Here is a 52,872-nt window from a genome sequence, read left to right on the forward strand (position 1 = left end):
TGGGACGTACGACCGACGAGTCGAGCCCGGCCTGGCCAAGTCCCGTGCGGGCCACGAAAGGCACCCCGAACGTGGTGTTCGTGGTCATGGACGACACGGGTTTCGGGCAGCTCGGTTGCTTCGGAAGCCCGATAGCGACCCCGAACTTCGACCGGCTGGCCGCCAACGGGCTGCGGTTCACCAACATGCACACCACCGCGCTGTGCTCGCCCAGCCGATCCTGCATCGTCACGGGCAGGAACCACCACAGCAACGGCATGGCCTCGATCACCGAGCTGTCGACGGGCTATCCCGGCTACAACGGCGTCATGCCGTTCGAGAACGGGATGCTCTCGGAGATGCTGGTGGATCAGGGCTTCAGCACCTTCATGGTCGGCAAGTGGCATCTGACACCGAGCAACCAGGAGACCGCGACAGGCCCGTACACCCGCTGGCCGCTGGGACGCGGTTTCGAGCGGTACTACGGCTTCCTCGGGGGTGACACGAGTCAGTGGTATCCGGACCTGGTGTACGACAACCACCAGGTCGAGCCGCCGCGCACGCCGGAGGAGGGTTATCACCTGAGCGAGGATCTGGTCGACAAGTCCATCGAGTTCATTGCCGACAGCAAGCAGATCGACCCGGACAAGCCGTTCTACCTGCACCTGTGCTTCGGTGCGACGCACGCGCCCCACCACGCGCCGAAGGAATGGGCCGACAAGTACGCGGGTGCCTTCGACGAGGGATGGGACGCCTACCGGGAGAAAGTCTTCGCGCGGCAGAAGGAACTGGGCATCATGCCCGCCAACGCCACGTTGTCGCGCCACGACCCCGACGTACCGGACTGGCAGGCGCAATCGCCCGAGGCGCGCAGGCTGTTCAGCCGGATGATGGAAGTGTTCGCGGGCTTCCTCAGCCACACCGACCACCAGCTTGGCCGGCTGCTCGACTTCCTCCGTGATCAGGGCGAGCTGGACAACACGATCGTGATGATGATCTCCGACAACGGGGCGAGCGCCGAGGGCGGTCCGACCGGGACGACGAACGAGGCACAGTTCTTCAACAACGCCCCCGAGTCGCTCGAAGCCAGCCTCAGGGTCATCGACGAGATCGGCGGCCCCAAGCACTTCAACCACTACCCGTGGGGCTGGACCTGGGCAGGCAACACGCCGTTCCGGCGCTGGAAGCGGGAGACGTACCGGGGCGGATCCTGCGATCCGTTCATCGTGTCGTGGCCGGCCCGCGTGAAGGCGAAAGGCGAGGTCCGCAACCAGTACGCCCACATCATTGACATGGTGCCCACCGTCCTGGACCTGCTCGGCATCGAGCCGCCGGCCACGATCCGGGGCGTCACGCAGGCGCCTCTGCACGGCGTCAGCTTCGCCCACGCCCTCGACGACGCCGCGGCCGGCAGCAAGCACCACACGCAGTACTTCGAGATGTTCGGACACCGGGCCATCGACCACGACGGCTGGCGGGCAGTCTGCCCGTGGCCGGGCCCCTCGTTCGCCGAGGCCAGTGCTGCCTTCGGCGATCCGATCAGCTCGACGAGGCTGTCCCAACTCGACGCCACCGGCTGGGAGCTCTACCACGTGGCAGAGGATCCCGCGGAGACCAACAACGTTGCCGCGGACAACCGGGATCGGCTGATCGCGATGATCGGGATCTGGTACGCCGAGGCGGGGAAGCATGGCGTCCTGCCGATCGACGGGAGCGCACTGGCGCGCATAGTCGGCGAGAAACCGTTGATCGCGGCCCCGCGCGACCAGTACACGATGCGGCCGAACACCCAGGCGATCCCGTTCTCCGCCGGCCCACGCGTCCTCAACCGGCCGCACAGCATCACAGCCTTCGTCGAGATCCCCGACGGCGGTGCCGAGGGAGTTCTGCTGAGTCAAGGCAGCGCGGCCGGCGGCTATTCGCTGTTCATCAAGGACGGGCTCCTGAACTATGTGCACAACTACGTCGGCAGGGATCTGTTCCGGGTCTCGTCGTCCGAACCGGTGCCCGTCGGCGAGCATGAGCTCCGCTTCGAGTTCGAACCGACCGACAAGCCCGACATGCCGCACGGAAAGGGCTCGCCCGGGCACCTGCAGCTGTACGTCGACGGAGCGCTCGTCGCTGCCGCGGACGCGGCTGTGACGACGCCGTTCGCCTTCAACCCCGGCAATCTCACCTGCGGCTCCAACCCGGGCTCTCCGATCAGTCCGGACTACACGAGCCCGTTCAAGTTCACCGGCACCCTCCACAAGGTGACCGTGGACGTCAGTGGCGAGCTCATCGAGGACCCGGAGTCCGAGCTACGAGTCCACCTGGCACGGCAGTAGCAGGAGGTTGAGCTCCGTGAGGCGGCGGGTTGCGGCGGTTACAGCGTTGCTGGTGGGGGCTGCGACGGTTGTGCTCGGCGTCGTGGTGTCTGTGAGTCAGTTCCCGCGTGGGCTTGGTCTGTTGGGTTGTGTGCTGATCGCCGGCATTGCGGCTTGGTACGGCGTACTGCGGCGAGGGTTCGCGCGCACGGCGGGGCTGTACATCGCGGGTGTGGCGCTCGTCGGTGCGGTGGTCCTGATTGTCGTGGGTGGGAAGTTCGGCGTCGATCTTCTCGTCGTGGTCGGGCTCCTGGTCACCCTGGCAGCGGTACGTGCCAGTTTTGCCGTCCACGTGGAGCTGCCGCGGGCGACGGCGCCGGAGCATCCGGTGCTGTTCTACAATCCGCTCTCGGGTGGGGGAAAGGCAGAACGCTTCGCGCTCGCCAAGGAAGCGCGCGACCGCGGGATCGAGCCGATCGAGCTGAAGCGTGGGGACGACCTCGAAACCCTGGTCCGCGGCGCGGTCGCGCGGGGCGCTGACGGACTCGCGATGGCCGGCGGGGACGGCTCGCAGGCGATCGTCGCCGCGATCGCCGCCGAGTACTCGCTGCCCTACGCCTGCGTGCCCGCCGGCACACGCAACCACTTCGCGCTCGACCTCGGTGTCGACCGTGACGACGTCGTCGGTGCTCTGGACGCGTTCGTCGACGGCGGCGAGCGGTTGGTGGACCTCGCCGAGGTCAACGGCCGCGTGTTCGTCAACAACGTCTCGCTCGGTCTGTACGCCGAGGCTGTCCAAAAGACCGGTTACCGCGCGGCCAAGATCCGGACCCTGCTCGACACCGTGCCCGACGCGCTCGGTGACAGTGGCAGCGATCTCGACATGCGCTGGACCGGCCCCGGCGGGCAGGATCATCGCGGGGGCGCCGCCGTACTCGTCTCGAACAACCGCTACCGCCTCGGTCGTGCGGTGGGATCCGGCACCCGTCCGCGGATCGACGACGGCCTGCTCGGTATCACCGTCCTCGGGGCGCCCGCGGACGGCGGTCAAGGCCGCCTTCAGCGGCCCTGGCGCGAGTGGTCCGCTCCGTCGTTCGAGGTCGATGCCGACCGCCCCCTGCCGGCCGGCGTCGACGGGGAGGCGCTCGTACTGGACGCGCCGCTGCTGTTTCGGATCCGGCCCGGAGTTCTCCGGGTGCGCATCGCGCACCAGCACCCGGGCTCATCGCCGTCGGCGATGGCTCCCGAGGGCATCCGTGACGGACTGGCCGAGCTGGTGCGCATCGTCCTCGGCCGGGACCGGGAATCAGCAAGTTCAGCTGCTAGGAGGCCGTAATGGATCTGATCGAGGTCAAAGAGAAGGTTCTGCTGAGCCGAGAGGCCGCCGCGGCCCGCTTGCACGCTCTTGCCGACACGCTCGCCAAGGAGAACGACGTCGAGTTCGACGGAGGCGGCCTGCGGGTCAAGGTGCATGTTCCCGACGAGGTGCACTGGAAGCTCGAGTTCGAGATCGGGGACGACGAGAGCGAGCTCGAGATCGAGCTCACATGGTGACGGTTGCGTGACCGACTCGCCGGGGCGTCTCGCTGCCTACGACCGTGCGCTGTACCGGTCGGTGGCGCGCATGTCCACGCCGGTCCTGGATGAACCGCTGCGGCAGGTGTCCGACTTCGCCAACTTCTCAAAGCCGTGGTTCCTGGTGGCCGGTGCGCTGACGCTGTTCGGTGGCGCACAGGGCCGGCAGGCTGCGGTTGCCGGGCTGACGGCGATCGGGGCAGCGTCCCTGGTGGTGAACCAGCCTCTGAAGAAGGCAGTGGGTGAACGCCTCCGGCCCGACCGGCACGGCCTCGGCGTTCCCGTGCAGCGGTGGGTGCGGATGCCCTCCTCGGGATCCTTTCCGTCCGGACACTCCGCCTCGGCTGCGGCCTTCGCCGTCGCTGTCGGAGAGGTCCTGCCCGCGCTCCGGCCGACGCTGCGGGTGGCAGCGTCGGTCGTCGCGTTCTCTCGCGTGTACACGGGCGTGCATTACCCGAGCGACGTTCTGATCGGGGCGACTATAGGCGCGCTGTTCGGGCGATTGGCCGCACGGCTGGCGCTCCGCCGCTGGCCACCATCGCCAGCCGAATGACAAGGAGCACACATCATGACAGTTCAACCGACGCAAGGCGGTGCGAACGCCGTCGCCAGCGGCCGGCTGTGGGCCGGAGGTGCGGCCACGGCCGTGGTCGCCGGGCTGATCGCGCTCGTCGGCATCCTGCTCGCCCGCGGCGTCTTCGATGTACCCATCCTGGCACCCAAGGGCGAGGGCACCTGGGGAGACGCCGACACGGCGAAGTACGCGGTGTACTGCGCTCTCGCAGCACTGGTGGCCACCGGCCTTCTGCATCTGTTGCTGATCTCCACGCCCCGGCCGTTGCGGTTCTTCGGCTGGATCATGACGCTGGCCACGTTGGCGGGGGCACTCGCGCCGTTCGCCGCGAGCGGGTCGACGTCATCGAAGATTGCGACCGGGTTGATCAACGTCGCGGTCGGGATCGCCATCGGCATGCTGCTGAGCGGAGCAGCGCGGGCGGCGATGCGGGACCGCCGTATCGAGCGCTGAGCCGCGGGGCGGTCATAGCGGTCGGCGCCGGACCGCCCAGGCCTCCGCCTCCCGCAGGGCCTGCTCGGTCGATTCCCCGAGCAACTCGGTCGCCTCGAAGACGCCGATCGGTTCGGTAACGTCCAGCTGTTCGGTACGACGCAGCAGCTCGGCGACTGCGTGGTCGACTCCGCTGAGGTACAACCGGCCGCCGACAGCGTTCAGTGCGGCGGCGTAGTCGGCCACGACCTTGACGAACGTGGCGCCGACAGCCGTTCGGCCGCGTAGTCGCAGTACGACGGTTGGTGCCTCGGCGCCGGCCGGGTCCGGCAGCCTGACTCGCAGGGTGCGGGAGCCGGCGTAGAGCAGGCTCCCGTAGACGTCGAGGACGGTCGCCTGGTAGCTGGGCAACTTCTCGGGAGCCGGGTGTTCGGTCCACCGGCCGCCGACGACGGGTGTCAGCTGGACGACCTTGAGATCCATGGCCTCCTGATTGAGCTGCAGCAGGAGCGACAGCGACACACCGATGCCGACCGCGGCGGAGACCGGCAAGAAAAGGGTTGCGCAGAAGGTCGTGACGACCGCGATCTGAGAGGTGGGGCCGGTGCGCAGGATCGCCATGAACTCACCTGGCCGGAGCGACTTGGCGGCCGCGTAGATGAGAACGGCCGCCAGCGTGGGCATGGCGACGAGCCCGATCACGCTGGAGCAGGCGACCAGGATCACGATCATCCATAGACCTGAACAGATCGCCGCCCACCTGGTGCGGCCGCCGACCGTCTGGTTCAGTGCGGTCTGGCCGACCGAGCCGCCGACCGGCTGACCGCGGAAGAAGCCGGCCGCGACGCTACCGATGCCCTGGGCAACGAAGTCCCGGTTCGCGTTCGAGGGCGTGCCGTCCCGGTTCGGTGCCGCTTCGGCGACACCGCTGCCCTGGACGAGGATGATGGCCGCGACAGCCAGAGCCCCGGTGACCAAGGGAAACGACAGCTGGCCGAGGTCCGGCAGTTGCGGCAGCGGAACCCCGCGAGGAATCTGTCCGGTGTCCTCCACTCTGGTCACGTTGGCGGCGCCGGCGATGACCAGACCGGCTGTCGGGACGGCCAGTGCCACCAAGGCGCTCACCGCCGCCAGCCGGGTCCGGGACAGGCCGATGAGGATACCGAGCGCGGCCAGCCCCGCGAGCAGTGATGCGACGTCGATCCGGGTGGGATGGAAGACGAGGTCCACGGCCTTCTCGAGGGCGAGTTCGCCGGTGGCGTCCGCGCCGGTGAGGCCGGGCAACTGGCTGAGAACGATGTTGACCGAGATCCCGGTGAGGAAGCCGGTCATGACCGAATGCGACACGAAGCGGGTGTAACGCCCCAGCCGCGCGACGCCGGCCGCGATCATCACCAGGCCGGCGATGATCGTTAGCAGCAGCAGGGCCTGCGGCCGATCCGCGGCGTCCACTCCCTGCAGAGCCGATCCGGCGGCCAGGGCCGCGGCCGTGGTCGTCGTGACCACCATCAGCTGGCTGCTCGTCGCGAATCCGCCGGCGACCGGACCGGCGAAGCTCGCATAGAGGCCGTGGATCGGGTTCACGCCGATGAGTGCCGCGGAGGCCATCCCGTTGGGAACGCTGCTGATCGCTCCCGGCACACCGGCGATCACGTCGGCCCGTAGGTGCGGTCGCTCCGGCCGGATCGACCACAGCCACCGACGTACAGGACGAGCGGTCACGCGACGACCACCGGTCACGCCCGTCTCCCTCCGCGTTCGAGGTCTCCTCACCCGGGATTGGTTGCGAGCCTAGGTGCGCGGCGCCATCGGTATCTCACCCTGGAAGGACGATGTGCTGCGCTGGGACCGGCGGGCATCGTCATCGAGGTGGGGAATGAGCAGGAAGGGCGGAGCACGATGACGTACGGCGATATGGACGAGCGGCAGCATGTCTCGAGTGGGGCGATCGGTGGTCTCGCGTTCGCCGCGAGCATGCTGGTCATGATCGGTGCGTTCTCGATGGTTGCCGGGCTCGCCGCGATCCTCGATGACGACTACCTGGTCGTCAGTCGGCGCTACGCGTTCGATCTCGACACGGTGGCATGGGGCTGGATCCACCTGGCGCTGGGCATCGCGGTCGTACTGGTCGGGCTCGGCCTGTTCGCCAACCGGAGCTGGGCCGGAGTGGTCGCGATCATCATCGCTGGGCTGGTCGCAATCGACTACTTCTTCTTCATTCCCTACCAACCGGTGTGGTCGCTGGTGGTGATCGCGCTCAGTGTCTGGGTGATCTGGGCCGTCACGCAGGCACGAGCAAGCAGTACCTGACCCCGCGCGGCCCTGTGGTGAAGGCCCTGTGTTGAAGGCTCTGCGTCGACGTCATGGCCTGCGCACGTCTGCCGGGCGTCGCCGCGGCCAGCGCGTGCGGCGGGTCAGGGCGCGGACGAAGAACTCGCCCAGCTGATAGCGCGGGCCAGACAAGGTGGGGAGCGACTCCGGAGAGCCGAAGGTGACGTCCTCGATGGTGAGCCGGGAACCTCGGCTCAGAGCATCGTGATACCCGACGAGTCGCCCGTCCACGCGAAGGTAGGTCCTACCGCTCGTGTGCCAGTCGAATCTCAGTTCCGCGAAGCGCGTACTGGGATTCGGCAGCTGGCCGATGTCGTGCCAGGCCCCGTGCAGCCGGACCAGGACCAGGGCCTGGAACGTGGTCAACCGTTCGAGTCTCAGGTCGAACTCGTCCCCGAGGCCGATGATCCGCGACGAACTGTCGACCGGACCAGGGTGCTTGAACCGCAACAGGCAGCTGACCCCGATCACATCGAGAAGCGGAGTGTCGAGGACGTAGCGCAGACCGCGTCCTGGTGCGATCAGCACGGTGCCTTCGGCCGGGCTCAGCGGGGGCGAGTCTGGCGAGAAGCTGCCGGGTAGGCCTTGAAAGGACCGGACGTTGTGGTCCGGGAACTCGTGCAGCAACACCGAGCGCCACATGGCAATCCCCTAACTGACTTGTTCGGCGGCGACTTCGGCAGGGGGGAGGTCTGCCGAAGTCGCGGCCTGGGCGTCCTCCGGGAGTGGGTCACCGGAGATGAGGCCGCCCATCCAGCGGGTGGAGGGATCGGCATCCATGAGCAGGGCCTTCACCAGCAGCGAGAGCGGGATGGCCAGTACGGCGCCCAGTGGGCCGAGGATCCAGGCCCAGAAGGCGAGGGACAGGAAGGTGAGCGTCGTGGACAGCCCGACCGCCTCGCCGACGATCTTTGGCTGGATGATCGATTGGATGATGAAGTTGATGATGCTGTACGCCACGATCACCCACACCAAGGTCGCCCAGCCCTGGTCGAGGAGTCCCAGCAGCGCGGGCGGGATCACCCCGATGAAGAATCCGACGTTCGGGATGTAGTTGGTGATAAGGGCGAGCAGGCCCCACAGCCAGGGCAGCGGGATGTCCAGCAGGTAGAGGACCCCGACGTCGAACATGGCGACGATCAGCCCGAAGACGGTGGAGACGACCAGGTAGCGCGTCGTACCACGCGCGAAGCCGGTCAGGGCACCGGTGATGTCCGGCCTGGCCCGCGCCGCCTCGCGCAGGCGGTCCGTGAAGTGGGCGGCATCGATGCCCATGAAGAACAAGACGATGACGATGAAGGCCAGGTCCGAGAAGATCCCGAGGAGTCCGTTGAGCCAGCCCTGCAGCACGTCGAGGAACCTCGCGAGGTCGAGCTCCTGCAGGGCGGCCTGGATTTGCTCGTCGCCCACGCCACGGTCGGCCAGCCAGCCACGGGCATCGTCGACGATGTCGGCGAACTGGTCCTGATAGGTGGGCAGCAGGCTCGCCAGCTTGGCGACCGAGTAGGCCAGCGCCGCCGCCACTCCCAGCAGGAAGACGTTCACGACCACGAGTGCGATCAGTGCGGCAATCCACCCCTTGACTCCTCGCCTGACCAGCAGCCGGCGCAGTGGACTCACAGCGATCGTCAGTACGAGCGCGAGGAAGACGGGTCCGACGATGTCGGCGAAGCCCTTTATTCCAGCGGCCGTCAGGACCGCGGCTGCGGTCCCGAGGAGAACGACGACTCCGCGCGGGAGCGCCCAGGGGGCAGGCGATGAATCGGGGGCAGGCTGTGAGTCGGCGGCAGGTGGTGGGTCGGCGGCCGGCACGCGGCCGTCGGGGGACTCCGTGGAGCCTGCGGACATCGTCGCAACCTCCCTCTCCCGACTCACCCGGCTTCGAAGATCGCTCAGATCGTCGCGGGCAGCATCATCCTGGCCGGATGATCCTTACGCCGGTGACCGCGTCATCCGGTCGGGGTGAGGCGGCCGGGACTGTCACCGCGGGAAGCTGCCCTCGAGGCCGGTGACGAGGTGGAGCGGCCCTGCGAAGGAGACTGGATGAGCGAGGGACCGATGGTCGACCCGGTTAGAGCGAGCCAGGAGCGGCAACCGTCCGACTACGCGGGCGCGATCTACGGGTCGCTGCTGGCGGCGTCGGTCGTCGCCGGCACCGGCCCCGGGCAAGAACCTCCCCACCCGGGCGAGTTGATCGCACTTCTGCTCGCGACCGGCGTGGTGTTCTGGCTGTCCCATGTCTATGCTCATCTGGTCGGGGAGCGATCGTCAGGAATGCTCCCGTCCGCACGGAGGTTCCGCGCTGTGGCCCGACAGGACTGGCCGATCGTGCAGGCCGCCGTACCTCCCGCGATGGCGGTCGGCGTGGGCGTGCTCCTCGGGATGTCGGACGCCGGCGCTGCCTGGCTGGCGCTGCTGGTGGCGGTCGGGTCGCAGCTCGGATGGGCGCTGTACGTCGCCGCCCGGGCCGGCGCCACCAGAGGGCGCATGGTCGCCGCGGCCGTCGTGAACCTGATCCTCGGCCTGGTGATCGTCGCGCTGAAGGCTGCCTTGACGCACTGAGGCCGCTACGTCGTCCGCCAAGGGTGACGCGCCACCGATCGCCGCGGTCCTACTGTCGATGGGCACTCGACGTCCGTCGAGGGATAAGCAGGAGGGTGCGCACAGATGACCGACAAACGCACGATCGACTCGCAGGCTGAGTCGGGCTGGGTGATGACCGGAGTCGCGTTCGCCGCCACCATGATGCTGATGATCGGTGCCTTCCAGGCGATCGCCGGGTTCGCCGCGATCATCGACGACGAGTACTTCGTGCGCGTCCGGGGTTACGCCTTCGATCTGGACATCACCGCCTGGGGATGGATCCACCTGATCTTGGGCCTGGCGCTCATCGCGACCGGCATCGGACTGTTCAGCCGGGCAGTCTGGGCAGGGGTGATCGCTGTCTTCCTGGCGGTGCTGAGTGCGATCGACAACTTCTTCTTCATCCCCTACGCGCCGTTCTGGTCGTCGCTGCTGATCGCGCTCGATGTCTGGGTCATCTGGGCGCTGACGCGTCCGCGCGCGCTCCGCACCTGACGGTCCGGCTGCCGTGTCCACGCCGCTGGTCCGCACTGGCGATCTCGGCCGGATCGTCGCCACCTTTGTCACCTCGGTCCTGGCCCTGGCCTTCGCGGCGGCCGTGCTGCCCGGTCTCGGGTTCTCGTCGTTCCCGCAGTTGCTCGCGTCGGCCGCGGCGGCGTTGCTGGTCGGTGCGCTGGTGCGCCCGGTGCTGGTCGCCGCGAGTGCGGCGATCGGATGGCTGGCCGTGCTCCTGATGGCGATGCTCGGACAAGCCGTGATCCTTTCGCTGGCGCTCTCGCTGATCCCGGGGGTCGAGGCGGAGTCGTTCTGGGTCGTGCTCGCCGCTGCCTGGATCGCGGCGGCCGCGACGACGATCGTGGCGTGGATGTGTACGTCCGGCACGCCTGAGGCCTTCACCGCGGCCTTGGTACGGCGGACGCGAAAGCAGCGTCGGCCGGTCGACGATCCCGAGGCTCCGGGCGTCATCTTCGTCCAGCTGGACGGTGTGCCCTTCCCGGTGCTGCGCTGGCAGTTGCTGGCGGCAACGGTCCCCACCGCGGGGCGGTGGATCCGCGAACGTGGGTATCGCCTGGTGGAATGGACGCCGGTGCTGCCGCCGACCACACCGGCAAGCCAGTTGGGAATTCTGCACGGCCGCATCGACGGAGTACCCGCGTTCCGGTGGTACGACCGGGTGCTCGGACGCGTGCTGGTGGCCAACCGGGCCGCCGACGCCGCCGAGATCGAGCGCCGCGCCTCCGACGGCCGCGGCCTGCTGGCAGACGGCGGCGTGAGTATCTCGAATCTGTTCAGCGGTGACGCCGAGCGGTCACTGCTGACGATGAGCAAGCTGGAGCTCAAGCGTGGTTCTGCCGATACCCGTCGCCGCGTCGCCTGGTACCTGGCCAGGCCCGACGGGTTCGCCGGCAGCGTTTTCGGCGCGGTCGCCGAGATCGCCCGGGAGAGGTTCGAAGCGCGGCGGCAACGGCGCCGCGACGTTCGCCCGCGCTGTCACCGTGGCTGGCTCTTCGCCGGAATGCGTGCGGTCACCAACGTCGTGCTGCGGGACCTCAACACGGCGCTGGTGGCGGAGGAGATGATCCGTGGGACGCGGTCCGTGTACGTCGACTATGTCGACTACGACGAGGTGGCTCATCACGCCGGCGCGTTGCGACCGGAGTCCTTGGACGCACTGGATCGGCTCGATCATGTGCTCGCGTGCCTGGAGGCGGTCGCCGCGGCGGCACCGCGACCGTACCGGTTGGTCATCCTGTCCGACCACGGTCAGTCCCAGGGACCGATCTTCGCCGATCGCTACGGGGTCGACCTCTCCACGGTCTGTTCGCAGCTGACCGCGGCGCGGGTCGAAGCCGTCGAGCAGGCAGTCGAGGGCTGGGGTCGCTTGAACGGCCTCCTGGCCGACCTGTCCGGCGGTGGGACCAGCAGGGAGCGGGCTGCCCACGGCGCCGCGCTGCGCGTCGAGCGCCGCTCGGCACCGCCTGCGGTGACCGCCGGCTCGGAGCTGGTGGTTCTCGGGTCGGGCAACCTCGGCCTGGTGTACGCCGCCGAGGAACGCCGGCTGACGATGGAGGACATCAACGATCGCTGGCCGGCGCTCATCCCGGGGTTGGTCAATCACGACGGGGTCGGTTTCGTTGCGGTCCTCAGTGTCGAGCACGGGCCCCTGGCCGTCGGGCCGACCGGCGTGCACCGGCTTTCCGACGCGACGGTGACCGGCGACGACCCGCTGGAGTTGTTCGGACCACAGATTTCCGCGGACCTGATGCGAGCGGTGTCCATGCCGGAGGCTCCCGATCTCTACGTCAACAGCGCCGTCGACCAGGACACCGGTCAGGTTTCCGCGTTCGAGGGCCTCGTCGGGTCTCACGGTGGACTCGGCGGATGGCAGGGGCGGGCGCTGCTGCTGGCCCCGCCGGACCTGCTGATCCCGGACCAGCCGATCCGCGGAGCGGATGAACTCCACCGCGTGCTCGTCGGCTATCTCGAACAGCTCGGACAGCGAAGCGGGATCTCGCGCGACGCGGCGGACGTCTGAGATGGCGGCGCTAGCGGGAGACAGCCCAGGAAGACTCACCCACAGCGGATGAGCAACCTGAGCGGCCGGGAAGCAACACTCGACGGGGAGGACGTGACGATGATCGACCACAGCGCTGGTCAGTGGTTCCTTCGTCCGGACGAGCGCGGCAATCCCGGCACCGACATCGACCGGATGGGGGACGTGGACGGGTCCTGGGTCGAGGGCAACCTGGTCCGTCCGCTGATTCACGGGGCGACCTACTTCCGTCGTCTGTACGAGGAACTGTGTGCGCTGCGCGCCGGCGACCACGTCTACTTCACCGATTGGCGTGGCGACGCCGATCAGAAACTGTTGTCCGAGGGCCCGACGATCGGAGCCGTGCTGTGCGAGCTGGCGCGAGCGGGGATCGAGGTCCGGGCTTTGCTATGGCGATCGCACTCGGACCACTTGCAGTTCAACGCACGGGAAAACCACCGGCTCGGGACGGAGCTGAACGAGGCCGGCGCCGAGGTGCTGCTCGACCAGCGGGTACGACGGATGTCCTCGCATCACCAGAAACTGTTCGTCATCCGGCATCGCGGCGAACCGGAGCGCGATGTCGCGTACGTCGGCGGCATCGACCTGTCACACCAGCGCCGCGACGACCGCGAGCACCTCGGGGATCCACAGCAGGCGCCGATGGATCCCCGGTACGGTGACCGCACGCCGTGGCATGATGCCGCGCTGGAGTTGCGGGGACCGGTCGTCGGTGACCTGCTCCGCACCTTTGTCGAGCGATGGGACGACCACCATCCGCTGGACCGGCGGACGCCGTACCGGATGGTCGTGCAACGTCTCGCCCGGATGCCCCGTCATCCGAAACCGCTGACCGAGACGTTCCCCGATCCACCGCCGGCCGGGCCGCACGCCGTACAGGTGCTGCGCACGTATGCCTACAAGCATCCCGGGTATCCGTTCGCACCCGCGGGGGAGCGGAGCATCGCCCGGGCCTATCGCAAGGCGTTCGTCAACGCCCGGACGTTGATCTATCTCGAGGACCAGTACCTGTGGTCCGAGCTGATCGCGCAAGGGATCCGCGGAGCGCTGGAGCGATCGCCGGAGCTCCGCGTGATCATCGTCGTACCGCGGTACCCGGATGCCGACGGTCCGGTGAGTGGGCCACCGGCACGCTTCGGTCAGTTGCGGGCCGTGCGGATGCTGCGGCGGGCCGCGCCGGAGCGCGTCGGGATCTACAACCTGGAGAACTCTGAAGGATCACCCATCTACGTGCACGCGAAGATCTGCATCGTCGACGACGTGTGGTTCACCTGCGGCTCGGACAACTTCAACCGCCGGTCCTGGACCAGTGACAGCGAACTCACCTGCGCGGTCCTGGACTCGACTCCCGACGACCGGCAGCCTGGCGCCGAAGACGCCCGCCGGCTCGCTCGGGACCTGCGGCTCGACGTGTGGGCCGAGCACCTTGGCCGACCGAGCAGCGGTCTGGCGTCACTCGACCCACCGGCCGGCTTCGACCTGTGGCAGCGAACCGCCGCGGACCTGGAAGCCTGGTACGCCGGTGGCCGGAAGGGTGAGCGGCCACCCGGCCAGATCCGCCCGCACGAGCCGCAACAAGTGACTCGGCTGCAGGCGCTCTGGGCGGAGCCGCTGTACCGGGTGGTCTACGACCCGGATGGCAGGCCACACGGAATGCGTCGCCGGGGGGAGTTCTGACATGAGCGTCGACGTGGTGTTCTGGTGCGTGGTCCTGGCGCGATTCGCGCTGCCGTTGCTCATCCCGCTGTTCCCGTTGCCGGCGATCGTCGGCTGTCTGCTGCTCGACGGCGTCGACCAGACGATCTTCCAGACGTTCGGGTTCGACCCGCCGAACTACCAGAGCTATGACAAGGCGATGGACGTGTTCTACCTGGCGATCGCGTATCTGGCCAGCCTGCGCAACTGGACCAACCAGCCGGCGGTCCGGATCAGCCGCTTCCTGTTCTTCTACCGGCAGGTCGGCGTGGTGGCTTTCGAACTCACCGGCGCCCGGTGGCTACTGCTGTTGTTCCCGAACACCTTCGAGTACTACTTCATCGCCTACGAGGCGGTTCGCAGCCGGCGGAATCCGCTCCGCTACGCGCTCAAGTTCTGGGTGCTGGTGGCCGGCGCGATCTGGATCTTCGTCAAGCTGCCGCAGGAGTACTGGATCCACATCGCCCAGCTGGACCTGACCGACACGATCCGGGACGTCCCGTGGTTCCTCCCGGCCCTGGTGATCGCCGGTCTCGCGCTGCTGGCGGTCGTGTGGTTCGTCGTCCGTCCCCGGCTCCGGCCGGCCGACTGGCCGTTGCGGTTCCGTTCCGACCTGCTGCCGGTTGAGATCGACGAAGCGCACGAGCGGGCCGCGTACCGGGTTGCGCACCGCAAGGTCTTCGACCTGGCGACGGTGGAGAAGATCTTCCTGATCGGGCTGATCAGCGTGATCTACGGACAAGTGCTGCCGGGCGTCGAGGCGAACGACCTCCAACTCTTCCTCGGCATCGCCGTCTTCGTGATGCTCAACTCCGCGATCGGCCTCTGGTCGGCCAGGCGCGGCTACGGGTGGGACTCGGCCGCGGTCTCGTTCGCGGTCGTCTTCGCGAGCAACGTCGGACTGGTGTTCCTCGCCGATCTGCTGCTGTCGCGGCGGGGCAACGATCTGCAGCTGACCGACACGTTGTTCTTCGTCTTCCTGCTGAGCATTCTGACGATGCTCTACGACCGGTACCACCCGGTCAGTGAGTATCGCGCGGCCGCAGCGAAACGCGACGCCGCCGCGTCCGGTCAGACAGGAGCGGAACACTGACGCGTCAGATGTTCAACACGATCGCCCAGCGGCTGGAGCACACGTTCCCGGGCCGGTGTGCCAGCTCCTTCCTGGCCTTGCGCGGTGTGGACCGGGCGATGGTGATCGCCTCGCAGGCGCTGACGGCGCTCATACCCCTGCTTCTCATGGTCTCGACGCTCGCTCCGGCGAACCGCCGTGACGTCGTCGCGCAGGGACTCGTCCGGAGGTTCGAGCTGAGCGGCAACGCCGCCGAGGCGGTCAGGGAGGTGTTCGCGCAGCCGGTGGGCGGATCGAGCATCGGCGTACTGAGCGTGGTGATCCTGGTCTTCTCGGCGATGTCGCTCGCCCGCCGGGTGCAGCGGCTCTACCAGGACGCCTGGCAGCTCGGTGCTGTTGGGGGCGTTCGTGGCAGGCTCACGACGTTTGTCGGCCTGGGTGCCTTGCTGCTGCAGATCGCCCTGCTGTACCTGGCGCGCTCAGCGGTGCGGCCGATGCCGATGGACTGGCTGCTCAGTGTCACGGCCTCGATCCTGACCGGGGTGGTGGTGTGGATCTGCGTTCCGTGGCTGCTGCTCGACGGCCGGGTCCACTGGCGACGGCTGGTGCCCTCTGCAGTGATAGCGAGCCTCTGCGGCGCTGCGTACAGCAGCGCCTCCACTATTTACATGCCGCGGATGATGGGGACCAACAGCGAGCGGTACGGCCTCTTCGGCGTCACCCTGGCCCTGGTCACCTGGCTGCTGTGCATTTCGCTGATCCTGGTCATCGCGACCGTGATCGGCGCGGAATTCGACCGCAGCCAGGGCAGGCTCGCCCGCCAGGTGCGTTCGTGGCTCGGAACTGATGCCGGCCCCGGTCAGACGATTTCCCCCAGCAAGGATGAGGCGGCCTAGGGCAGCCGGACGGAGCATGGTCGCGTGGGTACTTCAGAGCAGTCCGAAAACCCGCCTGACGCGCCGCCGCCGAGCCGGGACGCGATCCTCGTGCTCGACGCGGCAGTCGGGGCCTCCGTGCTGGCAGCGGCCGCCGCGCAGTCGGTCGGGCGCCGGGTCGGGGGAGCTCTCAGCCCGGTCGGGCACCGGGTCGGGGGAGCCCTCAGCCCGGTCGCCGTCGTGATCCTGCGGCCCCCGATGCTGGCGGAGCGGTACCAAGCAGCCACCTGGCTGGCAGGTCTGGCCCGGCGTGGTGGCCGAGGACGTGCGGAGCTGGAGCATCAACTGTCGGTCGTGCTGGACCGGATGGTTCCTGCGGTGGCAGCAGAGGTGCTGAAGCGGATCGACATGGCCGGAATGGCCGAGGGGGTCATCGCGGAGGTCGATCTCTCCGAGATCATCCGGCAGTCCACCGGATCGGTTGCCTCCGACACCGTCCGCGGCGTACGCATGCAGGGCATCTCCGGCGATGAGGCCGTGGGCCGGGTGGTGGCTCGGCTTAGGCTGCGGCGGGGCCGGACAGATCCCGGGATGATGCCCGCGCAACCATGAGAACGGACGAGTACGTGTCGATCGTCCCGCGGGAGGCCCAGCCGTACCAGGGACGACGAGCGGGCCTGGTCACCCGATCGCTCGCCGGTGTCATCGACGGCGTCGTCGTGGTGGCAGCGGTGCTGGCCGGCTATGTGGCCGTCAACGGGCTGAGGTTCCTCGTCAATCCACGGGATTTCCAGTTCAGTGAGGCATCGCCGCTGCCGAGTGTGGCGACGTTGCTACTGGTGCTCGTCGGCTACCTCTGCGTCGCGTGGTCGACCACCGGACGGACTTACGGCTGTCACGTCATGGGACTGCGGGTGGTCGGCCGTCGCGGGGGACGGGTACGGCTGCTCGTCGCGTTGCTGCGGGCCGTCTTCTGTGTCTTGTTCCCGCTCGGACTGCTGTTGTGTGCCGGTGGTCGTCAGCACAGTTCTCTGCAAGACCTCGTCCTGCGTACGTCGGTCATCTACGACTGGCGACCCGGACAACCACGATGAGGAGTTGACCATGGCGGACACAGAGCGGCCGGACGCGACTCCGAGGCATCAGGCACCGCAGCCATCGACGGAGTCCGGCGTACGCCTGCCGGGGCTGGAGCGGCGAGGCTGGGTCGGCCCGATCATCTTCGCCGCCGTGGTGATGATCATTCTCGGTTTCTTCCACGCCTTCCAGGGGTTCATTGCCTTACTCAGCGAGGGGTACTACCTGGTCGACAAGAACAGGCTGGCGATCCAGGTCGACTACATGGTGTGGGGCTGGGTGCAGTTGGCCGTCGGCGCGGTGGTCTGCGCGGCCGGGTTCTGTCTGCTCCTCGGTCAGCTGTGGGCCCGGATCGTCGGTGTGATTCTCGCCGTCGTCAGTGTTCTGGTGAACGCCGGGTTCCTCGCGGCCTATCCGATCTGGTGCACCATCATGATCGCCTTCGCCATCCTGGTGATCTGGGCACTGACCTTCCACGGTCGTGACGTGCGGACCAGCGACAGCGCCGGAGCAATGCCGTACTGAGGCGGCTAGGGTTCCGGGCGAGAGGGCAACAGCCCCAACTCCCACGCCCGCCGGACAGCCTCGTTCCGGCGCGACGCGCTCAGCTTGCGCAGAATGCTCCGCACATGGCTGCGAACCGTGTTGACGGAGACGTACATGGTGCTGGCGATCTCTTCGGTGGTCAGCAGCTCGGCGAGGTACTCGAGCACCTCGTGCTCCTTGCTGGTCAACGAGGCGGTGACGACCAACTCAGGCCGAGGCGCAGCCCAGCGATCGGCCGCAGTGCGGTCGCGACCTCGAGGAAGATCCGGCGCGCGGAGCCATGGGTGCCGTCTCACCAGATCACTGGTCGGCTCGAGCAGCGTACGCACTGACGGCGGCGCCTCCGCGAACGGACGGCGGAGATGCTCGGGAGCAGCAAGTCTGAGTGCGCGTTCCAGACAGATCCCACTGCGTCCGGTGTCCCCGCTTCTGATCGACGCCGCGGCCTGGACCAGCCAGCCGTCCACCTGGGTTTCGAGGGGGACCATGCGACGTGTGGCCAGGGGTGGCTGGGCGGGCAAGCGTTCGCCGGACTCGGCAGCTGCTCGCTGCAGCACCAGGAGCGACCCGGCCTGGTCGCGACCCTGGGACTGCTCGATCACTGTGATGGCCTCCTGCGGCTGGTGTTGTGCGACGAGCAGCTTCGCCTCGTCGACGATCAGGGCCTGGCCGAGCCAGCCTTGCTTGCCGTAGCTGCTGCTCGCGGCCCGCAATTCGGCAGCAGCGAGAGCGATGTCGCCGCCCGCCCGTAGCAGCCTGGCCCGAACCAGAGCGAGTGCGGCAGTGAGAACTCGCGCGTCGTGGGTGGGAGCGGCCTTCGCGGCACGCTGCACCAGATGTTCGGCGCTGGGCAGATCGCCCTGTTCGGTATCTACCCAGGCCTCGGCCACGATCGCGGATTGAGACAGGTGCCCCCCCGACTCCGCGAGTGCGGCCGCCTGCGCGATGACCTCCCCGGCGCGTCGTAGATGTCCCCAGACCGCTTCCACCAGCGCGGCCATACCGAGGAAGTCGGCCAGAGCCTCGTGAGCATCGGCCTCTTCCGCGATGGCGATACCTTCGGTGAAGGCTGCCAAGGCCGACGCGAAGTCTCCGCGCTGGAGAAGCACGCGGCCCTTGCAGCCGGCGACCAGCAGCCTCAGTTCCGGATGCGCGGTGGCAATATCGGGCGATGCCGCTCTCAGCTGAGCATCCGCGGATAGGACGGCGCCCAGTCCGGCCTCGGTATCCTCCCTGAGGCTCGCGCAGACCGCGTGCAGCAGGCTGATGGCCAGCTCGATCGCCTGGCCTCGAGCGGTTACCTGGTGGTCGAGCCACGCCCTGGCCTTGCCCAGTTCCGACGTACAGCGGCCGACATCGAACGCGGCCAGCGCCTGGGCGGCTCTGACGATCGCGGCATCGGAACCGTTCAGATCGTCGGGAAGGCCGGCGAACAACCTAGTCAGCTGCCGACGCCGGCGCCCGACGAGGAGACCGGCGAAACCGAGATGCCGCACCAGGTACTGGGCCGCGTGCGACCAGTCGCCGGCCGTGATGGCGTGGTGGATCGCCTCCAACGGCTGGTCGTTCTGGGCAAACCAGGCCGCGGCAGCGCGGTGCAGTTCAGGGGCGGCGTCAGGCCTCTCGGACAACAGTTGGGCGCGAAGGAACTCGCGGAAAAGAGGCTGGTAGGTGTAGCAGTCCGCTGTCCCCGGAACAGGCAGGATGAACGCGTTCCCATGGGAGATGAACTGCAACGACCGAAGGTCGCAAGCGCGCCCGGTCAGTGCCTCGGCCAGCCCTGGCCGGACCTCGTCGACGACACAGGTCCGGAGCAGGAACTCGCGGAGCTCCGGGGGCTGCGCGTCAAGTACCTCGGTCATCAGGTACGCCGCTACGTTGCCGGCGTCTCCGCGGAACTCACGGATGACCCGCTCCGGATCGCTCTGGCCGGCCAGGTTCATGGCCGCGAACATCAGGCCGGCCGGCCAGCCGCCGGTCCGGGCCACGAGCTCGGCAACTTCCGATGCGGTCAGCTCGAGCTTGTGCTGGCGCATCAACGCTGCGGCCTCGTCCATCGTGAAGGCCAGCTCAGCGGCCCGAATCTCGACAACGGTGTCCGCCAGCCGATACAGGTGCAGGGGGAGCGGCGGGTCGGACCGCGTCGCCAGGACGACCCGGACGCGTCCGGCGTTGCCGCGGATGAGGCGATGGAGGCGCTGACCGAACTCCGGCGTCATCGTGAGGTCGCCGCAGTCCACCAGGAGCACCACCAGATCGTGATCGCGGCGGTGCGCGCCGTCGCGCAGGGACTCGAGCACGCCCGCGGGTTGTTCGTCGCTGGCATCCACTACGATTCGCCTGAGCACGGCCGGTCCCGGGTAGAGCGCTGCCCATGACTCCAGCAGCATCGTCTTGCCGAAGCCCGCAGGCGCACTGACCAGTGTGAGCGGCCGGTGAACGCCGAGGCTCATTCGGTCGGCAAGCCGCGGCCGCGGCACTGTGCCCGGTGGGATCCCCGAGGTCCTCGCCGTGGATCTGAGCCGGCCTTCGAATGGTGAAGCGTGTAGTCCGTTATTCGCCCCTGTGCGCTGATCGCTCGGCATGTCCCCTCCTAGCGATGTGCGGCATCACTGAACGCTGGTGGGGCGGTGCGTGGCGAGTCGCACTCTTCGAAGAAATCACGGAATTGCCTTTAAAACCAGCGTTTTCCGTCCGAATGCCGAACTCTCGACATGGCGCGACCTCCACTTGTGCACCGGCCCCCGGGAGTTCACCCCGCAGGGATGACGCCCGGGCTCCCGACCTTTGCGAGCGTCGAACGCACACGTTGGGGAACGGGAGTGGATTCGATGGTCGACGCGACGTACGAGATCCGCGTGGCGGGCGCCGTACCCGAACAAGACCTCCGAGACATGGGCGCGGTGACCCTGGCTGTCGACCAGGTGAACACCGTCGTCTACAGCATCCCGGACCAGTCGGCGCTCTACGGTCTGCTGGCCAGACTGCGTGCCCTCGGCATCGAGGTCGTCGAGGTTCGCCGGATCCTGGACCCTACCTCCGCATCGGCAGAGTCGATCGAGAATGATTCGGGCAGGGGAGACGATGAATCCACATGAGCGGGGCGACCCGTCGTACCAGGTCGTCGTTCAGGGCGAGCTGAGGCCACCCCTTCTCGCCTTCTGCGCCGGTCCGCTGGCTCATCACAAGACGTCCGGAGCCTTTCGGTTGCGGGTCGTTGGCGACCAGGGCATCGCAGACCTTGCCGCGATGCTCCAGGCCGCGGACCTGGTGATCCTGAGTATCCGGCAGGTCACGCCGTGGGAAGTCGCGGTCTCCGCCGGCCTGTCGGTCTGAGTCATCCCGCGCGGGTGATGACGCCGCCACCAGGCGACGGCAGTGTGGAGACGAACAGGGACGAAGGGTCGCCAAGATCCTTGTGGAGGATGAAGAGTCATGCCAGCTGCAGACGTTCATGGACCCATCGACTACGTACTCCTCGAGTTCACCGGCAACAGGCTGACCGGTCGAGCGGCCGAGGAACTCGTGAGGCTCGTCGATCGCGGCATCGTCCACGTGTACGACGTGATGGTGGTCGGCAAGGACGCCAACGGCTCCGTCTACCTGGTTGATCTGGCCGCGTCGTCAGGTCAGGCCGGCGGTTTCGCGGAACTCGATGGTGCCCGGACGGGAATCCTGGCCGAAGACGACCTCCGCGAGGTCGGCGGCGCGATGCAGCCGGGCACCATGGCGGCGCTGATCGTCTACGAGAACACCTGGGCGATTCCGTTCGTCGCAGCGGCCCTGGAGTCCGGCGGCCAGTGGATCGCCGGCGGGCGCATTCCGGCCCAGGACGTGATGGAAGTACTCAATGCCCTGGAATCTCTGGAAGCGACGAGTTGAGGAGCCTGATATGCCAGGACTGTTGCGGGGACTAGCGAGGACCGCTGCTGTTGCGGGCACCGCATCGGCGGTCCACGGCCGGATCCAACGGCGTCAAGACGCCAAGTTCGCTCAGCGCGACGCTGAAACGGCAGCGAAACGTGACGAGGCGTACGCGGAGCAGACCGCGCCACCGCCGGAACCTGCCGCACCGCCACGGCCGGACACTTCCGACCGCTTGGAGCAGCTCAAGAGCCTGGGCGAGCTGAAGCAGTCGGGTGTTCTCACCGAGGCGGAGTTCGAGGCGCAGAAGGCCAAGATTCTCGCCGGCTGAATCGCTGCCGCACGGGACACTCCGGGAAGTACGCCACCCATCTCCTGATCAGTGGCCGACAGACAGGAACGGCTGCCATGACCGAGGAAGCGAGTGGGGTTCCGGCCGGAACGAAGGCCAGCCCGCGGCTCGCCATCCTCCTGGCGATGGCGATGTTCGTGCTGGTCGTGGACACCTCGTTGATGAACGTCTCGATCGCTGCCGTGGTCGAGGATCTGGACACGACGGTGAGCGGCGTCCAGTCCGCGATCGCGCTCGAGGCGCTGGTCTCCGCGGCATTCATCCTGATCGGAAGCAAGGTCGGTGACCTCATCGGCCGCAAGCGTGCGTACCTGCTGGGATTGTGCGGTTACGCGGTCGGCGCCTTGGCGATGGCGCTGGCTCAGAGCCTGACGGCGATCATCGTCTTCTGGTCCCTGGTGGGTGGTATCGGGGCTTCGCTGCTCCTGCCCGCCATGCAGTCACTGATCCATGGCAACTTCGAAGGATCGGCTCAGGTGAAGGCCTACGCCATGGTCGGGGCTGCCGCTGCGCTCGCTGCCGCGGTCGGACCGCTGCTCGGAGGCTTCATCACCACCTACCTGTCCTGGAGGGTAGCGTTTCTGCTCGAGGCTGCCGTGATCGCGGTCGTGCTCATCGGCCGCGGCCTCATCCATGACGCGCCCTACACCGGATCCCGGCGGGTGGACATGATCGGTGCCGTCCTCTCGGTCGTGGGCATGGGCGGCATCGTGCTGGGCATCCTGGTGTGGCAGGAAGGCGGCGAATTCGTCGGCCTGCTCCTGGCCATCGGTGTCGTCGGGCTCGTGGCGTTCGGCTATTGGCTGGTGCGGCGCAAGCGCCAGGGCAAGCCGACGCTCATCGACCCGGCCCTTTTCAGCTCCGCCGTCTTCAAGTTGGGTATCTCTCAGCAGATGCTCCAGCAGATCGCGCTCGGTGGCACGATGATCGCGCTGCCGATCTATCTCCAGATGGTTCTCGAGTACAACGCGATGGAGGCCGGCCTCACCCTCGCGCCGCTCTCGCTCAGCATGTTCGGTATGGCGATCCTCGCGGAGAAGAAGGCGGGCGGGCGACGCCCGAGCGGCATCATCCGGTGGGGATTCGTGCTCTTGACCGTGGGTCTGGTGGTGCTGATCCCGATCGTGCCCCGGGCCGACTCCGGCTGGATCCTCGTCGGGCCGCTGGTGCTCGCTGGAGTGGGGCTGGGTCTGCTCGTGTCCCAGCTCAACAACTACACGCTGTCGCCGATCTCTCAGGAACGGGTCAGCGAGGCAGCCGGCGTCAACTCGGCGGCGGGCTCGTTCGGACTGTCCTTCGGGCTCGCGTTCGCCGGTGCCATCATGCTCGCGACGCTGTCCTTCACCTTCACCAACCAGGCGGAGTCGAGCACCGTCCTGCAACCTGCCCAGCAGGAGCAGGTCGCCGACGCGCTGGAACACGACGCGGAGGTGATGACCAACACCGAGCTCGAGAAGCTGCTCGCCAAGCAGTCGCCGGAGGTTCGGGAGGAGATCATCCGGATCAACACGGACTCGAGGCCGATCGCCCTGCAGGTGGCGCTGGGCATTCCGATTCTCGCCGGTCTCGCCGGGCTGGTGAATTCCTTCCGGATGGCGCGCCTGAAGGATCCTCCACCTTCGGTTGACGTCGACGTGCCGGACTAGATCCGCCATATCACTGCCGATGACTGAGATTGTGCTGGACCGCACCGAAGAGTGTGCGAGCGACCAGACCGACGATGATGAGGTCACCGACCATCTGCACCGTCGCGATCGCGCGGGCCGCTCCTGACACGGCCACGATGTCACCGAAGCCGACGGTCGCGAAGACGGTCACGGTGAAGTACGCCGCATCGAGCCGACTCAACGGCTCGGAGAAGGTCGCCGGCTGGGCACGGCTCATCAGGAAGTACGCCGTGGCGAAAACCGCGAGGAACAAGGGCACGGACGTCGCCAGCGCGCCGATCGCCCTGATCCGGGGGTAGGGGGAGCGGGAAATATCGAGGATCTGCCATCCCAGCACGAGCCCCACGACGACAAGCCCGCCGACCAGGGCTACTACGGCCAACGACCCGTCGAGGCGCATGGGCAGGAGGAAATAGCCGGCGACGATGACCACGGACACCACCAGGGAACGCACCAGTGACATCGTGGCGAGGCGGCGCCGCGTCCGCGGGGGGAGCTGCTGGTAGTCGATCTCGGCGCCTTTCACAGATCCAGTCAAGCCTGGACACCGCGCGGCCGGTTCATCCGGCGAGGGTGATGCTGGCCAGCCGACCCCCGGTGTTTGCTGGCACCCTCCACAGATCAGAGTCTCAAGGGCGCGACTCGACCATGACGGGAGGGGGACGGGCGGCATGAGCGCACCGAACACGATGCCTACGGCACGGACCACGGGAGCCACGAAGTCGTCTCGGGCCAACGGACAGTCGGCGCGCGCTGTCCCTCATCTCGCTCCGGCCGAACGCGCCCGCCTGGGACTCGCAGCGCGGGCAGCCCTCCCGCCGCGAGCGCAGGCGGAGCTGGTACTGCCCTCGGATCGTCCGGATCCTGTCGCGCTGCTCGAGGAGCAGGCGCGGGCCGGCGTTCCGGAACTCGTGCCAGTCCGGCACGGCAGAATGATGATGTCGCCCTTCACCTTCTTCCGGGGCAACGCCCTCGGGATGGCCACCGACCTCGGCGCGGCTCCCGTGTCCGGCCTCGGGGTGCAGCTGTGCGGGGACGCCCACCTGTCGAACTTCGGAGTCTTCGCATCTCCCGAACGGCGGCTGCTCTTCGACATCAACGACTTCGACGAGACCATCGCTGGCCCGTGGGAGTGGGACGTCAAACGACTCGCCGCGAGCCTGACGGTCGCCGGCCGGGGGAACGGGTTCTCGCGGAAAGAGCGGCGCACGTGTGTGCTGGAGACGGTACGGCGCTATCGCGATGCCAGTGCCGACTTCGGGGCCATGCGAACTCTCGACGTCTGGTACGCCCGCGCCGACGTCGATGAGGTCGAGCAAACGCTGCGAAACAAGCTGAGCTCGAGCCGACGCAAGACGATTGACCAGAACTTGCTGAAGGCGCGCGGCAGCGGAAGCCTCAAGGCCTTCACCAAGCTCGCCGAGATCACCGACGACGGGGTCCGGATCAAGGCCGATCCGCCGTTGATCGTGCCGATCGCTGATCTTCGGCCCGACACCGGCCGGGAAGAGCTCGAGACCGCGATCAGGGGGCTGCTGAACCTCTACCGCCGGACCCTGCCGACCGAGCGGCGGACGCTGCTCGACCAGTTCGAGTTTGTCGACATGGCCTGGAAGGTGGTCGGGGTGAGCAGTGTCGGCACACGGTGCTGGATCGTGCTTCTGCGCGGAAGAGACGACGGTGATCCGCTCTTCCTGCAGGTCAAGGAGGCCGGGCCTTCGGTGCTCAAGTCGAAGGTGCCCACCGTGCTCAGGCGGCGGTCCGCACACCGCAACGCGGGGGAGCGCGTAGTGGTGGGTCAACGTCTGATGCAGGCAGCCAGTGACATCTTCCTCGGCTGGCAGCGGGTCGAAGGCATCGACGGACAGACCCGCGACTTCTACGTCCGGCAGTTGCGGGACCTGAGGGGCGCTGCGGTGGAGAAGATGGACCCGCGCGGCATGACGATGCACGGCCGGCTGTGCGGCTGGACGCTGGCCAGGGCGCATGCCATATCCGGCGACCGGATCGCCCTGACGGCGTACCTCAACAGCGATGACGCGTTCCCCGAAGCGATGGTCGAGTACGCCGAGGCGTACGCCGACCAGAACGAACGCGATTACCAGGTGTTCCTGGATGCCATCAAGAGCGGCCGCCTGGAGGCTGAGAGCGGGCTGTAGCCAATTGCACGCGCGACGCCATCAGGCCACCGTCTGGACCATCAGACGACAGGATCGCCAACTCGTCCGGCGACGCCTGGTGCGCGGCGGATCCGAGGCCGCCGGTGGTCGACCGGCCGGCGGCCCGTTCACGCTCGAGTTGAGCCACCCGCTCGACCAGTCGCCGTACCTCGGCAGGCTCGCTCATCGCGGGGCCTCCTCCGCTGCGGTGACCGATCAGACCGCCAGCGCCTTCGCCTTGAGGGCGTCGAACTCCGACTGCGAGATGGTGCCCTTCTCGAGCATTGCGCTGGCCTGGGCGATCTGGTCGGTAGGACTGGCCGAGCTCGCGACCTGCTTGATGTAGGCCTCCTGCTGCTCCTGGGCAGCAACGTGGCTGGCCATCGTCCGGTCTGCCATACCCCGACCGCGCACGATGACGTAGATCAGCGCCGAGAGGAACGGCAGGAAGAGCAGGCCGACGAGCCAGATCGCCTTGGCGAAGCCGGAGAGGTCCCGGTCGCGGAAGAGATCCGTCAAGATCGAGAACAACATCATCAGGTACGCCACGAAGGCGAAACTGATGATGATGAACCACACGACGTCCCAAAAACTCATTGCAGCGTCCTTTCTCCGAGCGCGAAAACGCGTCTGATCAAGCCTGGCGTCTCACGCTTGGACCGTCTTCATCTCCGCGGGATGATCTTCGGAGCCCTGATCCGGAGAATCATGAGGCTGATCGCACAACCTTTGCTGTGCGGACTTTCCTGTGCGGACGCCCGGGTAGTCGTCGGCCCACACCACGTTGGCTACTGCTCGTGAGTGCCGCGTTGTCGATCCTGCTGGGCGTGTTCTTCGTCGCCAACTGCGGTGCAGTTGGCATCGCGGTCTGGCTCGGTCTCATCACGCTGTGCTGGGGTGTGGTCTTCGTCGTGACGGGCTTCCTGCTGCGCCGCGTACACGCCTGGCCGGCGCCGGCCGGTGAGGCCACGGCCTGACCACGGGCGGAGCCGGGATGCGCTGACCCAGACGAGCCTCCCGTAGTGGTCGATGAGCACCTGATGTCCCCGGCGGCTATAGCGAGTGGCGTGAGCGGTCACGCTCAGCCAATGGCCACCGATGAAGACCTGGACCTCCTTCGGCAAGGCCCTGGGGGTGACGTCCGGCCGTCCATCTGGATGCTCATCGTCGCGCACAGCAATCGCCGCCTTTCCGGCTGCACTGGCGGTTCCAGTCAGTCGGAAGACGAGAGAAGATCCGGCGCTGGATACTCGCCCGCGGTCTACTTCAGAGCCTTGATGTAGTCCGCATCTGCCGAGTTCCCTCCCCGCCAACGGGCAATCAAGATCCGTGTGGTCGGTGGTCGGTGGTACGGCGGATCGTCACCCCACCAGCCGTTCCGATCCCGATCCGACTCACCGCGCACCGGGCCGAACATGTTGCGTCCCATGATGAAGGCCTTGGCGTCGGCGATCCGGAGCGTGAGAATCTGTCCGAGCCGCCCGGTTGCGCCGGTCTCGAGGACCACATAACCGCCCACCTGCAGCGCGAGGTCGTCCAGGGCGGCCTGGAACTCGAAGCGAATCCCGTCGACCGAGCTCGCGAGCGGCAGAACGCCACGCTCGATCACACGGCGCGCGCCGCGGCTCGCTGCAGCGACCTGCGACAGGTCAGTCTGATCACTCCCCATTCGCCAGCTGTATCACGATCCGCACGACGCGCGTTCCCCCGCTACGGATGATGTCGCGTGCGGCGGAGGCGTAGTTCGTGGGCCGGCATTCCGGCCGCTGAATCAAAGGACGTCGGATGAGCGTCGAGCTCGTGTTCTCTTGCGTGGTGCTGGCGCGTTTCGCTCGGCCGCTGTTGATCCCGCTGTACCCGTTGCCGGCGATCGTCGGGGTGTTCCCGAACACGTTCGAGTACTTCTTCATAGCCTACGAAGGGATTTGGACCCGGTGGGACGAGGCGGTTCCACGCCGACCCGCTGCCCGCCAGGATCGACGATTTCACGGAAGGGTCATCCTGCTGAGCGTGACCGCGGGGCTGGTGGTCCTCATTGTCTACCTCGCCGTCGCGTGGTCGATCACTGGTCGGAGCTACGGCTGTCACGTCTTGGGGGCTTCGCGTCGTCGGCTCTCGCGGGCGACAGTCGGCGGTCATCTACGACTGGCGACCCAGGCTGCCCAAGACCGATGGCCGGCCGTGATATGTTCTCGGCGAGGAGTGCATCATGTCGGAACCGCACTCGCGTACGGCGAAGCATCTGTCACCCGGGTCGTCGACGCCGGGCGACGTACAGGCCACGCCATGGACCAGTCCGTGGGTGGGTTGGATCCTTTTCGCGGGCGTGATGATGATCGTCCTGGGCCTCTTCCACGCCCTCCAGGGCCTCCTCGCCCTGGTCGAGGAGGAGTACTACCTGGTCGGACGAACCGGCCTGACCGTTCACCTCGACTACACGGTGTGGGGCTGGATCCACTTGACCCTCAGCGCTGTCGTCCTCGCGGCTGGGATCGCCCTGCTCAACGGCGCGATGTGGGGCAGGGTCGTCGGTGTGATTCTCGCCGTTCTCAGTATCTTGGTGAATGCCGGGTTCCTCGCGGCGTACCCGATCTGGTCCACGATCATGATCGCTGTGGACATCCTGGTGATCTGGGCGCTGACGGTCCACGGTCATGAGATGCGGACCATGGTCGAGCGCGGGGAGTCCAACCGCTGAGATCGTTAGGATTCCGGGCGTGCGGGGGAGAGCCCCCCAGCTCCCAAGCACGGCGTACTGATTCGTTCCGTCGCGACGCGTTCGGCTTGCGGAGCACGCTCCGTACGTGGCTTCGGACGGTGTTCACCGAGACATACATGGTGCTCGCGATCTCCTCGGTGGTCAGTAGTTCAGCGAGGTACTCCAGCACCTCGTATTCCTTGCTGGTCAGTGCGTCGGTGCCAACTAATGCCAACGATTGATCGCGGGAGCCTTCGGTGGTGCCGTTCGGGCCAGGTGCAGGGCTCGGCGCCTGGAGCCACGGATGACATCTCATCAGCTCGCCGCAGGGCTGGAGCAGCTTCCGCACGGCCGACGGCGCCTCCGAGAAAGGACGGCGGAGGTGTTCCGGAGCAGCCGGTCTGAGGGCTCGCTCGAGGCAGAGCCCGCCGCGGCCCGGGTCGCCATGACTGATCGAGTCCGCGGCTTGCACCAGCCAGCCGTCGACCTGCACTTCGAGTAGGACAGTTCGCGGCGCAGGCACTCGCGGCGGATTCGTGGTCTTCTCGCCGACTTCGGCAGCGGCAAGACTTTCAGCAGGTTCTCCATCCGCGATCAGCCTGGGGTCGGGGGCGCAGTGTGGCCCGGTTCGGTGCGGGCTGGAGTGGCGAGGTCGCGGCGGATGAGCAGGCCCGCGACTACGAATACGATGCCCCAGGCGAGTGCGATGATCCCGAGCAGCACCGCGATGCCGACGGCGCCACGTCCCGGGTTGGCGACGAAGAACACACCCAGCAGGATCGACAACGCCGCGCTGAGCAGGATCAGCCAGCGTGGCGCCAGCATGCTGTTGCCGAAGGCCCCTACCACTTCGAACAGGCCGCGGATGATGAGCCAGATGCCGACGATCCAGGTCAGCGTCTCCGCCGTCACCTGCGGGCTGAAGATCGCGAAGAATGCGGCGACCAGTCCGACGACACCCAGCACGACCGACCCCAGCCGGTTTCCCGTAGTCTCCGGCCGGGTCGCCTGCACCAGGCAGCTGATGCCCTCTACGAGTGCCCAGATTCCCCACAACACCATCAGTGCGGTGACCGTGGAGACGGGCCAGACGACGGCCAGGATCCCGAAGACGACGCCGATGACCCCGCGAGCTACCAGGACTTTCCAGCCGCCATCCCTGTTCATGTCGTCACCTTCCCGGGCTCGCTACTCGGTGATCTCGCGGCCGTGGACGGTCAGTGCCCAGATGACCAGGATGTCGATCGCGATCATGGTGACCGACCAGATGGGGTGGGCGGCGAGGAAGCCGATGTTCACGATCGCGCTCACCATCGCCACGATGACGCCGATCGCGCGGGCCCAGATCTTCCCGGCGAACACCGCGAAACCGGCACCGGCGATGATGATGCCACCGACGATGTGGATCCAGCCCCAGGTGGTGTAGTCCACCTGGATGGTGAGCTCGGACTGCTCGACCAGGAAGTAGTCGTCCTTGAACAGCGCGACGAGTCCCTGCATCGCGTGGAACGTGCCCAGCAGGGCCATCATCACGCCGGCGAAGGCGATCCAGCCGACCCAGCCCGACATCTGCGTGGGTTGTACGCCCTGCGGCTGTGCCGGCGGGGCGACGCTGGCCGCCTCGTCCGGCTTCGCGGAGTGCGACATGTCCGGTCTCTCCCCTCGAGGATGGGTCACCGCCTCCAGACTTCGCCCAGCCGGCCTCACCTGCCTCATCCGGAGAGGATGAGGCCTTGCGGTGGGGACAGTACGACCATCTGGTACGTGAGCGATACGAAGCGGTCGTCCGGCGGCGATCGGCCTGATCCCGTCACCCCCCGGGGCAAGGGCCGGCTCGTCTGGTCCTGTTGTGTCTACGTGGCCACCGGGACTGGATTCCTCTGCCTGATCGCCACATGGGGCGTGCCAGGCGCAATCACCAGTTCCGTCCTCTTCGCACTGTCGGCCGCCGCAGCCGGCACGTCCACCTGGTCAGGGGACGACGGTCGGAGCGCTGCATCCAGGATCGCTCGTGCCGCCCTTGTCGCAGGGCTGGTCGGACCGGCCGCGATTGGTCTGATTGCTGCGTTAGGGTTCGCCGGCGTCTTGATCGTGCTGATCTTTGCGGGCACCAACCCCACACTCACATCGCGCATCCAGGCGCGATGGTTCGCACCGGGGGATCGTCCCACCCAGCAACAGCGGCCGGCCTCCGATCGCGTCCCCACACCGCGGAGCGGGCCTGACGTGAACCGGTCTGCGGCCGAGCCGATGCCGGAGCTCAGTCGCCTCGACGACGCGGCCTTGTGCTTGGTATGGCGCCGGAGCTTCCTCCGGCTCGAGGCCGCGCAGTCGGCCCCGGAACGGTTGGCAGTCGTCGAACAGCGGCAGCAGTACCTCGACGAGTTGCAGCGGCGATCTCCGGAGGGACTCGCTGCCTGGCTCGCCGCCGGCGCCCGCGCATCCGGCAACCCGCTTCCGTACGTCGGTGACGAGTGGCGCCGAGCCGGCTGAGTCAGGGACTCAGATGCACGCCGCGACGCCACCTTCAACGCCGGTGTTGAACGCCGAGGTCCGCTGCTCCGCGTTCCCGTGATCGCTCTCGTCGGTCCACGGATAGTCGTCGGCTACCGCGGCCAGGGTTCTGGCGATCTCCTCGCTGTCCCCAGGCTCGGCAGCGATCAGTCCATCGTCAGCCGCTCCCTGCAAGGCGGCCCCGGCCAAACAGTCCGCCTGGAGTTCGGCCGCGACCGAGACCCTGTCGCTGCGCAGCCTCGCCTGGATGGCATGGCCCAACTCGTGCGCGATGATCAGGTAGACCCACGCGTCGCCGATCTGGCTGTAGCCGGCCGCCATCAGGTTGTCGTCCCACGCCACGAAGTCGCCCGGCCGGCAGTACACGGCGTTGAACGGCACCGAGGCAGGTTCGCCGCCGCACGGTGGTCCGTTGGTGCCGATGTAAGCCCCGGCAACGCGAGGGCTCTGGTACGGCTGTCCGAACTGTTCGGTGAAGTGACGGCGCCAGAACGTGTCCACCGCGGTCACCGCGGTGTTCTCGTCCACCTTCATCGCCGCGTGGTCGGCCGCGCTGAGGGTCGCACCTGTCGGCGTCGGCTGCGCCGTTCGAGGCGCCTCGGTGATCGACCCACCTGGCGGGACGGAGGTCGTCGTGGTGCAGGCGCCGGCGAGGGAGGCCGCGGTGATCGCGATCGCCAGCCATCCGACAGCATTTCGCTTGACCATGATCTACCATCCGGAAGCTAGGCGAGCACGTGGCCTGGTCAGTCACGTCAGGGGAGGGGTACGGCGCTCGGCCGCTGACAGCTCGGCTCCCTCCATGCCGCTCCATGGCGCCTCGCCGACACCGCCGAGACGGTCCCGTACGTCGGACCACCGCGCGGTGAGTGCGTACAGCACGACGACGTCCAGCGCGATCATCAGCAACGACCAGACGGGATAGGCGCCGAGCCATGCGGTCTGCGTCACGGCGTGCAGGCAGACGACAACGATGGCGGCGATCCTGGCCCACCCCGCAGCCGCGAGCAAGCCGCCGCCGACTGCCATCAGGAGCAACCCGGAGACGATGAGGGTCCATCCCCAGGCGGTCACGTCCACAATGACGAGCTTGTCCGCCGTCAGCCCCAAGCGCTCGTCGTCCACCAGAGCGACAAATCCCTGGACGATATGAATCAGGCCGATCGTCATGAGCAGCGCGCCGGCGAACACGACGAGGCCGGCCAGTGCCATCCCGCGTTCTTTCTCAGCCATCATCGACATCTCCCCTCGTTGCGTCGGCCGCCGCCGGAATCGGCGGCGGGTCGCACCTGGATGCTGTCCCTCGTGGCCCGGCAAGCGCCTCACCCCGCGGGGATGAGGCCCGCCAGGCGACGCAGCGGAAGCCGAGATGCGACGTGGACGTATCGATCGCTTGTGCCATCCGGACCGTTCGCGTTGCCGGCGGCAAGGATCGTCGACTGGCTGAGCGGGCTCACCGTCTGCAGGGCCGAACCCGCGGCGAGGGCGGCCGCCGTCGTCGTGGTGATGACCATCAGGCGGGTGCGGCTGGTCAGCCCGCCGACGAGCGGTCCGGCGAACGCGGCGTACAGGCCGTGGGCGGGCTGACGCCGGCAAGCGCGGCTGCCGCCATGCCGTCCGGAACATTGCCGATCGCGCCCGGCAGCCCGGCGATGGCGTCGTTGCGCAGGTCCCGGCGCGTTGGCTGCCGCGAGCGCAGCCAACGCCTGACGGCACCGAGACCCGAGGCAAACGCGCAGCTCAACGTCGCCCGTCCTCAGCAGGCGGGGTACCGGCTGCCGGTTACTGGGCGAGCATCTCGCGAAGGTCCGCTTCCTGCTCGGCCGAGAGATTCGACTGGACGAGCTCGGCATGCAGTCCGCGATCGGTGAAGGCGGCCTTTACCTTCTCAGGGACGGCTTCGCTCGTCAGCAGGAACAACGCCGAGGTTCCGGGAGTGATCTTGTCGCGGGCGGACTTGATGAAGTCGTCGTCGATGCCGACGTCGCTCATCGAGCCGGCCAGCGCGCCGGTCGCCGCGCCGACGGCCGCGCCCAGCAGCGGAACCAAGAAGATCAGCCCGAACAGCATCCCCCAGAACATGCCGCCCATCGCCCCAGCGCCTGCCAGGCTGTGCAGTTGCCGCGTCTTGGGCTTCTTCTTGCCCGGCTCCCAGGAGACCGTCGCTGCATCGTGCACCTTGATGAGCTCTTGCTTGGCCAAAGACTCCAACGTCCCGACCACTTCTTCGGCTGCCGTGGGGCTGTCGAACTTCCACACCGTCAGTGTCGCCATCGTGCGCTCCCTTGGATCGGTCTGTACGTCGGTTGCAGCCTCGGACTCTGGCGAGCTGACCGCCTCATCCCTAGCGGGTGAACGGCACCGGGCCGCGTTGGCAACGCCTCGGGGGGCCGGCGAATCATCCGTGCGGGGTGATGCCTCCGGGCCTGTAGCGCGGCCAGACCCACGGAGGGCCTGCGCTTCTCGTGGCGTCTCAGCGTACGTCGACGTAGGGGACCTCGATGGCGTTGTTTCCGTAGCCGAGCCGGTTCCAGGGCGGGACGTCCGGTTGCATGTTGCCGGCCGCGTCGGTCGCTCTGGCGCGGAGGGTGTGTCTGCCCACGTCGGTCGCCTCCCAGTCGAACGACCAGTCCTGCCATTGGTAGGGGCCCTGGGGTGGCTCGAGTTGTGCCGGCTGCCAGTCGCCTTCGCCGGTGAGGCTGAGGTCGACTCGCGTCACTGGTCCGGTTCCCGACCATGCCTTGCCTCGTACCTTGTACGTTCCTGCAGTGATGGTCGATGCGGGCGCGGGATCGGTGATTCGCGCTCGCACGCGCATGAGGCTGACGGCCTCGTGTGGTCGATCGGGCCACTCGTAGATGTAGTGGCCGGTCTGAAACTCGCCGGTGTACGACTCGGTCAGGACGTCGATTCGCTTCAGCCATTTCACGGACGCGACGGCGTACCAGTGGGGCACGATGAGCCGGAACGGCGCTCCATGGTCCCGACCCAGTGGCTCGCCATTCATCTCGTAAGCGACCAGGATGTCGGCTGCCGGATCGGCTGCGTGGGAAAGGGGCAGCGCGCGCACGAAGGTCAGGTCGTCCTTGCTGGTCTCCGCGAGGACGGGCCGGAGGTGGAAGGCGCCGTGGTCGGACCCTTGGAACCGAACGTCGACGCCGCCTGCTGCTGGGTGCGCCTGCTGCAGCACGTCGTGGAGGAGCGCGCCGGTCCAGCGGGCGGTTGAGACCGCGTAAGCTCCCCATGGTTCGCCGGTCGGCAATGGTCGCATGTCGATTCGCCCGTTCCCTGCGCATTCGAGCGTGACCGTCCGCTCGGCCGATGGCATGGCGCGCAGGTCATCGAGCGTGAGGGTGATCGGGTTCTCGACCGCGCCGCCAACCTCGAGCGTGCCGTCGTGTGCCGGCACCGCGAAGTTGCTGCGGACGTAGTGGAGCTCGGTGGGCGTGATCAGCCCGGCGAGGGCCTCAGGCGGTGCCTCTGCATTGAAAGGAGCGGGGTGGATCATCAGAAGTGCGGCGCGTGCTCGTTCGAGATCTTCTGCCACAGTCATCTCTCAGCCTCCTCGTGTGCAGTGATTTAGTCGTGTGCCGCATCAGTAGTCGGGATCTTGGAAGGTCGGCTCCCGGCCTTCGTTGAAGGCGCCGATTCCCTCGACGCGGTCGGGATGGACGGCCGAGCGCCAGTGGGCTTCCATCATGATGGCGATCGCCTGCTCGGCCGGCTGGCCTTGACCCAGCTGAACGGCACGCTTGACCGCCTGCACCGCTGTCGGCGAGTTGCTCGCGATCTTCGTCGCGATCCGGTGTGCCGCGTCGACGAGCTCGGCCTGCGGGTAGATCTCGTTGACCATGCCCAGCCGGTGCGCCTCCCGGGCGGTGATCGGGTCGCCCGTCATCAGCATCTGCAGGGCCTTCCCCGGCGGGAGCAACCTGGGTAGGAACACCGGCGAGCCGCCGCCGGCCGCAAGGCCAAGCATTGCTTCGGGCTGGCCGAAGGTGGAGTTTTCGGAGGCGATGATGAAGTCGGTGCTCTGGGCGAGCTCGGAGCCGCCGCCGTAGGCGATCCCGTTGACGGCGGCGAAGATCGGCTTGCGCAGCTGCCGCACCGTGTAGAGCGTGCGATCAAAGTCCTGGCGCTGGCGGAGCCAGTCCTCCTTCGTCATGTCCTTGCGCTGGCGGAGGTCGCTGCCAACGGAGAAGGCCTTGTCCCCGGCTCCGGTGAGGATGACGACGCGAACGGCGGGGCGGACCGCGATCGCTTCGACGATTTCGGTCAGGCGGGCGCCCATTTCGGTGGAGATCGCGTTGTCGGCGTGTGGCCGGTTGAGGGTGATGAGCGCAATGCGATCGCCGGAGAGGTAGTCGACGAGCACGGGGGAGTCGGGCTCGTCGCCATCGGATGGCGGCGGACCGAAGTCAAGTTCCTTCCAGCGGTCGGTGCTGGTCGAGTTCGTTGTCACGTCGTCTTCCTCTTCTCATTCGAGGCCGGTCACGTCTCGAGCTCCGCCAGCCAGCGCAGAGCTCGCAGGCCTGGGGCGAAGCAGTATTCGCCGCCACGGGTGACGACGAACGGCGGCAACCCCTTCAGCCGGTGCCGGATCGGCTTGGCGGGAACGGTGAAGGTCCCCGAGCGGTCATGCGGTCCGACGAGCGGGTCCTTCTCATCCGGGGCGCCGATGAAGATGCCGTCGTTCAGCCATTGGGTCTTGACGAACTCGAATTGGCGCTTGAGGTGCGCGCCGGCGAAGACGAAGATGATGCCCCGGTCGACGCCGTCATCTTCGAGGACGCCTTCGGGCAGCATCGAGCCGTAGCTCGTACCCCGCCGGATCATCCGGTGCAGGCGTACGTTGACACTGCCCTCGTGGTCGAGCGCGTCCCTCGGGTTCGCGCGTCGCGCATGCGCGCCGGCCGGACATTTGAAGCCGCGCAGATCGTCGGCGTAGTGGAAGTCGTTGTTGCGGTGCGGGTCTCCGCCGAGTTCGGGATCGTCTTGCTCGGGGGAGAGCGCGAGCGGGGCGCCGCTCTGCCAGCGCCCGACCATCTTCGCGCCGAGGAGCGCCTGCTCCTCGCGGGTTGCGGCTTTCGCGCGGAGGTACTGCCGGTACGCCGCCACCCGCGTGTGCAGCTTTCGAAAGACGACGTACGTGCCGTTTCGACCGAGCACCGCCGGAGTCGGCATGGGCGGCAGCTCGCCCGTCTCATCCGGGTAGCCGAGGATGATCTCACCGGCCTTGAGCGGCTTTTCCTTCGGGTTCGAGGACGGGATGCCGCTGCCTTCGACCGCCGGCTGGCCGATCCCGTCCTTGAAGCCGAAGGACGTGCGCCCGGTCGGGAGCTGATAGCAGTCCTGACGCCAGATCAACTCGATGCCGGGAAGGTCCTGGTGGGCGCGGCGTGCCTTCTCGAGGACGGTCCGAAGCCGGGCGGCATCGGGGGAGAGCGCGGCCAGGGCGACGTGGACGTCGGGGGTGCCGAGCGGCTTCTCCCAGCGGTCGGGGCTGCTTTCGCCCACATCGCCCAGCTCGGCTGCCCGCGCCGCCATCCCCTGCTGGAACTCCGGAGCGAAGCTGTCGAGCGAGTCCTGCGGTACGCCGAGCGCCTTCAAGCCCTGATAAGTGAAGGCGACCGTGATCCAGGCGTCGCGGGTGGGATCGGGCGAGGGCCGTCCGGAGTCGACGATCGGGTGCAGTCTCCGCACCAGCTCGCGTCCGGCGGCTCGGTCGTCGATGCGCAGCAGGAGGTAGCTTCCGACGTAGGGCGACGGTCGCTCGTGCAGCGCGCCGCTCTGGATGTCGTCGAGTTCGAGGCCGATGCTCTGCCCGGCAGTCACGGTGTTCACCTACCCTCCGTCGCTAGAAGTGCTCGGGCGGTTCGGGCGGGTCTGGATTCGGCGCCGCGAGGTAGGGGAACGTCGTCGAGGCCGGCCTCGTCGCCTGGTCGACCCCGTCCCTGATGACGGGCCCGTTTCCGGCGTTGACGAGCTGGGTGAAGATTGTGTCGATCACGTCGTCGTTGAGCGCCCGTCCGCCACAGGTTTCGTGTGGCTTGCCCCGGAGGGCGGCGAGCTCGATCTCGAGGAAGGAGCCCTGCTCGGCGTACGGCTTGGTGAGGTCGACGACGAGGAAGTCGGCGAGTATCAGCTTTGTCAGGGGGTGGTCGCCGTTTTCGTCCCTGACCCAGTCGGTTTTGCCGTCGAGACCGTCCCAGAAGGCGAGGTTGGCGTTCAGCCGCGCCCGGTAGGCGCCCCGGTAGGACTCTCCGATACCGAACGCGTCCTCCATGTTGTACAGGTCGCGGATCTCGAGGTCTCGGTTCACCGGGTCGAACTGCTTCGGCGCCAGCATCATGTTCTTCACCTCAGGTCGCCCGACGCGTTCGATCCGAACGTCGAACTTGCCGCGGGTGAGCGTCTCCGCGACGACGCCGACCAGCTCCGCGCCGTCCAGGAGCGCGGAGTCGACCTCGACGACGAGGCTGAGGACGTTCTTGCCGTCAAGGAAGATCGACCCGGGATCGGTGAACGCCAACTTGCCCGTCGCGATCGTCTTCAACGCCGCGGGCGCGTCCATGATGAACGGATCCCAGCGCGGGCCGGCGAAGACGCGCGCGCCGTGCGCTGAGCCGCCCTGGTCATCGTTCACCCGGAGGGAGACCGTTTCGCCCGCTGGGGTGGTGCAGCTGCCTTCCTGTGCGGCGCCCTGCCTGCCGTCAGCCTTCACAGGAGGGGAGAAGACGCAGTCGAAGTCGAACTCCTCAGGGCCGACGGCGAATGGCACCTGATCGCCTCCCGCGGTCGCGGTCAGCGGGCGCAGTCGGAAGCGATAGACGAGTCCGTCGGACAGCAGGTCCGAGGGCTTCGCGAAGGGAAGTGTGTTCACCACGAGCACGAGATGTCCCGGCCGCTCTGGGCTCGGAAACGCGTACACGTCGGTGATGTCCGCTATCGGCTCGGCCAAGGCTCGCGGCCCTGAGATGTGATCCGACATTGGCGTCCTCGTTTCGGCCCCGCTGCTCGGGCTGGTCAGTCGGCAGCCTCGTCCAGCAGCGGCCGCAACGCGGGGTGCTGCAGCGCCTCCGCGGCCTCCGGGTGGTCCAGCACCTGCTGGAAGGCCTTGTTCACGCGCTGAGCTTTCCGGATCTCTTTCACCGTGCCGCCATAGTTCCGTGCGTAGGCACCCGCGGTCTGCTGCGCGCCGAGGATGAACGCCCTGACCGCAGCCAGATCCGGAAGACCCTCGTAGCCCTCCACGTGCCGGAAGATGAGATCGAACAGCTTCAGCGTCGGCCCAGACGTGAAGAAGTCCTCCATGTAGGCGTCCCAAGGGCCGTCGAAGCTCGTGACGAACGCGAGCCGCGTGTCGTCGTCAAAGGGCACGAACCTCGCCTCGTGGATCGTTGCGATCGACATGCCGTAGTCCCCTGGCCGGTACCCGGGTGTCTGCTGCAGCTCGCGAAGAGCGGTGCGCAGGGCTTTGCCCTCGTCCGGCTTGACATGGAAGAACAAGCTGAACTCGCTCGTCGGACCGGAACTGATGCCCGGGCGAGAGGTTCCTGCCGCAGGTGTCGCCATCATTCCTCCTCTGAGCTTCGCGGCCCCCGAGCTCGAGGTCGGCCTGGCGAAGTGCACCATCTGGAGGCCCGCGAGTGGATTCCGACCGCGATTTGCCCATGCTGCGCACCCGGCGACCGCCGGGCATCATCCTTCACGGGTGATCTCGGCGGCCGCCCGTGAAGGCTGCCGGCCGCACCACCCGCGCGAGAGAGCCACCCCGAGCAGCGACCGCACCCGGGGACACCCACGACCGGATCCGCCGCGACTGCGTCGATGACACGGGTGTGGTCACCCCTGTGCGCGGCGGCCTGCTCCATCACATCGGCATCGCCCGAACCGACGTCATCCTGCTCGACCAGGACCTGCACATCCGCGTCGTCGACACCGCCACCCGGCGAATTGCTCCGCGAACTCGTCCTCGACCCCACCAAGGACTGCCAACCCACCGGACGACCACCCGGGCCAGCCCACCGGCGGTGCTGGTGGGCTGGCCAGCAGGACGGGACCGATCCGCTGGCACTGCTGGACTCGATTGTGACCGAGATGATGAGTGTTGGGGGCAACGATGCCTGAACCGCCGCTGTCGCCCCGCGATGCCCCGGACAAGGACCAGTCGCACCGGCTGGCACGGGTACACCTTCACCTACATCCTCAGCGCGTTCGCCCTGCTCGTCTGGATCCTGGTACGGCGGCCCGACGCCTTCCGCCAAGCCCGCGACTCGTTCGTCGTCCTCAACGTGATCGCCATCGCCTGCTTTGTGCTCTACCCTGTGACGCCGCCCCGTCTGCTGCCCGAGCTCGGGCTCGTCGATACCGTTGCCCAGGGCAATGCCTGGTGGTCGGAGCTGGTCGACCACGCCAACCAGTTGGCGGCGATGCCATCCCTGCACGTCAGCTGGGCGGTGTGGGTCCGCCGAGCTGGACGAAGCCGACCACCTCCATGCCGTCAATCCGGCCCGTCCGGCTACCACGAGCCAGGTCCACGGACCCACCTGGACGGATGTGTTCGGGGAGGAGTTGGTCGCGATCGCGGCCGAGCGAACGGATCTGGTCGCGGTGACGGCGGCGATGTCGCGGCCGGCTGGGCTGTTTCCGTTGGCCTGCCGGTACCCCGAGCGGGTGTACGACGTCGGGATCGCCGAGCAGCACGCGGTGACGTCTGCTGTCGGGCTGGCCGCTGCGGGGCTGCATCCTGTGGTCGCGATCTACTCGACATTCCTCAACCGCGCCTTCGATCAGGTACTGATAGACGCGGCGCTGCCGGGCGCCGGTCACGTTCGTCCTTGACCGCGCCGGAATCACCGGTCCGGATGGGCCGTCTCACCACGGAATGTGGGATGTGGCTCTGTTTGGGTTGGTTCCCGGCATGCGGGTCGCGGCCCCTCGGGACGCACAGCAGCTGCGGGTTCTGTTACGCGCGTGCATCGCCCATCAAGCCGGGCCTACCATGCTGCGGTTCCACGTGGACGCAGCGGAGTAGTCCTCCGCGCCCGAGCAACCATCGGCGCTGCGGAGTTGCTGACGGCGGGCCGGTCCGAGGTGCTGCTCGTGCCCGTGGGTCCGCTGGCCGCCGCCGCGTTGGAGGCTTCCCGTCGACTCCGCGCGCTGGGAATCGGCGCGACGGTCGTCGATCCGCGGTGGATCAGCTCAGTCGATCCCGAGCTCGTCCGGTACGCCGGCAAGCACCGGCTGGTGGTGACGATCGAAGACAACGCGCTGCCGGGTGGATTCGGAGATGCCCTTGCGCGGGCGCTTCGACGTACGACGTCACGCCCTGCACTCATCACCCTCGGCCTGCCCAGCGACTTCATCGCGGCGGGGGAGCGCGAGGACATTCTTCACGCGTACGGACTTGATGCCGATGGCATTACCAGGGCCGTCGCAGCCGCTGTGTGAGCCGCCCATCCATGCCCTCGCCGCCGGCTCTCAGTCGGTCCACCAGACGCCGCCGCTGAAGATGCTGTGACGGACAGAATCAACTCGTAGCCCTCAACCGATGTGGAGATCGCGGTCTCCGGTCGGGCCAAGAAGAAAGGGGCTCATGTCCCTAGGGACTTGAACCCCCACGGTGTCCGAGGGGGGACTTGAACCCCCACGCCCCGCGAAGGGCACTAGCACCTCAAGCTAGCGCGTCTGCCTATTCCGCCACCCGGACGAGTGGTCTTGTCGCCGTAGCGACGCTGACCGGAGAACAGTAGCAAACTCCACGGGTGGAATTCACATCGGGCCCGGGCCGCGCTCCGACGGGCTGTCTCGGGGGTCTCTCGAGGCGTAGTTTGAAATTCAAGTGGTGCCTGGGAGGAGGCTGGGATGAACGCGTGGAACGCGATGACGTTCGAGGGTAAGGACACGATCCTGGGGGTGGTCCGGCGCGAGGCGGGGGAGTTCTTCAAGCTGGTGGACAGCGACGAGGCGTGGGAGGCGCCGACCGGGGCCGGGCACTGGCAGGTACGGGACGTGGTGGCGCATATCGCGGACACCACCGAGGCGTACTTCGTCGCGTTCGACGCGGCCCGGTCGCACACCGAGGTGCCGGCCGCGTACGGGCTGCCGGGGATGGCCGAGCGGGTCGACAAGCAGGCGCTGGCGCTCCGCGATGTGCCGAGGACCGAGCTGGTCGAGCGGCTGCGCGGCGACTTCGACAAGATCATGGAGATCTTCGACGCGCTGGGTCCGGAGGACTGGACCGGGCTGAACGTGCCGCACTTCTACATGGGGCCGTTGCCGTCGTTCTTCTTCCCGGCCTTCCAGCTGATGGACTACGGCGTCCACTCCTGGGACGTCCGGCAGGGGACCGGCCGGGCGCACGGGCTGACCGGCGAGGCGGCTGACCTGCTGGTCCCGTTCATGTTCGTGCTGTGGCAGTACACGACCAAGGTCAACGAGCCGTGTGACCTCGGCATCCGGATCACCAGCGGCCCCAACGCCGGCGACACGCGGGTCCTGGTAGGTCCGGACGGCATGACGTACGAGGCGGGCGAAGGCGACACTGTGATCGAGTTCGATCCGGGCAGTTTCGTGCTGACCGCGTTCGGGCGCAGTAACTCCGGCACGATCCGCGGCGACCGCGCCGTCGCGGACCGCTATCTCAACCTGTTCTTCCGAATCTGAGGGGATCCGTATGACTGATATCGACCTGTCCGCGATCGAGGCCGAGCGGGACCGGATCAGAGCGACGTACCTCCAGCAGGGGAAGACGTCGTCGGCGCGCGGGCTGCATCATGTCGCGGTGCTGTGCGCGGACGTCGAGCGGACCGTGAAGTTCTACCAGGGCGTGCTCGAGTTCCCGCTCACCGAGATCGTCGGCAACCGGGACTACGAGGGCTCGAACCACTTCTTCTTCGACATCGGCAACGGCAACCTGCTGGCGTTCTTCGACTTCCCCGGGCTCGATCTCGGTCCGTACGCCGAGGTGCTCGGCGGTCTGCATCACATGGCGATCTCGGTGGAGCCGGAGAAGTGGGCGCGGCTGAAGGCGAACCTCGACGAGGCTGGCATCGAGTACCTGGAGGAGAGCGGTACGTCGATCTACTTCCGGGACCCGGACGGCACCAGAGTCGAGCTGATCGCCGACCCGCTGGGGGAGATGTACGGCCTAAAGGTCCTCTGAACCGCGCGCCCGGCGGGCCATTTGACGAGCCTGTCGCAGCGGCTCCGGAGTCCGGCGTCCGGCGAGTGACGCCTGGACGACCTGGACCGCCGTACCGAGGTCGGTTCGCCACCCCGGATGGACGACGAGCGGCCGCGTACCCGGCTTCGTGCGGAGCCAGGTCGCGACCTGCTCGGCGTCCACTGTGAGCGGGGCGGTCGCGCCGGCCTCGTCGGCGGGCCAGTCTCCGCAGGCCGTCAACGGTCGATGCGTGACACCGACTGTCGGCAGGTCCAGTACGGCGCCGAGCTGTGTCGCCAACCCGGCACGTCGAGGGTGATCGCGTCCGGTGGCGTCCAGAAGCAACACCTCGGGCTGAGGTCTGAGACGCCGTACGACGTCCTCGAACAGCGGAGCGAGTCGGAGAGCCAGCAGACCCGGGACGTACGGCGCCGCGGTGCGACCGGTGATCGATGACCGCCCCACCACGCGGCGACCGTCCATGACGACGGCGGCGGCCCAGGCATGGTCACCGGCAGAGCCCGGACCCGACAGACCGCGCGGAAGGCAGATCCAGGCACCGCCGGCGAGGAACCGCTCCGGGGGTGTCCATCGTGGTGGTGTCGCCTGGGCGAGGGCGTGTTGGAGCGAGATCAGGCTCATAGGTGCGTGCGGAACCAGTCGCGGGCCAGTTCGGCGACTCGCTCGAGCGTGCCGGGCTCGGAGAAGAGGTGTGTGGCGCCAGGGACGATCTCGAGTTGGTTGGCACACTGCAACTGCTGCTGGACCTCGCGGTTGAGCTCGAGTACGTCGGTGTCGCGCTCGCCGACGATCAGGAGCGTCGGCGCGGACACGTCGGCGAGCCGTGGACCGGCGAGATCGACCCTTCCGCCACGCGAGACGACGGCCCGTACGTCGTCGGCGCCGCTGCCCGCCGACCACAGGGCGGCCGCTCCGCCCGTGCTGGCGCCGAAGTACGCGACCGGGCCGAATCCGTCGCCCGCCCAGACGTGAGCGGTGGTCAGTCTCTCGGCCAGCAAGGGGATGTCGAAGACGTTTCTGCGGTCGGTGGCCTCCGCGGGCGACAGGAGGTCGAACAACAAGGTCGCGAGACCGGCTCGGTTCAGGACGTGGGCAACGTACTGGTTGCGGGGACTGTGCCGGCTGCTGTCGCTGCCGTGGGCGAAGATCACCAGGCCGTTCGAGGGTGCGGGCTCGGTGAGATCGCCGGGAAGCTCGACGCCAGACGACTCGATGGTCACCTGGTCGGTTCTCATGCCGGACCGGATCCGTTCGGCGCCGGGTGTTCGACCAGGGCGATCACCCGGGTGGTGATGAAGCGGGCGGTGCGGACCGTTTTGCCGCTGCGGGTGACCTCGACAACCTCGGTGACGTTCCGGGTGGTGTTGATCTCGACCCGGCGGCCGGCTTTGGTCGCGGTGATCTCGTACGTCGACACGCCGCTGCCGGTGTCGACGACGATCTCCACCCGGTCGCCCTTCACACCTTCCTGATACCCGGCTGCTGCGATGTCATTCGGCGGTGGGGGAGGATGGGCCCATGACTTCTCCGGGGAGCAGTGACCGTCCGTCGTACACACCTGACGCCGAAGTGGTGGAGCTGTGTAGTGAGCTGATCCGGATCGACACCACGAACTACGGCAACGGCAAGAGCAACGGTGAGCGGGTCGCCGCGGAGTACGTCGCGGCGAAGCTGGACGAGGTCGGGATCGAGTCCACGATCTACGAGTCGGAGCCGGGCCGGGCCACGCTGGTGGCGCACTGGGAGGGCGAGGACCAGTCGGCCGACCCGTTGCTGGTGCACGGGCACCTGGACGTCGTACCGGCCGATCCGAAGGACTGGAAGGTGGACCCGTTCGCCGGGGAGATCTTCGACGGGTGCGTGTGGGGCCGCGGCGCGGTCGACATGAAGGACTTCGACGCGATGGTGCTGTCGGTGGTCCGGGCGCGGCAGCGGGCCGGGGTGAAGCCGCGGCGGCCGGTGCGGCTGGTGTTCACCGCGGACGAGGAGGCCGGCGGTGTGTACGGCGCCCAGTGGCTGATCAACAACCACCCGGACACGGTGGCCGACTGCACCGAGGGCATCGGTGAGGTCGGCGGGTTCTCGGTCACGGTGAAGGACGACCTGCGGCTGTATCTGATCGAGACCGCCGAGAAGGGCATGAGCTGGATGCGGCTCAAGGCCCGCGGTACGGCGGGGCACGGGTCGATGGTGAACAACGACAACGCGGTCACCAACCTGGTCGAGGCGGTCACCCGGATCGGCGGGCACGAGTGGCCGCTGCGGCTGACGCCGACGGTCCGGGAGTTCCTGAAGACGCTGGAGGATGTGCTCGAGGTCGAGCTGGACCCGGAGGACATGACCGAGACGCTGGCGAAGCTGGGCAGTTTCAGCCGGATGTTCGGCGCGACCATCCGGAACACGGCCAACCCGACGATGCTGAACGCCGGCTACAAGGTGAACGTGATCCCGGGCGACGCCGAGGCGCATATCGACGGCCGGTTCCTGCCCGGGTACGAGGACGAGTTCTTCGCCACCATCGACGAGCTGATCGGCGACAAGGTACGGCGCGAAGCAGTGGTCGAGGACATCGCGCTGGAGACCGAGTTCAGCGGCGGCCTGGTCGAGGCGATGAAGGCGTGCCTGGCGGCCGAGGACCCGCAGAGCCGGACCGCGCCGCTGCTCATGTCGGGCGGCACGGATGCCAAGTCATGGAGCCGGCTGGGGATCCGGTGCTTCGGGTTCGTGCCGCTGCAGCTGCCGCCTGATCTGGACTTCATGGGCATGTTCCACGGCATCGACGAGCGGGTCCCGACCAGCGCGCTGGAGTTCGGCTCCCGGGTGCTGGACCGTTTCCTGGATGAGGCCTGAGGGGTCAGCTCCGGAGCCGGGACGGCCGGTGGGTGATCTCCTCGATGTCCTGAGCCGCGGCGAGCACCAGACGATGCGCCAGCTCTGACAGTGCTCGCGCGGCGGCCAGTTCGTCGCCGATTTGCGGCACCTCGCGATCGTTCGGGTGCCGGTACGCCGTACCCCGTCCGGCCAACTGTTCTCCGTCAGTACGCAGCCGGGCCTCCGCATGCGTGGTCCGCTGGTCCTCGACCTCGTCGATCTCGATGTCGACTGTCCACTGCCGCATGGTCATCCCACTCACCTCATCTACAGCGTCGTACCGCACGCCCTGACTCACAAGAGGTTGAGTGTGGTGCGGAGGTTGGGGAGGTGCTGGATGAGGGGCTTGGGTGGGGTTGGCGTGGTGACGAGGGACAGGGTGAGGCGGTAGCGGAAGGGCGCGGGGGTGAGGCGTTCGCCGGGGCGGAGTTCGGTGGCGAGGGCGCTGCGGGGGACCAGGGCCAGTTGGGTACGACGACGGGCCATGGCTACTGTGGTGCTCAGGGTCACGCCGTGGCGGGGTACGGCGCCGAGAGCGACCAGGCGGGCGTGGATCTCCTCGGCGCCACGGTCGTAGGTGGAGAACGGGACCGGGCGGTCTTTCAACGGTTGCTTGGCGCGGCCGGGTGGGGTTGCACCCGGTGGGACGAAGAGGACGAGTTCGTCGCGGCCGACCCGGCGGGCGATGGTGCCGCGGGGGAGTGTCATCTGGTCGGCGATCGCGATGAACGCGGCGTCCATGGTGCCTTCGGCGATCCGTTCGACCAGGAAGTGGCCGTGGTCGACCTGTTGCTGGATGTCGAGATCGGGCAGGTCTGCGTCGAGGACGGGGAACAGGATGGGCGCCAGGCTGGCGAAGGTGCCGATCACCAGCCGCTGACCGGCGGCGGCCTCGCGGGTGGCGGCGTACACCTCCTCGAGGTGGCCGAGGATGTGGTCGGCTCGGCGGCCGAGCTCGGCGCCGGCGGGTGTCGGGCGGGCGCCGCGGGTGTCGCGTTCGAACAACTTGGTGCTGCACATGCGCTCGAGTCGGGCCAGTCGCTGGGACGCGGACGGTTGCGAGATGCGCAGTTCACGGGCCGCGGTACCGACCGCGCCGGTCCGGGCGATCGCCTGCACCAGCCGCAGATCATCGACCGATGGTAATGAGGCCATAGGTACAGCCTATGGCAACCACCAAGCCGCCGCAGGCTACCCGGACCGCTTGATAACTTCAAGAATCTAAGGCATGAGGGCTCGGAGCGAAGCGTTCGCACTGCTGGCAGGTGGCGGTGCGGCCGACCTGGCGTTCCGGATCGCGCAGGTCGCGTTGCCGCTCGTCATCCTCCACGAGACGGGCTCCGTTGCTGCTACCGGACTGGTCGGCGGTGCGTCTGGACTACCGGTGCTGTTGTCGCCATGGTGGGCCAGGAAGGCCCGGCAATGGGTGGACTCGGGTCCACGGCTCGCTGTGGTCGCAGCTATCTCTGCACTCGCGTTGGCGAGTGTGCCGGCTGCGGCCGCGCTAGGACTCCTCACACCCGAGTTGTTGGTCGTCAGCGGTCTACTGCTCGGGTGTGGCGACGCCCTGTCGACACCAGGTCGGTCAGCGCTGCTGGCTGATACCGGAGACCGGTGGGGTGACGGTAAGGCCGTCGTACTGCTCACCTGGCAGGACGGACTGCGCAGGATCGGCATGATGGTCGGACCGGTCGTCGGAGCCTTTGCAGTGGCGACAGGGTTCACGAACGGACTGCTGTGGGTGGAGGCGGTCACTGTGGTGGCTGCAGGGCTCCTGGCCTGCGCTGTGAAGGCGGAGCGCGCTCCCGAAGGCATAGCGACTCCTACGATCCGTGCCAGCCTCAGAGGTCGTCCTGACGTGCTCTACGGCTGGATAGCTCGTGGGACCGGCTGCGTGACCTGGTTCGCGTTCACTCTCGGCCTGTCGGTGATCGGTGCACAGCGCGGTGAACCCGGTGTCTACCTGGCTGCCGGCATGACCGGGTACGGCGTCGGGTCTGTCATCGGGACGGCGATCTCCCTGGCCGTCGTACGACGTCTGCCGCCAGTACCCCTGGCTGCGATGGCCTGGGCCTGCATGGGCTTGTGCTGGGCCGGGATGGGGCTGTGGACGCACCCGCCGGTCATTGCCCTCCTGGGTGCGCTTTCGGGCATAACCGTCGTACTCGGGATCGCTGCGATCTCTGTTCTGATCACCAGGTCGTCACAAGGGGCGGAGCGTCGGGCGCTGCTGTCCGGGCAGACCGTGGTCGTGAACGCGGGGAGTTCCGCCGGGATGCTGGCCGGAGGGCCCATCATCGCGGCGGCCGGAGCCGAGAACACCCTGGTCGGGGCCGGGCTGCTGACCACGCTCGTCGCACTCGTAATCCTGGTGAAGCCGAGACCGTCGCAGTGCGACACTGCGAACCATGTCCGAGATCGTGATCACCACCCTGGCCGAGCGGCCTGAGTACCGGCAGCCGATGTACGACTTCGCCGACACGTGGCCGGCGTTCATGCACAACGACCCGGTCGGCAACGCGTTCATGGGCCAGGTCCCGGATGCGTTCCCGGATCAGTGCCTGGTGGCGACCGAGGCCGGCGAGCTGGTCGCCCACGGTCGCAGCATCCCGTTCGTGTTCCCGGACGAGAACCGCAGCGAGTTGCCCTCCGGTGGCTGGGATCGGGTGCTGCAGTGGGGATTCGCCGATCTGCGCAACGGACGGACCCCGAACGTCTCGAGTGCCCTGGAGATCGTGATCCGGCCTTCGCACCTCGGCCGCGGGCTGTCGCACGAGATGCTCAAAGCGATGCGCGCGGCGGTGAAGGCGAAGGGACACAGCACTCTGTTCGCTCCGGTTCGCCCGAACGGGAAGGCCGACGCAGAGCTTCCGATGACGGAGTACGTCCAGCAGTTCAGGGACGACGGTCTGCCGACGGATCCCTGGTTGCGTGTGCATGTGAAGGCAGGCGGAAAGATCGTGCAGGTCGCACCCCGGTCCATGGTGATCGCGGGTTCGCTGGCGGAGTGGCGGGAATGGACCGGCCTGCCGTTCGACGTCTCCGGCGATGTGATCGTCCCGAAGGCGCTCGTCCCGGTGCACGTGGACGTCGCCCACGACCACGCCGTGTACGTCGAACCGAACGTCTGGGTCCGCCACGACCTCTAGCGCGCGAGGCGGCTGAGGAGGGACGAGGCGGCACAGATACCGGCGACGGCGGCGACGATGAGGACGGCGAAGTCCAGCCAGTAGTTGGTGGGCTCGCCGATGAGTAGCCCGCGCAGGGCGCTGACCTCGTAGGTGAGGGGATTGACGTGGCTCAGCACGCGGAGCCAGTCGGGCATCAGGCTGACCGGGTAGAGGGCGTTGGACGCGAAGAACAGCGGCATGGTGATGGCCTGGCCGATGCCCATCAGCCGGTCGCGGCGTAGTACCAGACCGGCGATCGTCATCGACAGACAGGAGAAGAACGCCGCACCGAGCACGACCACCGCGAGAACGGCGAGCAGTTTCAACGGGTTCCAGGTCATGCTGACACCGAGCAGTGCGGCGACGACGAGTACGACGATCGTCTGGGCGATCGTCCGTACGCCGGCCGCGAACGCCTTGCCGGCGACCAGTGCGGAGCGCGGGCTCGGCGTGACCAGGAGCTTGGTCAGGATGCCCGCGTCGCGTTCCCAGATGATCTGGATGCCGTAGAAGATCGCGACGAACAGGGCGGACTGCGCGATGATGCCCGGCGCGAGATAGTCCAGATACGGCACGTCTCCGGTCGGGATCGCCTTGATCCGGCTGAACGTCACGCCGAAGATGACCAGCCACAGGATCGGCTGGATCGCCCGCGTGAGCAGCTCCGTCCGGTCGTGTCTCAGCTTCTGGAGCTCGACCAGGCAGAACGTGCCGATCCGCGAGAGCAGCCGGGTAGCGGCCCGGCCCCGGGACTCAGCCCATGCGCTGGGCGGTGCGGCGGGTGCCACGGACATCGCGCAGTCCTCCCTTCTCCGCACCTTCCAGGCTTTCGCCGGTGTGGTGGCGGAACACGTCTTCGAGACTGGCCTCGGGACCGAGCTCGGCCTTGAGATCAGCCGGTGTCCCCACAGCGCGTAGCCGGCCATGGTGCATCAGGGCTACCCGATCGCACAGCAGGTCGGCTTCCTCCATGTAGTGCGTGGTCAGCAGCACCGTCATCCCGTACCGCTCCTGCATGTCCTGGACCCGGGCCCAGACGGAATCCCGCGCGACCGGATCGAGGCCGACCGTCGGCTCGTCGAGCACGAGCAGGGCCGGCCGGTTTCACCAGTGCCTGGGCAAGCTCGAGGCGGCGCACCATGCCGCCGGAGTACGTCGACGCGAGCCGGTCGGCGGCGTCGGTCAGGTCGACGATCTCGAGGACCTCGGCGACGCGGGCGGCTCGTTCGCGACGCGGTACGTCGAACAGTCGGGCGAACCAGGACACGTTCTCCTTCCCGGTCAGCGCGCCCTCGATCGACAGCTGCTGCGGGACGTAGCCGAGCATCCGCCGTACCGTCATCGCGTCCCTGCGCACATCCAGTCCGAAGACCTGGACCGTGCCGGACTGCGGCGGGTAGAGGGTGTTGAGCACGCGCAGCGTGGTCGTCTTGCCGGCGCCGTTCGGTCCGAGCAGGCCGAAGCACTCGCCCGGGTTGACCGTCAGGTCCAGCGCGTCGACGGCCAGATGAACCCCGAACCGGTGGCTCAGCCCGGCGATCCGCACTGCTGCATCCGCGTTCATGCTCACTCCTTCCCTGGGTGGGTCAACGCGAGTTCGCCGGGATGCTCCGGGTGCAGTTTGTCGGCGAGTACGGCGAGAATCGGCAGAGCGGACCGCAACGCGGCACGTTCATCAGGCTCGAGGTCGTCGAGCGCCTGCGTGACGAGAGCGGTACGGCGGTCGCGCCAGGCCTCGACCTGCTCCCGGGCGGGCTCGGTCAAGGTGAGCCGGGCTACGCGTCGGTCGGTCTCGTCAGGGGTGCGCTGCAGGAGCCCGCGCTCGGTGAGCTGGCCGACCAGGGTCGACACGGTGTTCGCGACCAGGCCCAGCTCGGCGGCGGCCTCCGCGACCGAGATCCCGGGATTGCGGCGGACGGTACGGATCAACTCGGCCTGTGAGTCGGTCAGTGCCGACAGCGGAAAGGGTCGCCCGACCGATCGGCGGAGGTGGCGGCGCACCAGCCCGATCGCGGCCAGCAGCTCCTCCGCAAGACCCTCGGTGGTGTTCACATCTCCGACGATACCTCTGTCGCAGAGATATTTCAGGGGACACAGGACCCCAACTTGTTGGGGTAGGCCGGCACGGGGAGCTGCCGGAGCATCGGTGGCATGAGTACTACGGAACGCAACAAGGGGATTGTCCGCGATCTGATCGACGGATTGTTTACAAAAGGGGACCTCGGGGCGGTCGACACCTACCTCGCCGAGGACTTCATCAATCACGACCCGCCGTTCGGGGTCACGGCCGACCGCGAGGGGATGCGAGTCGCCGGGGGACTGATGCGGCAGGGGTTCCCGGACTGGCACAGCGAGATGCACGAGTTGGTTGCAGAGGGCGACATCGTGGTCGAGCGATTCACCGCGGGTGGGACGCATCAAGGTGAGGTGATGGGGGTCGCGCCGAGCGGGAAGACTGTGAGCCTGCCCGGGATCAACATCTTCCGGCTGCGGGACGGTCTGGTGGTGGAACGCTGGGGACGGCTGGACGAACTCGGGTTCCTCCGGCAACTGGGCGTCGTACCGGATCAGCCGTAGCATCGCGATCATGGGGGCGGCGGATCGCCTGGAAGTGCTGATCCAGCGGTGCTACGCGGGGCTGGACGCGGATCAGTTGCGGTCCGAGACGCTGACCCGGCTGAAGAAACTGATGACCGTCGACGCCGCATTCTTCGCGACGGTGGATCCGGCCACGATCCTGTTCACCTCCGCGAGTTCGGACGAGCCGCTCGGTGCCGCGACCGAGCAGTTCCTGTGGAACGAGTTCGGGCAGGAGGACGTGAACAAGTTCGCCGCCCTCGCCGCCGCACCCGACCCGGTGAGTTCGCTCGGCCATGCCACGAAGGGGCAGTGGCCGAGCAGCGCCCGGTACGTCGAGGTGATGCGCCCGATCGGTCTCGGCGACGAGCTCCGGGCCGCGCTGGTGTCGAACGACCGCTGCTGGGGCGTCATCTGCCTGCACAGGGAGGACGCCGCAACCGGCTTCTCGGATGAGGAACTTCAGCTGGTACGACGCCTTGGACCGCATCTCGCCGAGGGACTACGACGCGGCCTGCTCGGCGGATCGGTCAGAGACGGCGATGTCGGTCCAGGAGTGGTGGTTCTGAATTCGAAGCACGCCGTTGTGTCGGTCAGTGCGGAGGCGGAGCACTGGATGGCGGAGCTGGATCCGGAGCGTAGGACGGAGTTGCCGGTGGCAGTGCGGGCTGCGGCGGTGCAACAGCGGCGGGTGCACGAACCGCCCGGAGCGCCGGTGCTGAAGGTGAGGACCACGAACGGGCGTTGGCTCGCACTGCATGCGACACTCCTCAAGAGCATCGGCGAGGAGCAGATCGCGGTGGTCATCGAGCCGGCCACGGCGGCGCAGCTCGGGTCGTTCCTGCTGGACCTGCACGGGCTGACACCGGCTCAACAGCGGGTCACCGAACTCCTGCTGAAGGGCTACTCGACCCGGCAGATCGTCGACCGGTTGTGCCTGTCCCCGCACACGGTGCAGGAACACGTCCGGGCAGCCTTCGACAAGGTGGGCGTCGGCAGTCGACGCGAACTGGTGACGGCCCTGCTCAGAGGGTCCGCATCACCCGGATGATCCGGCGCCGGAGCCAGACCCGGCGCGATCCGTCCGGGTAGCGGCGAAGCCGGGCGAGTTCCCAGCCGCCGTACTCGGCGTGCTCGGTCAGCAACCGGCGGACGGCGCCGCGCGACTCCGTCCTGGACAATTCGAACTGTTGCAGTTCGTATTCGGCCATCCGCACCTCCAGCACTGCTCTACGACACATCCTCCAAAGCTGCGACGATCGCGGGTGGGAGGGTGAGCTCCTCCACACCCAGGACCGACTTGAGCTGCATCGCCGTCCGGGCCCCGACGATCGCCGCCGACACGCCGGGCCGGTCCCGCACCCAGGTGAGCGCCACCTCGAGCGGTGTCCAGCCGAGCCCGTCGGCGGCTCGCGCGACTGCCTCCACGATGCCCGAACCACGGCCGTCGAGGTAGGGGTCGACGAATCTGGACAGATGCTGAGATGCCGCCCGGGAGTCCGCCGGGATACCGGTGCGGTACTTCCCAGTCAACACACCCCGGCCAAGCGGCGACCACGCCAGCACCCCGATCCCCAGCCCGCCGGCCGCCCGGATCGCGTCCGCCTCGGCGTCCCGGGCGAGCAGTGAGTACTCCACCTGGTTCGACACCGGCACGGCGCGACCGGGCCACGCCTGCTGCCAGGTGACCGCCCGGGCCGACTTCCACCCCGCGTAGTTCGAGACACCGACGTACCGGACCTTGCCCGAGTTCACCGCGTGGTCGAGCGCCGACAGCGTCTCCTCCAGCGGTACGTCGTCCGACCAGGTGTGCAGCTGCCACAGGTCGATGTGGTCGACGTTCAGCCGGCGCAGGGAGCTGTCCAGGTCGCGTAGCAGGGCGCCGCGCGAGGTGTCGGTGATCCGCTCGCCGCGGCGGACGCTGAAACCGGCCTTGGTCGCGATCACCAGGTCGTCACGGTCCACCACGTCGCCGAGCAGAGTGCCGATCAGTCGCTCGCTGTCACCGTCGCCGTACGCGGCCGCGGTGTCGATCAGCGTCCCGCCGGCCGCGACGAACGCGGCGAGCTGCTCGCGCGCCTCGTGCTCGTCGGTGTCACGCCCCCAGGACATGGTGCCGAGGCCGAGTCGGCTCACCGCCAGTCCACTGTGACCGAGATAGCGCTGCTGCATGAACCCGAGCCTATTGGCCGCCACCGACAACGGCTCGTTAG

64 protein-coding genes, 1 tRNA gene and 2 pseudogenes (1 of these 67 cut by a window edge) are annotated in these 52,872 nt (G+C 67.7%); 36 read left to right on the plus strand and 31 right to left on the minus strand.

All coding sequences use genetic code 11. The features are described from left to right. The 5 genes in view from V9K99_RS36425 to V9K99_RS36445 are tightly spaced (at most 16 nt apart) and all read left to right on the plus strand, a layout consistent with a single transcriptional unit that may run on beyond the window. On the plus strand, positions 1-2,306 hold the 3' portion of the coding sequence (locus tag V9K99_RS36425) for an arylsulfatase (protein ID WP_337011092.1). It extends 46 nt beyond the left edge of the window; 2,306 of the gene's 2,352 nt are visible here — the last part of the coding sequence; the start codon falls outside the window, past its left edge; it ends in the stop codon at positions 2,304-2,306. 16 nt (positions 2,307-2,322) lie between these two features. After that, the gene (locus tag V9K99_RS36430; RefSeq protein ID WP_337011091.1) at positions 2,323-3,621 is read left to right on the plus strand and encodes a diacylglycerol/lipid kinase family protein; all 1,299 of its coding nucleotides are present in this window, start codon (positions 2,323-2,325) and stop codon (positions 3,619-3,621) included. Next, entirely contained in the window at positions 3,621-3,839 is a 219-nt protein-coding gene (locus tag V9K99_RS36435) for an amphi-Trp domain-containing protein (RefSeq protein WP_337011090.1), read from the plus strand. The genes V9K99_RS36430 and V9K99_RS36435 overlap by 1 nt, the downstream gene beginning before the upstream one ends. Positions 3,840-3,846: 7 nt before the next feature. Beyond that, on the plus strand, positions 3,847-4,413 hold the full coding sequence (locus V9K99_RS36440) for a phosphatase PAP2 family protein (protein ID WP_337011089.1): 567 nt from the start codon (positions 3,847-3,849) through the stop codon (positions 4,411-4,413). A gap of 15 nt (positions 4,414-4,428) precedes the next feature. Continuing rightward, positions 4,429-4,887: a DUF6069 family protein gene (locus V9K99_RS36445; protein WP_337011087.1), complete on the plus strand. Its 459-nt coding sequence runs from the start codon at positions 4,429-4,431 to the stop codon at positions 4,885-4,887. 12 nt (positions 4,888-4,899) lie between these two features. Here the strand turns inward: V9K99_RS36445 and V9K99_RS36450 are convergent, their stop codons facing one another. After that, positions 4,900-6,588 (minus strand): SulP family inorganic anion transporter, encoded by a 1,689-nt coding sequence (locus V9K99_RS36450; RefSeq protein WP_337011086.1) that lies wholly within the window; start codon positions 6,586-6,588, stop codon positions 4,900-4,902. Between the two features lie 147 nt (positions 6,589-6,735). Here V9K99_RS36450 and V9K99_RS36455 point away from each other — a divergent pair, with 147 nt between their 5' ends. Next, complete coding sequence (locus V9K99_RS36455) at positions 6,736-7,176, plus strand: DUF7144 family membrane protein (RefSeq protein WP_337011085.1); 441 nt, start codon at positions 6,736-6,738, stop codon at positions 7,174-7,176. Positions 7,177-7,227: 51 nt separating this feature from the next. Here V9K99_RS36455 and V9K99_RS36460 read toward each other — a convergent pair whose 3' ends face one another. Both V9K99_RS36460 and V9K99_RS36465 read right to left on the minus strand, forming a co-directional pair. Beyond that, on the minus strand, positions 7,228-7,839 hold the full coding sequence (locus V9K99_RS36460) for a hypothetical protein (RefSeq protein WP_337011083.1): 612 nt from the start codon (positions 7,837-7,839) through the stop codon (positions 7,228-7,230). A gap of 9 nt (positions 7,840-7,848) precedes the next feature. Beyond that, a complete protein-coding gene (locus tag V9K99_RS36465; RefSeq protein WP_337011081.1) occupies positions 7,849-9,045 on the minus strand; it encodes an AI-2E family transporter in 1,197 nt (398 codons plus the stop codon). 195 nt (positions 9,046-9,240) lie between these two features. On the opposite strand from V9K99_RS36465, the gene V9K99_RS36470 reads away from it, so the two are divergent. The 9 genes from V9K99_RS36470 to V9K99_RS36510 all read left to right on the plus strand — a co-directional run bounded on the left by V9K99_RS36470 (position 9,241) and on the right by V9K99_RS36510 (position 17,578). Further along, positions 9,241-9,759 carry a hypothetical protein gene (locus tag V9K99_RS36470; RefSeq protein WP_337011078.1) on the plus strand — a complete coding sequence of 173 codons (519 nt, stop codon included), beginning with the start codon at positions 9,241-9,243 and terminating at the stop codon, positions 9,757-9,759. A gap of 105 nt (positions 9,760-9,864) precedes the next feature. Then, on the plus strand, positions 9,865-10,275 hold the full coding sequence (locus V9K99_RS36475) for a DUF7144 family membrane protein (protein WP_337011076.1): 411 nt from the start codon (positions 9,865-9,867) through the stop codon (positions 10,273-10,275). A gap of 13 nt (positions 10,276-10,288) precedes the next feature. Then, positions 10,289-12,316: a phage holin family protein gene (locus tag V9K99_RS36480; protein ID WP_337011074.1), complete on the plus strand. Its 2,028-nt coding sequence runs from the start codon at positions 10,289-10,291 to the stop codon at positions 12,314-12,316. A 48-nt stretch (positions 12,317-12,364) separates the two neighbouring features. Then, complete coding sequence (locus V9K99_RS36485; RefSeq protein ID WP_337011072.1) at positions 12,365-14,011, plus strand: phospholipase D family protein; 1,647 nt, start codon at positions 12,365-12,367, stop codon at positions 14,009-14,011. A 1-nt stretch (position 14,012) separates the two neighbouring features. Next, positions 14,013-15,122, plus strand: a complete 1,110-nt coding sequence (locus tag V9K99_RS36490; RefSeq protein ID WP_337011070.1) for a hypothetical protein — start codon at positions 14,013-14,015, stop codon at positions 15,120-15,122. A gap of 98 nt (positions 15,123-15,220) precedes the next feature. After that, on the plus strand, positions 15,221-15,997 hold the full coding sequence (locus V9K99_RS36495; RefSeq protein WP_442914768.1) for a YhjD/YihY/BrkB family envelope integrity protein: 777 nt from the start codon (positions 15,221-15,223) through the stop codon (positions 15,995-15,997). 24 nt (positions 15,998-16,021) lie between these two features. Beyond that, a complete protein-coding gene (locus tag V9K99_RS36500) occupies positions 16,022-16,588 on the plus strand; it encodes a hypothetical protein (protein ID WP_337011066.1) in 567 nt (188 codons plus the stop codon). Then, complete coding sequence (locus V9K99_RS36505) at positions 16,585-17,070, plus strand: RDD family protein (protein WP_337011064.1); 486 nt, start codon at positions 16,585-16,587, stop codon at positions 17,068-17,070. The genes V9K99_RS36500 and V9K99_RS36505 overlap by 4 nt, the downstream gene beginning before the upstream one ends. Positions 17,071-17,080: 10 nt before the next feature. Further along, positions 17,081-17,578 carry a DUF7144 family membrane protein gene (locus V9K99_RS36510; protein ID WP_337011062.1) on the plus strand — a complete coding sequence of 166 codons (498 nt, stop codon included), beginning with the start codon at positions 17,081-17,083 and terminating at the stop codon, positions 17,576-17,578. Between the two features lie 5 nt (positions 17,579-17,583). Here V9K99_RS36510 and V9K99_RS36515 read toward each other — a convergent pair whose 3' ends face one another. After that, positions 17,584-20,052 carry a helix-turn-helix transcriptional regulator gene (locus V9K99_RS36515; protein WP_337011061.1) on the minus strand — a complete coding sequence of 823 codons (2,469 nt, stop codon included), beginning with the start codon at positions 20,050-20,052 and terminating at the stop codon, positions 17,584-17,586. Positions 20,053-20,430: 378 nt separating this feature from the next. Here V9K99_RS36515 and V9K99_RS36520 point away from each other — a divergent pair, with 378 nt between their 5' ends. The 5 genes from V9K99_RS36520 (at position 20,431) to V9K99_RS36540 (ending at position 23,461) form a co-directional block, all read left to right on the plus strand. Further along, entirely contained in the window at positions 20,431-20,697 is a 267-nt protein-coding gene (locus tag V9K99_RS36520; RefSeq protein WP_337324286.1) for a hypothetical protein, read from the plus strand. Then, positions 20,684-20,935 (plus strand): hypothetical protein, encoded by a 252-nt coding sequence (locus V9K99_RS36525; RefSeq protein ID WP_337011057.1) that lies wholly within the window; start codon positions 20,684-20,686, stop codon positions 20,933-20,935. Before V9K99_RS36520 ends, V9K99_RS36525 begins: the two co-directional genes overlap by 14 nt. Before the next feature lie 99 nt (positions 20,936-21,034). Continuing rightward, complete coding sequence (locus V9K99_RS36530) at positions 21,035-21,481, plus strand: DUF6325 family protein (protein ID WP_337011055.1); 447 nt, start codon at positions 21,035-21,037, stop codon at positions 21,479-21,481. Positions 21,482-21,491: 10 nt separating this feature from the next. Then, the gene (locus tag V9K99_RS36535; RefSeq protein WP_337011053.1) at positions 21,492-21,794 is read left to right on the plus strand and encodes an SHOCT domain-containing protein; all 303 of its coding nucleotides are present in this window, start codon (positions 21,492-21,494) and stop codon (positions 21,792-21,794) included. A gap of 77 nt (positions 21,795-21,871) precedes the next feature. Continuing rightward, positions 21,872-23,461, plus strand: a complete 1,590-nt coding sequence (locus tag V9K99_RS36540) for an MFS transporter (RefSeq protein ID WP_337011051.1) — start codon at positions 21,872-21,874, stop codon at positions 23,459-23,461. Between the two features lie 10 nt (positions 23,462-23,471). On the opposite strand, the gene V9K99_RS36545 is transcribed toward V9K99_RS36540, so the two are convergent. Continuing rightward, positions 23,472-24,020 carry a potassium channel family protein gene (locus tag V9K99_RS36545; RefSeq protein WP_337011049.1) on the minus strand — a complete coding sequence of 183 codons (549 nt, stop codon included), beginning with the start codon at positions 24,018-24,020 and terminating at the stop codon, positions 23,472-23,474. Between the two features lie 133 nt (positions 24,021-24,153). Here V9K99_RS36545 and V9K99_RS36550 point away from each other — a divergent pair, with 133 nt between their 5' ends. Beyond that, positions 24,154-25,641 (plus strand): DUF2252 domain-containing protein, encoded by a 1,488-nt coding sequence (locus tag V9K99_RS36550; protein ID WP_337011047.1) that lies wholly within the window; start codon positions 24,154-24,156, stop codon positions 25,639-25,641. Here the strand turns inward: V9K99_RS36550 and V9K99_RS36555 are convergent. Next, positions 25,604-25,828, minus strand: coding sequence for a hypothetical protein (locus V9K99_RS36555; RefSeq protein ID WP_337011045.1), 225 nt, complete (start codon positions 25,826-25,828; stop codon positions 25,604-25,606). The two genes, V9K99_RS36550 and V9K99_RS36555, sit on opposite strands and share 38 nt — an antisense overlap. A 29-nt stretch (positions 25,829-25,857) precedes the next feature. Beyond that, positions 25,858-26,238 carry an SHOCT domain-containing protein gene (locus tag V9K99_RS36560; RefSeq protein ID WP_337011043.1) on the minus strand — a complete coding sequence of 127 codons (381 nt, stop codon included), beginning with the start codon at positions 26,236-26,238 and terminating at the stop codon, positions 25,858-25,860. A gap of 200 nt (positions 26,239-26,438) precedes the next feature. Between V9K99_RS36560 and V9K99_RS36565 the strand changes: the two genes are divergently transcribed. After that, positions 26,439-26,618 carry a hypothetical protein gene (locus V9K99_RS36565; RefSeq protein WP_337011041.1) on the plus strand — a complete coding sequence of 60 codons (180 nt, stop codon included), beginning with the start codon at positions 26,439-26,441 and terminating at the stop codon, positions 26,616-26,618. Positions 26,619-26,902: 284 nt separating this feature from the next. Here V9K99_RS36565 and V9K99_RS36570 read toward each other — a convergent pair whose 3' ends face one another. Both V9K99_RS36570 and V9K99_RS36575 read right to left on the minus strand, forming a co-directional pair. Continuing rightward, positions 26,903-27,310 carry a hypothetical protein gene (locus V9K99_RS36570; RefSeq protein ID WP_337011039.1) on the minus strand — a complete coding sequence of 136 codons (408 nt, stop codon included), beginning with the start codon at positions 27,308-27,310 and terminating at the stop codon, positions 26,903-26,905. Next, positions 27,300-27,551 carry a hypothetical protein gene (locus tag V9K99_RS36575; RefSeq protein WP_337011037.1) on the minus strand — a complete coding sequence of 84 codons (252 nt, stop codon included), beginning with the start codon at positions 27,549-27,551 and terminating at the stop codon, positions 27,300-27,302. Before V9K99_RS36575 ends, V9K99_RS36570 begins: the two co-directional genes overlap by 11 nt. A gap of 299 nt (positions 27,552-27,850) precedes the next feature. Here V9K99_RS36575 and V9K99_RS36580 point away from each other — a divergent pair, with 299 nt between their 5' ends. After that, positions 27,851-28,339 carry a DUF7144 family membrane protein gene (locus tag V9K99_RS36580; RefSeq protein ID WP_337011035.1) on the plus strand — a complete coding sequence of 163 codons (489 nt, stop codon included), beginning with the start codon at positions 27,851-27,853 and terminating at the stop codon, positions 28,337-28,339. Here V9K99_RS36580 and V9K99_RS42825 read toward each other — a convergent pair. Next, complete coding sequence (locus tag V9K99_RS42825) at positions 28,245-28,655, minus strand: response regulator transcription factor (protein ID WP_442914770.1); 411 nt, start codon at positions 28,653-28,655, stop codon at positions 28,245-28,247. The two genes, V9K99_RS36580 and V9K99_RS42825, sit on opposite strands and share 95 nt — an antisense overlap. Between V9K99_RS42825 and V9K99_RS36585 the strand changes: the two genes are divergently transcribed. Beyond that, the gene (locus V9K99_RS36585) at positions 28,644-28,841 is read left to right on the plus strand and encodes a hypothetical protein (RefSeq protein WP_337011033.1); all 198 of its coding nucleotides are present in this window, start codon (positions 28,644-28,646) and stop codon (positions 28,839-28,841) included. The two genes, V9K99_RS42825 and V9K99_RS36585, sit on opposite strands and share 12 nt — an antisense overlap. A 92-nt stretch (positions 28,842-28,933) precedes the next feature. Here the strand turns inward: V9K99_RS36585 and V9K99_RS36590 are convergent, their stop codons facing one another. Together V9K99_RS36590 and V9K99_RS36595 are read right to left on the minus strand one after the other, a co-directional pair. Next, positions 28,934-29,506, minus strand: coding sequence for an HdeD family acid-resistance protein (locus tag V9K99_RS36590; protein WP_337011031.1), 573 nt, complete (start codon positions 29,504-29,506; stop codon positions 28,934-28,936). A 21-nt stretch (positions 29,507-29,527) separates the two neighbouring features. Continuing rightward, entirely contained in the window at positions 29,528-29,986 is a 459-nt protein-coding gene (locus V9K99_RS36595) for a DUF7144 family membrane protein (protein WP_337011030.1), read from the minus strand. Positions 29,987-30,565: 579 nt separating this feature from the next. On the opposite strand from V9K99_RS36595, the gene V9K99_RS36600 reads away from it, so the two are divergent. Further along, positions 30,566-30,832, plus strand: coding sequence for a hypothetical protein (locus tag V9K99_RS36600; RefSeq protein WP_337011028.1), 267 nt, complete (start codon positions 30,566-30,568; stop codon positions 30,830-30,832). A gap of 9 nt (positions 30,833-30,841) precedes the next feature. Here the strand turns inward: V9K99_RS36600 and V9K99_RS36605 are convergent, their stop codons facing one another. Both V9K99_RS36605 and V9K99_RS36610 read right to left on the minus strand, forming a co-directional pair. After that, the gene (locus V9K99_RS36605; protein ID WP_337011026.1) at positions 30,842-31,561 is read right to left on the minus strand and encodes a neutral zinc metallopeptidase; all 720 of its coding nucleotides are present in this window, start codon (positions 31,559-31,561) and stop codon (positions 30,842-30,844) included. Positions 31,562-31,603: 42 nt separating this feature from the next. Then, a complete protein-coding gene (locus tag V9K99_RS36610; RefSeq protein ID WP_337011024.1) occupies positions 31,604-32,089 on the minus strand; it encodes a DUF7144 family membrane protein in 486 nt (161 codons plus the stop codon). Positions 32,090-32,248: 159 nt separating this feature from the next. On the opposite strand from V9K99_RS36610, the gene V9K99_RS36615 reads away from it, so the two are divergent. Then, complete coding sequence (locus tag V9K99_RS36615; protein WP_337011022.1) at positions 32,249-32,440, plus strand: hypothetical protein; 192 nt, start codon at positions 32,249-32,251, stop codon at positions 32,438-32,440. A gap of 195 nt (positions 32,441-32,635) precedes the next feature. On the opposite strand, the gene V9K99_RS36620 is transcribed toward V9K99_RS36615, so the two are convergent. The 6 genes from V9K99_RS36620 to V9K99_RS36645 all read right to left on the minus strand — a co-directional run bounded on the left by V9K99_RS36620 (position 32,636) and on the right by V9K99_RS36645 (position 38,428). Further along, entirely contained in the window at positions 32,636-33,127 is a 492-nt protein-coding gene (locus V9K99_RS36620) for a DUF1269 domain-containing protein (RefSeq protein WP_337011020.1), read from the minus strand. Between the two features lie 199 nt (positions 33,128-33,326). Continuing rightward, positions 33,327-34,406: a sulfite oxidase gene (locus V9K99_RS36625; RefSeq protein ID WP_337011018.1), complete on the minus strand. Its 1,080-nt coding sequence runs from the start codon at positions 34,404-34,406 to the stop codon at positions 33,327-33,329. A 42-nt stretch (positions 34,407-34,448) separates the two neighbouring features. Next, entirely contained in the window at positions 34,449-35,228 is a 780-nt protein-coding gene (locus tag V9K99_RS36630) for an enoyl-CoA hydratase/isomerase family protein (RefSeq protein ID WP_337011016.1), read from the minus strand. Between the two features lie 116 nt (positions 35,229-35,344). Then, on the minus strand, positions 35,345-36,697 hold the full coding sequence (locus V9K99_RS36635; RefSeq protein ID WP_337011014.1) for a Dyp-type peroxidase: 1,353 nt from the start codon (positions 36,695-36,697) through the stop codon (positions 35,345-35,347). Between the two features lie 13 nt (positions 36,698-36,710). Further along, entirely contained in the window at positions 36,711-37,844 is a 1,134-nt protein-coding gene (locus tag V9K99_RS36640) for a DUF4331 family protein (protein WP_337011012.1), read from the minus strand. A gap of 35 nt (positions 37,845-37,879) precedes the next feature. After that, positions 37,880-38,428 (minus strand): hypothetical protein, encoded by a 549-nt coding sequence (locus V9K99_RS36645; RefSeq protein ID WP_337011010.1) that lies wholly within the window; start codon positions 38,426-38,428, stop codon positions 37,880-37,882. A gap of 575 nt (positions 38,429-39,003) precedes the next feature. Here V9K99_RS36645 and V9K99_RS42830 point away from each other — a divergent pair. From V9K99_RS42830 to V9K99_RS36655, 3 genes and pseudogenes are all read left to right on the plus strand, one after another. Then, positions 39,004-39,309 (plus strand): annotated as a pseudogene (locus tag V9K99_RS42830) (phosphatase PAP2 family protein); the annotation flags it as partial. Next, positions 39,239-39,890 (plus strand): annotated as a pseudogene (locus tag V9K99_RS36650) (hypothetical protein). The pseudogenes V9K99_RS42830 and V9K99_RS36650, both read left to right, overlap by 71 nt. After that, positions 39,830-40,306 carry a transketolase C-terminal domain-containing protein gene (locus tag V9K99_RS36655; protein ID WP_337011005.1) on the plus strand — a complete coding sequence of 159 codons (477 nt, stop codon included), beginning with the start codon at positions 39,830-39,832 and terminating at the stop codon, positions 40,304-40,306. Before V9K99_RS36650 ends, V9K99_RS36655 begins: the two are co-directional and overlap by 61 nt. A gap of 173 nt (positions 40,307-40,479) precedes the next feature. On the opposite strand, the gene V9K99_RS36660 is transcribed toward V9K99_RS36655, so the two are convergent. Next, positions 40,480-40,565: transfer RNA gene (locus V9K99_RS36660), tRNA-Leu, on the minus strand. A 155-nt stretch (positions 40,566-40,720) separates the two neighbouring features. Between V9K99_RS36660 and V9K99_RS36665 the strand changes: the two genes are divergently transcribed. Continuing rightward, on the plus strand, positions 40,721-41,521 hold the full coding sequence (locus V9K99_RS36665; protein WP_337011003.1) for a maleylpyruvate isomerase family mycothiol-dependent enzyme: 801 nt from the start codon (positions 40,721-40,723) through the stop codon (positions 41,519-41,521). A 10-nt stretch (positions 41,522-41,531) separates the two neighbouring features. Further along, positions 41,532-42,020 carry a VOC family protein gene (locus V9K99_RS36670; protein WP_337011001.1) on the plus strand — a complete coding sequence of 163 codons (489 nt, stop codon included), beginning with the start codon at positions 41,532-41,534 and terminating at the stop codon, positions 42,018-42,020. Here the strand turns inward: V9K99_RS36670 and V9K99_RS36675 are convergent. From V9K99_RS36675 to V9K99_RS36685, 3 genes are read right to left on the minus strand one after another with little or no spacing between them, the layout of a single operon-like run. Next, positions 42,006-42,662 (minus strand): endonuclease V, encoded by a 657-nt coding sequence (locus V9K99_RS36675; protein WP_337010999.1) that lies wholly within the window; start codon positions 42,660-42,662, stop codon positions 42,006-42,008. The two genes, V9K99_RS36670 and V9K99_RS36675, sit on opposite strands and share 15 nt — an antisense overlap. Continuing rightward, positions 42,659-43,276 carry a dienelactone hydrolase family protein gene (locus tag V9K99_RS36680; RefSeq protein WP_337010997.1) on the minus strand — a complete coding sequence of 206 codons (618 nt, stop codon included), beginning with the start codon at positions 43,274-43,276 and terminating at the stop codon, positions 42,659-42,661. The genes V9K99_RS36675 and V9K99_RS36680 overlap by 4 nt, the downstream gene beginning before the upstream one ends. Then, entirely contained in the window at positions 43,273-43,503 is a 231-nt protein-coding gene (locus V9K99_RS36685; protein ID WP_337010995.1) for a hypothetical protein, read from the minus strand. Before V9K99_RS36685 ends, V9K99_RS36680 begins: the two co-directional genes overlap by 4 nt. 56 nt (positions 43,504-43,559) lie before the next feature. On the opposite strand from V9K99_RS36685, the gene V9K99_RS36690 reads away from it, so the two are divergent. Next, positions 43,560-44,891 (plus strand): M20/M25/M40 family metallo-hydrolase, encoded by a 1,332-nt coding sequence (locus V9K99_RS36690; protein ID WP_337010993.1) that lies wholly within the window; start codon positions 43,560-43,562, stop codon positions 44,889-44,891. A gap of 4 nt (positions 44,892-44,895) precedes the next feature. Here V9K99_RS36690 and V9K99_RS36695 read toward each other — a convergent pair whose 3' ends face one another. Next, complete coding sequence (locus tag V9K99_RS36695) at positions 44,896-45,165, minus strand: DUF1876 domain-containing protein (RefSeq protein WP_337010991.1); 270 nt, start codon at positions 45,163-45,165, stop codon at positions 44,896-44,898. A gap of 41 nt (positions 45,166-45,206) precedes the next feature. Further along, on the minus strand, positions 45,207-46,067 hold the full coding sequence (locus V9K99_RS36700) for a LysR family transcriptional regulator (RefSeq protein ID WP_337010989.1): 861 nt from the start codon (positions 46,065-46,067) through the stop codon (positions 45,207-45,209). A gap of 73 nt (positions 46,068-46,140) precedes the next feature. Between V9K99_RS36700 and V9K99_RS36705 the strand changes: the two genes are divergently transcribed. Together V9K99_RS36705 and V9K99_RS36710 are read left to right on the plus strand one after the other, a co-directional pair. After that, a complete protein-coding gene (locus V9K99_RS36705; protein WP_337010987.1) occupies positions 46,141-47,361 on the plus strand; it encodes an MFS transporter in 1,221 nt (406 codons plus the stop codon). Beyond that, positions 47,321-48,061 (plus strand): N-acetyltransferase, encoded by a 741-nt coding sequence (locus V9K99_RS36710; RefSeq protein ID WP_337010985.1) that lies wholly within the window; start codon positions 47,321-47,323, stop codon positions 48,059-48,061. Before V9K99_RS36705 ends, V9K99_RS36710 begins: the two co-directional genes overlap by 41 nt. Here V9K99_RS36710 and V9K99_RS36715 read toward each other — a convergent pair. From V9K99_RS36715 to V9K99_RS36725, 3 genes are all read right to left on the minus strand, one after another. After that, a complete protein-coding gene (locus tag V9K99_RS36715) occupies positions 48,058-48,876 on the minus strand; it encodes an ABC transporter permease (RefSeq protein ID WP_337010983.1) in 819 nt (272 codons plus the stop codon). The two genes, V9K99_RS36710 and V9K99_RS36715, sit on opposite strands and share 4 nt — an antisense overlap. Before the next feature lie 98 nt (positions 48,877-48,974). After that, on the minus strand, positions 48,975-49,646 hold the full coding sequence (locus V9K99_RS36720; RefSeq protein WP_337010981.1) for an ABC transporter ATP-binding protein: 672 nt from the start codon (positions 49,644-49,646) through the stop codon (positions 48,975-48,977). A 2-nt stretch (positions 49,647-49,648) separates the two neighbouring features. Beyond that, entirely contained in the window at positions 49,649-50,134 is a 486-nt protein-coding gene (locus V9K99_RS36725) for a MarR family winged helix-turn-helix transcriptional regulator (RefSeq protein ID WP_337010979.1), read from the minus strand. Positions 50,135-50,233: 99 nt separating this feature from the next. Between V9K99_RS36725 and V9K99_RS36730 the strand changes: the two genes are divergently transcribed. Then, positions 50,234-50,659 carry an ester cyclase gene (locus V9K99_RS36730; RefSeq protein WP_337010977.1) on the plus strand — a complete coding sequence of 142 codons (426 nt, stop codon included), beginning with the start codon at positions 50,234-50,236 and terminating at the stop codon, positions 50,657-50,659. 10 nt (positions 50,660-50,669) lie between these two features. Next, a complete protein-coding gene (locus V9K99_RS36735; RefSeq protein WP_337010975.1) occupies positions 50,670-51,710 on the plus strand; it encodes a LuxR C-terminal-related transcriptional regulator in 1,041 nt (346 codons plus the stop codon). Here V9K99_RS36735 and V9K99_RS36740 read toward each other — a convergent pair. After that, entirely contained in the window at positions 51,685-51,870 is a 186-nt protein-coding gene (locus tag V9K99_RS36740) for a DUF5703 family protein (protein WP_337010973.1), read from the minus strand. The genes V9K99_RS36735 and V9K99_RS36740 overlap by 26 nt on opposite strands. A 19-nt stretch (positions 51,871-51,889) precedes the next feature. After that, entirely contained in the window at positions 51,890-52,831 is a 942-nt protein-coding gene (locus tag V9K99_RS36745; RefSeq protein ID WP_337010972.1) for an aldo/keto reductase, read from the minus strand. Positions 52,832-52,872: the final 41 nt, after the last annotated feature.

The organism is Kribbella sp. CCNWLW201 (assembly GCF_037203805.1).
Lineage (GTDB): Bacteria > Actinomycetota > Actinomycetes > Propionibacteriales > Kribbellaceae > Kribbella.

What these genes read in the sequence shown, in the direction of transcription:
- V9K99_RS36510 (WP_337011062.1), top strand. Translation starts at nt 17,081, where the DNA reads ATGGCGGACACAGAGCGGCCGGACGCGACTCCGAGGCATCAGGCACCG.
- V9K99_RS36570 (WP_337011039.1), bottom strand. Translation starts at nt 27,310, where the DNA reads ATGGGGAGTGATCAGACTGACCTGTCGCAGGTCGCTGCAGCGAGCCGC.
- V9K99_RS36535 (WP_337011053.1), top strand. Translation starts at nt 21,492, where the DNA reads ATGCCAGGACTGTTGCGGGGACTAGCGAGGACCGCTGCTGTTGCGGGC.
- V9K99_RS36470 (WP_337011078.1), top strand. Translation starts at nt 9,241, where the DNA reads ATGAGCGAGGGACCGATGGTCGACCCGGTTAGAGCGAGCCAGGAGCGG.
- V9K99_RS36645 (WP_337011010.1), bottom strand. Translation starts at nt 38,428, where the DNA reads ATGGCGACACCTGCGGCAGGAACCTCTCGCCCGGGCATCAGTTCCGGT.
- V9K99_RS36575 (WP_337011037.1), bottom strand. Translation starts at nt 27,551, where the DNA reads ATGAAGAAGTACTCGAACGTGTTCGGGAACACCCCGACGATCGCCGGC.
- V9K99_RS36670 (WP_337011001.1), top strand. Translation starts at nt 41,532, where the DNA reads ATGACTGATATCGACCTGTCCGCGATCGAGGCCGAGCGGGACCGGATC.
- V9K99_RS36710 (WP_337010985.1), top strand. Translation starts at nt 47,321, where the DNA reads ATGTCCGAGATCGTGATCACCACCCTGGCCGAGCGGCCTGAGTACCGG.
- V9K99_RS36540 (WP_337011051.1), top strand. Translation starts at nt 21,872, where the DNA reads ATGACCGAGGAAGCGAGTGGGGTTCCGGCCGGAACGAAGGCCAGCCCG.
- V9K99_RS36560 (WP_337011043.1), bottom strand. Translation starts at nt 26,238, where the DNA reads ATGAGTTTTTGGGACGTCGTGTGGTTCATCATCATCAGTTTCGCCTTC.
- V9K99_RS36525 (WP_337011057.1), top strand. Translation starts at nt 20,684, where the DNA reads ATGAATCCACATGAGCGGGGCGACCCGTCGTACCAGGTCGTCGTTCAG.
- V9K99_RS36475 (WP_337011076.1), top strand. Translation starts at nt 9,865, where the DNA reads ATGACCGACAAACGCACGATCGACTCGCAGGCTGAGTCGGGCTGGGTG.
- V9K99_RS36495 (WP_442914768.1), top strand. Translation starts at nt 15,221, where the DNA reads ATGGTGATCGCCTCGCAGGCGCTGACGGCGCTCATACCCCTGCTTCTC.
- V9K99_RS36580 (WP_337011035.1), top strand. Translation starts at nt 27,851, where the DNA reads ATGTCGGAACCGCACTCGCGTACGGCGAAGCATCTGTCACCCGGGTCG.
- V9K99_RS42825 (WP_442914770.1), bottom strand. Translation starts at nt 28,655, where the DNA reads ATGAGATGTCATCCGTGGCTCCAGGCGCCGAGCCCTGCACCTGGCCCG.
- V9K99_RS36585 (WP_337011033.1), top strand. Translation starts at nt 28,644, where the DNA reads ATGACATCTCATCAGCTCGCCGCAGGGCTGGAGCAGCTTCCGCACGGC.
- V9K99_RS36515 (WP_337011061.1), bottom strand. Translation starts at nt 20,052, where the DNA reads ATGAGCCTCGGCGTTCACCGGCCGCTCACACTGGTCAGTGCGCCTGCG.
- V9K99_RS36530 (WP_337011055.1), top strand. Translation starts at nt 21,035, where the DNA reads ATGCCAGCTGCAGACGTTCATGGACCCATCGACTACGTACTCCTCGAG.
- V9K99_RS36460 (WP_337011083.1), bottom strand. Translation starts at nt 7,839, where the DNA reads ATGTGGCGCTCGGTGTTGCTGCACGAGTTCCCGGACCACAACGTCCGG.
- V9K99_RS36445 (WP_337011087.1), top strand. Translation starts at nt 4,429, where the DNA reads ATGACAGTTCAACCGACGCAAGGCGGTGCGAACGCCGTCGCCAGCGGC.
- V9K99_RS36735 (WP_337010975.1), top strand. Translation starts at nt 50,670, where the DNA reads ATGGGGGCGGCGGATCGCCTGGAAGTGCTGATCCAGCGGTGCTACGCG.
- V9K99_RS36605 (WP_337011026.1), bottom strand. Translation starts at nt 31,561, where the DNA reads ATGGTCAAGCGAAATGCTGTCGGATGGCTGGCGATCGCGATCACCGCG.
- V9K99_RS36700 (WP_337010989.1), bottom strand. Translation starts at nt 46,067, where the DNA reads ATGGCCTCATTACCATCGGTCGATGATCTGCGGCTGGTGCAGGCGATC.
- V9K99_RS36745 (WP_337010972.1), bottom strand. Translation starts at nt 52,831, where the DNA reads ATGCAGCAGCGCTATCTCGGTCACAGTGGACTGGCGGTGAGCCGACTC.
- V9K99_RS36550 (WP_337011047.1), top strand. Translation starts at nt 24,154, where the DNA reads ATGAGCGCACCGAACACGATGCCTACGGCACGGACCACGGGAGCCACG.
- V9K99_RS36505 (WP_337011064.1), top strand. Translation starts at nt 16,585, where the DNA reads ATGAGAACGGACGAGTACGTGTCGATCGTCCCGCGGGAGGCCCAGCCG.
- V9K99_RS36695 (WP_337010991.1), bottom strand. Translation starts at nt 45,165, where the DNA reads ATGACCATGCGGCAGTGGACAGTCGACATCGAGATCGACGAGGTCGAG.
- V9K99_RS36435 (WP_337011090.1), top strand. Translation starts at nt 3,621, where the DNA reads ATGGATCTGATCGAGGTCAAAGAGAAGGTTCTGCTGAGCCGAGAGGCC.
- V9K99_RS36665 (WP_337011003.1), top strand. Translation starts at nt 40,721, where the DNA reads ATGAACGCGTGGAACGCGATGACGTTCGAGGGTAAGGACACGATCCTG.
- V9K99_RS36465 (WP_337011081.1), bottom strand. Translation starts at nt 9,045, where the DNA reads ATGTCCGCAGGCTCCACGGAGTCCCCCGACGGCCGCGTGCCGGCCGCC.
- V9K99_RS36675 (WP_337010999.1), bottom strand. Translation starts at nt 42,662, where the DNA reads ATGAGCCTGATCTCGCTCCAACACGCCCTCGCCCAGGCGACACCACCA.
- V9K99_RS36740 (WP_337010973.1), bottom strand. Translation starts at nt 51,870, where the DNA reads ATGGCCGAATACGAACTGCAACAGTTCGAATTGTCCAGGACGGAGTCG.
- V9K99_RS36485 (WP_337011072.1), top strand. Translation starts at nt 12,365, where the DNA reads ATGAGCAACCTGAGCGGCCGGGAAGCAACACTCGACGGGGAGGACGTG.
- V9K99_RS36520 (WP_337324286.1), top strand. Translation starts at nt 20,431, where the DNA reads ATGGTCGACGCGACGTACGAGATCCGCGTGGCGGGCGCCGTACCCGAA.
- V9K99_RS36490 (WP_337011070.1), top strand. Translation starts at nt 14,013, where the DNA reads ATGAGCGTCGACGTGGTGTTCTGGTGCGTGGTCCTGGCGCGATTCGCG.
- V9K99_RS36720 (WP_337010981.1), bottom strand. Translation starts at nt 49,646, where the DNA reads ATGAACGCGGATGCAGCAGTGCGGATCGCCGGGCTGAGCCACCGGTTC.
- V9K99_RS36705 (WP_337010987.1), top strand. Translation starts at nt 46,141, where the DNA reads ATGAGGGCTCGGAGCGAAGCGTTCGCACTGCTGGCAGGTGGCGGTGCG.
- V9K99_RS36595 (WP_337011030.1), bottom strand. Translation starts at nt 29,986, where the DNA reads ATGTCGCACTCCGCGAAGCCGGACGAGGCGGCCAGCGTCGCCCCGCCG.
- V9K99_RS36680 (WP_337010997.1), bottom strand. Translation starts at nt 43,276, where the DNA reads ATGAGAACCGACCAGGTGACCATCGAGTCGTCTGGCGTCGAGCTTCCC.
- V9K99_RS36715 (WP_337010983.1), bottom strand. Translation starts at nt 48,876, where the DNA reads ATGTCCGTGGCACCCGCCGCACCGCCCAGCGCATGGGCTGAGTCCCGG.
- V9K99_RS36555 (WP_337011045.1), bottom strand. Translation starts at nt 25,828, where the DNA reads ATGAGCGAGCCTGCCGAGGTACGGCGACTGGTCGAGCGGGTGGCTCAA.
- V9K99_RS36730 (WP_337010977.1), top strand. Translation starts at nt 50,234, where the DNA reads ATGAGTACTACGGAACGCAACAAGGGGATTGTCCGCGATCTGATCGAC.
- V9K99_RS36590 (WP_337011031.1), bottom strand. Translation starts at nt 29,506, where the DNA reads ATGAACAGGGATGGCGGCTGGAAAGTCCTGGTAGCTCGCGGGGTCATC.
- V9K99_RS36610 (WP_337011024.1), bottom strand. Translation starts at nt 32,089, where the DNA reads ATGATGGCTGAGAAAGAACGCGGGATGGCACTGGCCGGCCTCGTCGTG.
- V9K99_RS36620 (WP_337011020.1), bottom strand. Translation starts at nt 33,127, where the DNA reads ATGGCGACACTGACGGTGTGGAAGTTCGACAGCCCCACGGCAGCCGAA.
- V9K99_RS36625 (WP_337011018.1), bottom strand. Translation starts at nt 34,406, where the DNA reads ATGACTGTGGCAGAAGATCTCGAACGAGCACGCGCCGCACTTCTGATG.
- V9K99_RS36640 (WP_337011012.1), bottom strand. Translation starts at nt 37,844, where the DNA reads ATGTCGGATCACATCTCAGGGCCGCGAGCCTTGGCCGAGCCGATAGCG.
- V9K99_RS36690 (WP_337010993.1), top strand. Translation starts at nt 43,560, where the DNA reads ATGACTTCTCCGGGGAGCAGTGACCGTCCGTCGTACACACCTGACGCC.